The organism is Pantoea sp. DY-17 (genome assembly GCF_019795975.1).
Lineage (GTDB): Bacteria > Pseudomonadota > Gammaproteobacteria > Enterobacterales > Enterobacteriaceae > Pantoea > Pantoea leporis.
Genome location: NZ_JAIMIG010000002.1, coordinates 516,150 through 573,820, shown reverse-complemented (window position 1 = coordinate 573,820; position 57,671 = coordinate 516,150). Strand labels below are relative to the sequence as shown.

At 55.3% G+C, this 57,671-nt stretch carries 47 protein-coding genes (1 of these 47 only partly in view); 30 read left to right on the top strand and 17 right to left on the bottom strand.

Annotated elements, in window-relative coordinates; genetic code table 11:
• Window positions 1–93: 93 nt before the first annotated feature.
• Window positions 94–1,470 (bottom strand): aldehyde dehydrogenase family protein, encoded by a 1,377-nt coding sequence (locus K5Y33_RS12955; protein ID WP_222234176.1) that lies wholly within the window; start codon window positions 1,468–1,470, stop codon window positions 94–96.
• Between the two features lie 481 nt (window positions 1,471–1,951).
• Between K5Y33_RS12955 and K5Y33_RS12950 the strand changes: the two genes are divergently transcribed.
• The 3 genes from K5Y33_RS12950 (at window position 1,952) to K5Y33_RS12940 (ending at window position 6,615) form a co-directional block, all read left to right on the top strand.
• Complete coding sequence (locus tag K5Y33_RS12950) at window positions 1,952–2,881, top strand: RepB family plasmid replication initiator protein (protein ID WP_007886110.1); 930 nt, start codon at window positions 1,952–1,954, stop codon at window positions 2,879–2,881.
• A gap of 1,555 nt (window positions 2,882–4,436) precedes the next feature.
• Window positions 4,437–5,636 carry an AAA family ATPase gene (locus K5Y33_RS12945; RefSeq protein ID WP_101761164.1) on the top strand — a complete coding sequence of 400 codons (1,200 nt, stop codon included), beginning with the start codon at window positions 4,437–4,439 and terminating at the stop codon, window positions 5,634–5,636.
• 7 nt (window positions 5,637–5,643) lie between these two features.
• Window positions 5,644–6,615, top strand: a complete 972-nt coding sequence (locus tag K5Y33_RS12940) for a ParB family protein (protein WP_110867047.1) — start codon at window positions 5,644–5,646, stop codon at window positions 6,613–6,615.
• Between the two features lie 448 nt (window positions 6,616–7,063).
• On the opposite strand, the gene K5Y33_RS12935 is transcribed toward K5Y33_RS12940, so the two are convergent.
• Window positions 7,064–8,992 carry a sigma-54-dependent Fis family transcriptional regulator gene (locus tag K5Y33_RS12935; protein WP_222234175.1) on the bottom strand — a complete coding sequence of 643 codons (1,929 nt, stop codon included), beginning with the start codon at window positions 8,990–8,992 and terminating at the stop codon, window positions 7,064–7,066.
• A 274-nt stretch (window positions 8,993–9,266) separates the two neighbouring features.
• Here K5Y33_RS12935 and ssuD point away from each other — a divergent pair, with 274 nt between their 5' ends.
• The 10 genes from ssuD (at window position 9,267) to K5Y33_RS12885 (ending at window position 19,869) form a co-directional block, all read left to right on the top strand.
• The gene (ssuD, locus tag K5Y33_RS12930; RefSeq protein WP_101761167.1) at window positions 9,267–10,439 is read left to right on the top strand and encodes an FMNH2-dependent alkanesulfonate monooxygenase; all 1,173 of its coding nucleotides are present in this window, start codon (window positions 9,267–9,269) and stop codon (window positions 10,437–10,439) included.
• Between the two features lie 14 nt (window positions 10,440–10,453).
• Window positions 10,454–11,854, top strand: coding sequence for an FAD/NAD(P)-binding protein (locus K5Y33_RS12925; protein ID WP_370634127.1), 1,401 nt, complete (start codon window positions 10,454–10,456; stop codon window positions 11,852–11,854).
• A 74-nt stretch (window positions 11,855–11,928) separates the two neighbouring features.
• Entirely contained in the window at window positions 11,929–13,323 is a 1,395-nt protein-coding gene (locus K5Y33_RS12920; protein ID WP_222234173.1) for an LLM class flavin-dependent oxidoreductase, read from the top strand.
• Window positions 13,320–14,339 carry a methionine ABC transporter ATP-binding protein gene (locus tag K5Y33_RS12915; protein ID WP_222234172.1) on the top strand — a complete coding sequence of 340 codons (1,020 nt, stop codon included), beginning with the start codon at window positions 13,320–13,322 and terminating at the stop codon, window positions 14,337–14,339. Before K5Y33_RS12920 ends, K5Y33_RS12915 begins: the two co-directional genes overlap by 4 nt.
• The gene (locus tag K5Y33_RS12910) at window positions 14,336–15,034 is read left to right on the top strand and encodes a methionine ABC transporter permease (RefSeq protein ID WP_192235399.1); all 699 of its coding nucleotides are present in this window, start codon (window positions 14,336–14,338) and stop codon (window positions 15,032–15,034) included. Before K5Y33_RS12915 ends, K5Y33_RS12910 begins: the two co-directional genes overlap by 4 nt.
• Window positions 15,031–15,906: a MetQ/NlpA family ABC transporter substrate-binding protein gene (locus K5Y33_RS12905; RefSeq protein ID WP_222234171.1), complete on the top strand. Its 876-nt coding sequence runs from the start codon at window positions 15,031–15,033 to the stop codon at window positions 15,904–15,906. The genes K5Y33_RS12910 and K5Y33_RS12905 overlap by 4 nt, the downstream gene beginning before the upstream one ends.
• 177 nt (window positions 15,907–16,083) lie before the next feature.
• Entirely contained in the window at window positions 16,084–17,523 is a 1,440-nt protein-coding gene (locus K5Y33_RS12900; protein WP_192235397.1) for an MFS transporter, read from the top strand.
• Complete coding sequence (locus K5Y33_RS12895; protein WP_222234170.1) at window positions 17,520–18,725, top strand: acyl-CoA dehydrogenase family protein; 1,206 nt, start codon at window positions 17,520–17,522, stop codon at window positions 18,723–18,725. The genes K5Y33_RS12900 and K5Y33_RS12895 overlap by 4 nt, the downstream gene beginning before the upstream one ends.
• A 492-nt stretch (window positions 18,726–19,217) precedes the next feature.
• A complete protein-coding gene (locus K5Y33_RS12890; RefSeq protein WP_137387145.1) occupies window positions 19,218–19,562 on the top strand; it encodes a toxin in 345 nt (114 codons plus the stop codon).
• On the top strand, window positions 19,555–19,869 hold the full coding sequence (locus K5Y33_RS12885; protein ID WP_210080109.1) for a DNA-binding transcriptional regulator: 315 nt from the start codon (window positions 19,555–19,557) through the stop codon (window positions 19,867–19,869). Before K5Y33_RS12890 ends, K5Y33_RS12885 begins: the two co-directional genes overlap by 8 nt.
• 134 nt (window positions 19,870–20,003) lie before the next feature.
• On the opposite strand, the gene K5Y33_RS12880 is transcribed toward K5Y33_RS12885, so the two are convergent.
• On the bottom strand, window positions 20,004–20,951 hold the full coding sequence (locus K5Y33_RS12880) for a sulfonate ABC transporter substrate-binding protein (protein WP_192414676.1): 948 nt from the start codon (window positions 20,949–20,951) through the stop codon (window positions 20,004–20,006).
• Between the two features lie 254 nt (window positions 20,952–21,205).
• On the opposite strand from K5Y33_RS12880, the gene K5Y33_RS12875 reads away from it, so the two are divergent.
• Window positions 21,206–23,263: an FUSC family protein gene (locus K5Y33_RS12875; RefSeq protein WP_222234169.1), complete on the top strand. Its 2,058-nt coding sequence runs from the start codon at window positions 21,206–21,208 to the stop codon at window positions 23,261–23,263.
• A gap of 15 nt (window positions 23,264–23,278) precedes the next feature.
• Window positions 23,279–23,968: an aspartate/glutamate racemase family protein gene (locus K5Y33_RS12870; protein WP_137387141.1), complete on the top strand. Its 690-nt coding sequence runs from the start codon at window positions 23,279–23,281 to the stop codon at window positions 23,966–23,968.
• A 38-nt stretch (window positions 23,969–24,006) separates the two neighbouring features.
• On the opposite strand, the gene K5Y33_RS12865 is transcribed toward K5Y33_RS12870, so the two are convergent.
• Window positions 24,007–25,074, bottom strand: a complete 1,068-nt coding sequence (locus K5Y33_RS12865; protein ID WP_222234168.1) for a LacI family DNA-binding transcriptional regulator — start codon at window positions 25,072–25,074, stop codon at window positions 24,007–24,009.
• 99 nt (window positions 25,075–25,173) lie between these two features.
• Between K5Y33_RS12865 and K5Y33_RS12860 the strand changes: the two genes are divergently transcribed.
• Window positions 25,174–25,941 (top strand): YdcF family protein, encoded by a 768-nt coding sequence (locus K5Y33_RS12860; protein ID WP_222234167.1) that lies wholly within the window; start codon window positions 25,174–25,176, stop codon window positions 25,939–25,941.
• A gap of 30 nt (window positions 25,942–25,971) precedes the next feature.
• On the opposite strand, the gene K5Y33_RS12855 is transcribed toward K5Y33_RS12860, so the two are convergent.
• A complete protein-coding gene (locus K5Y33_RS12855) occupies window positions 25,972–26,883 on the bottom strand; it encodes a ketopantoate reductase family protein (RefSeq protein WP_222234166.1) in 912 nt (303 codons plus the stop codon).
• Window positions 26,884–27,094: 211 nt separating this feature from the next.
• Here K5Y33_RS12855 and fusA point away from each other — a divergent pair, with 211 nt between their 5' ends.
• Window positions 27,095–29,191 carry an elongation factor G gene (gene fusA, locus K5Y33_RS12850; RefSeq protein WP_222234165.1) on the top strand — a complete coding sequence of 699 codons (2,097 nt, stop codon included), beginning with the start codon at window positions 27,095–27,097 and terminating at the stop codon, window positions 29,189–29,191.
• Window positions 29,192–29,359: 168 nt separating this feature from the next.
• Window positions 29,360–29,953, top strand: coding sequence for a LuxR C-terminal-related transcriptional regulator (locus K5Y33_RS12845; protein ID WP_222184015.1), 594 nt, complete (start codon window positions 29,360–29,362; stop codon window positions 29,951–29,953).
• Between the two features lie 151 nt (window positions 29,954–30,104).
• Here K5Y33_RS12845 and K5Y33_RS12840 read toward each other — a convergent pair whose 3' ends face one another.
• The 4 genes from K5Y33_RS12840 to K5Y33_RS12825 all read right to left on the bottom strand — a co-directional run bounded on the left by K5Y33_RS12840 (window position 30,105) and on the right by K5Y33_RS12825 (window position 35,500).
• Window positions 30,105–31,271, bottom strand: coding sequence for a CfaE/CblD family pilus tip adhesin (locus tag K5Y33_RS12840; protein ID WP_192414661.1), 1,167 nt, complete (start codon window positions 31,269–31,271; stop codon window positions 30,105–30,107).
• A 9-nt stretch (window positions 31,272–31,280) separates the two neighbouring features.
• The gene (locus K5Y33_RS12835; RefSeq protein WP_222234164.1) at window positions 31,281–34,019 is read right to left on the bottom strand and encodes a TcfC E-set like domain-containing protein; all 2,739 of its coding nucleotides are present in this window, start codon (window positions 34,017–34,019) and stop codon (window positions 31,281–31,283) included.
• 77 nt (window positions 34,020–34,096) lie between these two features.
• Window positions 34,097–34,600, bottom strand: a complete 504-nt coding sequence (locus tag K5Y33_RS12830) for a CS1 type fimbrial major subunit (RefSeq protein ID WP_101761189.1) — start codon at window positions 34,598–34,600, stop codon at window positions 34,097–34,099.
• A 102-nt stretch (window positions 34,601–34,702) separates the two neighbouring features.
• A complete protein-coding gene (locus K5Y33_RS12825; protein ID WP_222234163.1) occupies window positions 34,703–35,500 on the bottom strand; it encodes a fimbrial protein in 798 nt (265 codons plus the stop codon).
• Between the two features lie 489 nt (window positions 35,501–35,989).
• Between K5Y33_RS12825 and K5Y33_RS12820 the strand changes: the two genes are divergently transcribed.
• The 8 genes from K5Y33_RS12820 to K5Y33_RS12785 all read left to right on the top strand — a co-directional run bounded on the left by K5Y33_RS12820 (window position 35,990) and on the right by K5Y33_RS12785 (window position 46,171).
• Window positions 35,990–36,862, top strand: a complete 873-nt coding sequence (locus K5Y33_RS12820; protein ID WP_222234162.1) for a hypothetical protein — start codon at window positions 35,990–35,992, stop codon at window positions 36,860–36,862.
• A 159-nt stretch (window positions 36,863–37,021) separates the two neighbouring features.
• Complete coding sequence (locus K5Y33_RS12815) at window positions 37,022–38,635, top strand: ABC transporter substrate-binding protein (protein ID WP_222234161.1); 1,614 nt, start codon at window positions 37,022–37,024, stop codon at window positions 38,633–38,635.
• Window positions 38,636–39,205: 570 nt separating this feature from the next.
• Window positions 39,206–39,730, top strand: coding sequence for a GNAT family N-acetyltransferase (locus tag K5Y33_RS12810; RefSeq protein ID WP_222234160.1), 525 nt, complete (start codon window positions 39,206–39,208; stop codon window positions 39,728–39,730).
• Between the two features lie 36 nt (window positions 39,731–39,766).
• Complete coding sequence (locus tag K5Y33_RS12805; RefSeq protein WP_222234159.1) at window positions 39,767–41,380, top strand: ABC transporter substrate-binding protein; 1,614 nt, start codon at window positions 39,767–39,769, stop codon at window positions 41,378–41,380.
• A gap of 13 nt (window positions 41,381–41,393) precedes the next feature.
• Window positions 41,394–42,386 (top strand): ABC transporter permease, encoded by a 993-nt coding sequence (locus K5Y33_RS12800; protein ID WP_061717675.1) that lies wholly within the window; start codon window positions 41,394–41,396, stop codon window positions 42,384–42,386.
• The gene (locus K5Y33_RS12795; RefSeq protein ID WP_222234158.1) at window positions 42,383–43,216 is read left to right on the top strand and encodes an ABC transporter permease; all 834 of its coding nucleotides are present in this window, start codon (window positions 42,383–42,385) and stop codon (window positions 43,214–43,216) included. Before K5Y33_RS12800 ends, K5Y33_RS12795 begins: the two co-directional genes overlap by 4 nt.
• Window positions 43,213–44,820, top strand: a complete 1,608-nt coding sequence (locus tag K5Y33_RS12790; RefSeq protein ID WP_222234157.1) for an ABC transporter ATP-binding protein — start codon at window positions 43,213–43,215, stop codon at window positions 44,818–44,820. Before K5Y33_RS12795 ends, K5Y33_RS12790 begins: the two co-directional genes overlap by 4 nt.
• Window positions 44,821–44,830: 10 nt before the next feature.
• Window positions 44,831–46,171 carry an LLM class flavin-dependent oxidoreductase gene (locus tag K5Y33_RS12785; RefSeq protein WP_222234156.1) on the top strand — a complete coding sequence of 447 codons (1,341 nt, stop codon included), beginning with the start codon at window positions 44,831–44,833 and terminating at the stop codon, window positions 46,169–46,171.
• A 112-nt stretch (window positions 46,172–46,283) separates the two neighbouring features.
• Here the strand turns inward: K5Y33_RS12785 and K5Y33_RS12780 are convergent, their stop codons facing one another.
• Together K5Y33_RS12780 and K5Y33_RS12775 are read right to left on the bottom strand one after the other, a co-directional pair.
• Window positions 46,284–47,069 (bottom strand): phosphate/phosphite/phosphonate ABC transporter substrate-binding protein, encoded by a 786-nt coding sequence (locus tag K5Y33_RS12780; protein WP_370634126.1) that lies wholly within the window; start codon window positions 47,067–47,069, stop codon window positions 46,284–46,286.
• Window positions 46,966–48,033 (bottom strand): fatty acid desaturase, encoded by a 1,068-nt coding sequence (locus tag K5Y33_RS12775; protein WP_222234154.1) that lies wholly within the window; start codon window positions 48,031–48,033, stop codon window positions 46,966–46,968. Before K5Y33_RS12775 ends, K5Y33_RS12780 begins: the two co-directional genes overlap by 104 nt.
• Window positions 48,034–48,237: 204 nt before the next feature.
• Between K5Y33_RS12775 and K5Y33_RS12770 the strand changes: the two genes are divergently transcribed.
• Entirely contained in the window at window positions 48,238–49,260 is a 1,023-nt protein-coding gene (locus K5Y33_RS12770) for an LLM class flavin-dependent oxidoreductase (RefSeq protein ID WP_222234153.1), read from the top strand.
• Window positions 49,261–49,358: 98 nt separating this feature from the next.
• Here K5Y33_RS12770 and K5Y33_RS12765 read toward each other — a convergent pair whose 3' ends face one another.
• From K5Y33_RS12765 to K5Y33_RS12740, 6 genes are all read right to left on the bottom strand, one after another.
• Window positions 49,359–50,630: an alanine racemase gene (locus K5Y33_RS12765; RefSeq protein WP_222234152.1), complete on the bottom strand. Its 1,272-nt coding sequence runs from the start codon at window positions 50,628–50,630 to the stop codon at window positions 49,359–49,361.
• 11 nt (window positions 50,631–50,641) lie between these two features.
• Entirely contained in the window at window positions 50,642–51,379 is a 738-nt protein-coding gene (locus K5Y33_RS12760; RefSeq protein WP_222234151.1) for an amino acid ABC transporter ATP-binding protein, read from the bottom strand.
• Window positions 51,376–52,020 carry an amino acid ABC transporter permease gene (locus K5Y33_RS12755; RefSeq protein WP_154156654.1) on the bottom strand — a complete coding sequence of 215 codons (645 nt, stop codon included), beginning with the start codon at window positions 52,018–52,020 and terminating at the stop codon, window positions 51,376–51,378. Before K5Y33_RS12755 ends, K5Y33_RS12760 begins: the two co-directional genes overlap by 4 nt.
• Window positions 52,017–52,754: an amino acid ABC transporter permease gene (locus K5Y33_RS12750; RefSeq protein ID WP_101761202.1), complete on the bottom strand. Its 738-nt coding sequence runs from the start codon at window positions 52,752–52,754 to the stop codon at window positions 52,017–52,019. The genes K5Y33_RS12755 and K5Y33_RS12750 overlap by 4 nt, the downstream gene beginning before the upstream one ends.
• 50 nt (window positions 52,755–52,804) lie before the next feature.
• Window positions 52,805–53,641: a transporter substrate-binding domain-containing protein gene (locus tag K5Y33_RS12745; RefSeq protein ID WP_222234150.1), complete on the bottom strand. Its 837-nt coding sequence runs from the start codon at window positions 53,639–53,641 to the stop codon at window positions 52,805–52,807.
• A 142-nt stretch (window positions 53,642–53,783) separates the two neighbouring features.
• Entirely contained in the window at window positions 53,784–54,176 is a 393-nt protein-coding gene (locus K5Y33_RS12740) for a RidA family protein (RefSeq protein WP_008109150.1), read from the bottom strand.
• A 391-nt stretch (window positions 54,177–54,567) separates the two neighbouring features.
• Between K5Y33_RS12740 and K5Y33_RS12735 the strand changes: the two genes are divergently transcribed.
• From K5Y33_RS12735 to zigA, 3 genes are all read left to right on the top strand, one after another.
• Complete coding sequence (locus K5Y33_RS12735; RefSeq protein WP_176973282.1) at window positions 54,568–55,320, top strand: IclR family transcriptional regulator; 753 nt, start codon at window positions 54,568–54,570, stop codon at window positions 55,318–55,320.
• A 116-nt stretch (window positions 55,321–55,436) separates the two neighbouring features.
• Window positions 55,437–56,543: an ABC transporter substrate-binding protein gene (locus tag K5Y33_RS12730; RefSeq protein WP_222234149.1), complete on the top strand. Its 1,107-nt coding sequence runs from the start codon at window positions 55,437–55,439 to the stop codon at window positions 56,541–56,543.
• A gap of 165 nt (window positions 56,544–56,708) precedes the next feature.
• On the top strand, window positions 56,709–57,671 hold the 5' portion of the coding sequence (gene zigA / locus K5Y33_RS12725) for a zinc metallochaperone GTPase ZigA (protein ID WP_222234148.1). The gene runs 258 nt beyond the window's last position; only the first 963 of its 1,221 coding nucleotides appear in the window; it begins with the start codon at window positions 56,709–56,711; its stop codon lies off the right edge, out of view.

The following is a 57,671-nucleotide window of genomic DNA, read 5'->3' as shown; positions in this document are numbered from 1 at the left end:
ACAACATTTTAAATGATGTGCAACGGTATGAGATGCGAGATATCTGGGGGCGGAGGATGGGAATAAGGGCGCGCCTGACGCGCCCTGTGATGCTTAGCGGCGGTTTTTCCATACCGTCTGAATATTGCAGAATTCGTGGACGCCAAAGCTCGACAGTTCACGACCATAGCCGCTCTTCTTCACGCCTCCAATCGCAACTCGTGGATCTGACGCACCATTGCCATTGATAAATACCGCGCCGGTCTCCAGTTTTTCCGCCAGTTCGTTGGCCAGCGCTTCGTTGCCGCTCCACACTGTTGCACTCAGCCCGAATTCGCTGTCGTTCGCCAGCTCAAGGGCATGTTGTGCATCACGAGCGACACTAATTGCTGCGACCGGGCCAAAGATTTCCTGCTGGAAAGCGGTCATGGCTGGTGTGACATCGGCGAGGATCGTCGGGGCGTAATAGTTGCCTGGGCCGTCAATTTTATGGCCGCCTAATACCAGACGTGCGCCTTCCTTGATGGTCTGCTGCACTTGATTATCCAGCTCGTCACGAAGATCGTAACGCGCCATTGGTCCGATGTAGGTATCTTCTGCCAAAGGATCGCCGATCTTCAATGCCTGTACCGCTGCGCTGAAACGCGCCTCAAACGCTTCTGCGACGCTTTCTTCAATGATGAAGCGCTTGGCTGCCATGCAGACCTGTCCGGTGTTCTGATAGCGTCCTGTGACCGCTGAGGCTACTGCAGCATCCAGGTCTGCATCCGCCAGCACAATAAAAGGATCCGCGCCGCCCAGTTCCAGCACGGTTTTCTTCAGTACCGCACCGGCTTGTGCTGCAATTGCGCCGCCTGCACGCACGCTGCCGGTTACCGCTGCAGCGGCAATTCGTGGATCTTTGATCGCGGCCGAAACGCCATCGTTATCGACGTTGATCACGGTAAAGCCGCCTTTAGGCAGTTCAGTGGCGTCAAATAGCGACTTCATGAGGTTGGCGGATCCCATTACGCTTGGCGCGTGCTTCAGCACGTAGGTATTGCCCGCCAGTAACATGCTGACTGCGCCGCGCAGAACCTGCCAGTAAGGGAAGTTCCATGGCATTACAGCAAGGATCACACCAAGCGGGCGAAATGACTGCCACGCTTGCTGGTTTTCCACCAGCGTTGGTTTGTCGGCAAGGATCGCCGGACCGTTCTCTGCATACCAGTCACACAGATTGGCGCATTTCAGTACTTCAGCACGTGCCTGAGCGATAGGTTTGCCCATTTCCAGTGTGGCCATGGTTGCCAGCTCATCCTGACGCTGGCGGATCTGTTCAGCCAGTTGACGCAGCACTTTCACTCGCTGTGGCATTGCGGTATAGCGCCACTCTGCATAGGCATCAGCACTTTGCTGCAATGCGGCTTCCAACTCGGCTGCGCTCTGTAGCGGATAGCTTGCGAGGATGTCGCCGGTAGTAGGGTTGCGGGAGATAACGTTTTCAGTCATGAAATATAACCTCGTCATAAGTGATGTATTGTTCGATGAAGTTCACTTTACGCCGGGATAAAGTTTCTTAAAAATGAATAATAATGAGGAAGTTGTTCACTTATGAAGAAGTAGAAGGATCCTGATCGCACATAACTGATGATTTGGTGGGATCAAAGGGGATGTTATTGCAATGGAGCTGTTTTAAACGTTTTGCCGGTCTAAAGCCGCGTCAGTCCGGGCGTTATTAAGTTATACAGTGAATAGATCTTAAAGAAAGATCATATAGAGATCTTAAAGAGATCCTAAGAGATCCCCGATCGTCGCAGGCCGCACCCCACAAGGGCTCAGAAGGTGATCGCGTTCACTATAATGAGTAAAGTGTTCACTGGAGTCAGTAGTTTATTCACTATAGAGAGTAGAATGTTCACTATAAACAGTGTTAATGTTCACTGTAATCAGAAAACGACCCTTTTCATCCACAGAATGAAGATCTCAGGCTATGGCAGATAAAGAGAGTGAAAACAAGGCGTTACTCGAGCCTTTTCTGTCGGTGACAAAAAATAGCGGTGAAGTTATTCAACTCCATCCCAATAAAAATAACACCGTACAACCGGTCGCTTTAATGCGCCTGGGTCTGTTTGTTCCAACATTGAAGTCCACCGCGCGCGGTAAATCAGGCGCAATGGCATCGACCGATGCAACGAAAGAGCTAAAGAACCTTTCTTTAGTGAAATCGGAAGGTTATGAAAAGATTACCATTACCGGCGCAAGGCTGGACATGGATAATGATTTCAAAACCTGGGCCGGTATTATTCAGTCTTTCTCGCGTTATCCTTCTAAGGGCGACACCGTGACGCTGCCATTTATCGATTTCGTCAAGATGTGCGGGATCCCATCGGCAAACTCTTCGGCTGCGCTACGTAAGCGCTTAGATGCCTCTCTGCGACGCATTGCTACCAATACGTTGTCCTTTGAAGGTAATGGCAAAGCCTATCACACTCACCTTGTGCAATCGGCGTATTACGATCGTGAAAAGGATCTGGTGCGTATCCAGGCCGATCCAAAGTTGTTCGAGCTCTACAACTTCGACCATAAAGTGTTACTGCAGCTGCGAGCCATTTCGCGTTTAAAACGTAAAGAATCGGCTCAGGCGTTGTATACCTATCTCGAAAGTTTGCCAACGAATCCGGCGCCCATCTCTCTGGCGCGTTTGCGTATGCGTTTAAATCTGGGCTCGAAAACCACCACGCAAAACCACGTGGTGCGACGTGCGATGGAGCAGCTCAAAGAGATCGGTTATCTCGACTATTCGGAAGTGAAACGTGGCCGTTCGGTGTTCTTCATCATCCACAGCAGGACGCCAAAACTCGACGGCATCAGCAATCTCGAAAGCATCGATTCGCTGGAAGATATTGAGTTCGAAGAATGATGTTGCCCGCTTACTGTAATCAGCAATTCTCCTCAAGCTGTGTCACTTTTTGAGCAAAAGTGACACATGCTCCTCCGCCAACATTCACTGCAATCAGCGGTTCTCGCGTGATTCACTGTAATCAGCAACGTTCACTGTAATCAGAAACCTTCTGCTTTTGTTGTGTCTTATGCGATGTTTTGCACCGCACTGTAGTCTTTCTAAGCGACTTATAAAGATAGTGAGTACTTACAAGGGCGGTGGCGTAGTACTCAACTTCCTTTTTTCACTGCCTTTCTACTGATCACAGTGAACGTTTGTTGGAGCGCTCGCTATCACTGATTACAGTGAATGCGAATTAGAGGCTGCATACTGAATACAGTGAACGATCAACTGCAACTTAATGATTTATAAATATTAAAAACGCCTGTTTCGAACTGATTCACTGTAATCAGCAATATAACTGTGAATACAGCCAGTAAAAGTGACAGGGTTGGTTACTAAGCTGATTACAGTGAACGTTTGGTTTGCCTTCTCACTACAGTGAACTGAAACGTGAGACGTTCGTGCTGACGCTCATATACTGCTTGAACAACATGTCACGCTGTCACTGATTACAGTGAACATTACCAACTCGTCCCCCTGCCCTGCCAGGTTTGCAGCATGAAACAAACTCGCTCAGCGCATCGTTTTTTACTGAATACAGTGAACGTTGGGCGTTTTAATTAGCAGCGTGTATTTACTGATTACAGTGAATGTTGTTGACGACATTGTGGATATTTCGCTGTATCGCACATGGCGATTCCGGGCATATCAGCTTGTAGGCAAATAACACTCTACTGATTACAGTGAACGTTCGTCTTATCATGCTGTACTGATTACAGTGAACGTTCTGTACAGCGTCATAACTTTTACTGATTACAGTGAATGTTATCTCGGTCTGGCAAAATTGACTTACTGATTACAGTGAACGGTTTATCGCAGTGCGACGACGTCTACCGATTACAGTGAATCTTTGCCGATGAAGAGTACAAGGCTTTTACTGATTACAGTGAACGTTTGGCGTTATGTGAAAACGTCGTCAGGGTTTGCTGATTACAGTGAACATCTCACCAGCATGGCACTCATCTTTGCTCTCTCGCCTGTTTTTACTTCCAGGCATCATCTACTGATTACAGTGAATCTTCAGCCACCGCTCGCTAATTACAGTGAACCTTTTACTGATTGCAGTGAATGTTAGTCATCGACGCATTTTTGCTAGCTGATTACAGTGAACGTTCCAGCAATTTCAGCCGCCACAACCCTTCTCCTTTCTCTACTTAAAGCATACAGAATACAAATCAGCTACTGACTACAGTGAATCTTTGCCCCAAAAAACAATAAATCAGCGGTTCAAAATCGTACAAAAAACCAATATGGCTAAATTACGATCACTGATTACAGTGAACATTTGCGTTAACGTGCTCTTAATCAAGGTGTTTTCACATAACTTATTCTTCCTGAGTAGAAGAGATATATTTGCCTCGTGTGCTGGATTTATGTATAAAGTCATAAATCCTACATGTGTGGAGCAAGTATGGCTAACGATGAGAAGCAAGTTCTGAAGGTCGCACAACGTTCAGAAAGAATGCTGATGAGCCTGACTGAACAGATTCAGGCGCAGAAAGAAGAATTGCGGGAAAACACGTTCTATCAGGTTTACGCTAAAGCGGCGTTAGCCAAACTGCCTAAACTTACGCGTGCGAGCGTGGATTACGCTGTCAACGAAATGGAAGAAAATGGTTATCCGTTCGATAAGCGTGCAGCGGGCAGCTCAACCAAGTATGCGATGTCGATCCAGAATATTATCGATATCTATCACCATCGCGGTGTGCCCAAGTACCGCGATCGCCACCATGAAGCCTTTAGCATCTTTGTTGGCAACCTCAAAGGCGGCGTTTCGAAAACGGTCTCTACCGTTTCGCTGGCACACGCATTACGTGCGCATCCGCATCTGCTGTTTGAAGATTTGCGTATTCTGGTCATCGATCTGGACCCGCAATCTTCCGCCACCATGTTCCTGAACCATCAACGTTCAGTGGGATTAGTAGAAGCGACCGCCGCACAGGCGATGCTGCAGAACGTCAGCCGCGAAGAGTTACTCAACGAGTTTATCGTTTCCTCGATTATTCCGGGCGTCGATGTGCTGCCGGCGTCAATTGATGACGCCTTTATTGCCTCGCGTTGGGAAGAGTTGTGTGCCGCTCACCTGCCCGAACAAAACATCCACGCGGTGCTGTATGACAATGTAGTGGCCAAGCTGAAGAAAGATTACGACTTTATCTTTATCGACAGCGGCCCGCATCTTGATGCCTTCCTGAAGAACGCCATTGCTGCTTCAGACCTGCTGATGACGCCAGTCCCGCCCGCGCAGGTGGATTTCCACTCCACGCTAAAGTACTTAACGCGTTTGCCGGAGTTGATTGGCATCATTGAAGAATCGGGCGCAGCCTGCCGTTTGCAGGGCAACATTGGCTTTATGTCTAAACTGTCGAATAAAGCGGATCACAAGCTGTGTCACAGCCTGGCGAAAGAGATTTTTGGCGGCGATATGCTTGATGCTGCGTTGCCGCGTCTGGATGGCTTTGAGCGCTGCGGAGAGTCGTTTGATACGGTTATCTCAGCCAATCCATCAACCTACGTGGGCAGCACCGAAGCCTTAAAGAATGCGCGTTCAGCGGCGGAAGATTTCGCGAAAGCCGTATTTGACCGTATTGAATTCATTCGCCTGAACTGAGGTTACTATGAGCGCAAAAAGAATCACTATTGGCCGAACCTTCAGCCAGACACCATTGCAGACTGAGGAAAGCGCCGATGGCCATTCTCAGACATTTATTCTGGCGACGGGTAAACGCGCCCTGTTCACGCTGGAGCACATCCCGGCGAAGGAAATTGAAGAGAAAACCTTCGTTAAGATGGAAACCAATGGCCGCGATCAGTCTGGCCTGACGCCAGAATCGCTGCGCGACATCATTCGCACCATCAAATTGCAGCAGTTTTTCCCGGCGATTGGCGTAAAGCGTGACGATCGCATTGAGATTCTCGATGGTTCACGCCGTCGTGCAGCGGCTCTGCACTGCAAAACTGGGCTTGATGTGTTGGTTACAGACGTGGCTATCTCGGCGGAAGAAGCGCGTCGTTTAGCCCAGGATATTCAGACCGCGCGCGAGCACAATCTGCGTGAAGTGGGCATGCGTCTGCTATCGCTTAAAGAGAGTGGATTGTCGCAGAAAGAGATTGCGCAAAGCGAAGGCTTATCGCAGGCCAAGGTAACGCGTGCATTGCAAGCGGCAAGCGTGCCGCTTGAGCTGGTAACGCTGTTCCCGAATCATTCAGAGCTGACCTATCCTGATTATAAATCGCTGCTGCAGGCGTATGAGAAGCTGCAGGAAACCGGACAAACGGTTGATGCCCTGATCGATACTATCGGCATGGATGTTGATACCGTATGCGCGCGCGATGGATTGGCCGAAGACGAAGTGAAGAATGGCATTCTGCGTTTAGTGCGTAACGGTAGCCAGACGCTGATTCAGTCACCGGCAAAAGATAAAACCGTGGCGACGCCATTGTGGAGTTTCGCCGATAAAGACCGCTTTGCGCGTAAGAAAACGCGCGGACGCATGTTCAGCTACGAGTTTAATCGCCAGTCAAAAGAGTTGCAGGAAGAGTTGGATAAGGTGATTAACGAGACGCTCAACAAGTATCTTAATCAGTAAGTGAAAAGCCGCCTCCGGGCGGTTTTTTTATGCCCTTCTCAATGCCTCGCCAGCTCAATTTCATCGCTAACTGTATGAAATATAGATTATCGCCGCGGAAATTTCAGCCTGAAATCGCCACTGTTTCAGCCAGCAGCTCAAAGGTATCCGTTAATAAATCACCAATTACGATTAACTAACTGCAGCCAATTTAACCAGCTGTGCGCGAAAGCGACAACAGCCAGCAACAGCAGAATTGCCGTCCAGCCAGCGAGTGAAATGTCATCTGCTCGCCTAATCGATTTCATCTCTATTGTTATGAAATTTAAAGATTTTTAGCTAAAATTTCAGGCTGAAATCGCCAATTAACTTTTAGTTTCAGCCACCCTCAAAAATCCATAGGCGAGATTAGCCAGATGATATTCAATGATTTATCCACAGAAAACGTGGATAACTTTCAAGACTCACCTTACTCAATTAACGTTAAAGCTGATGAAAATTGCCAGACCGCATCGCGCACGCGCACCGGTTTATTAATCAGCCCCAACGCATAAAAGCGATCGGCGATGGTCTGCTGCTCTTTGATCACTTCGAAGGCCATCGCACGCGTTTTGTGGCTGCGATGAGTCAAAGCACGTTCTACCGATGCGATTTCCAATCCCAGCTCCTGAGCCAATAACATTGACGCTTCTTGGCGATGGCTATCAATGAACAAACCCGTTTGCTGCAAACTCTCCACCAGCTGTCTGAGGATGTCATCGTGCTGTTCAACGTAATCACGCCGCGCCAGATAGAACTGATGATTATGTACGCGCCCTTCACCATTAACCAAAACCCGCAGTTCGGGATTGCTTTCCGCAGCGCTGAGCAACGGATCCCACATCATCCAGGCATCAACCGAAAGATAATCACTGGCGGTGAGCGGATATTTCGGCGGCGTATACACCACTTTGAGTTCATCCAGACCAATGCCCGCTTCCTCCAGTAGCTGCAGCAGTAGCCAGTGAACGTTCGAGCCTTTATTAACCGATATGCGCTTACCGCGTAGATCGTTGATGGTGCGAATATCGCTGTCATGCGGTACCACGATGCCAACGCTGCTCGGCGCTGGCGGCTCCCAGGCAATATAAGTCACCGCATTGCCACTCGCCTGAGCGAAGATTGGCGGTACTTCGCCGGTGGTACCAAAATCGATTTCGTTGTTTTGCAGCGCATACAGCAGCTGTGGCCCGGCGGGAAACTCACTCCACAACACGCTAATGCCTTGCTGAGCGAAACAGTGTTCGAGGCTTTGACGGGCTTTTAACACCCCGAGATTGCCAAACTTCTGATAGCCAATGCGCAGCTCACGCTCCTGCGTCCCGTGTGTATGAGATGTCGACGTAGTTACCGGCGCTTTTCGCCGTCCTTTAATCATTCCCTGATTCGCCAGATGCGTGCGTAAAGTGTGGCGGCTAATACCTAATAGCGCCGCGGCCTGGGTTTGATTGTGATCTGTCATCGACAGCGCGTTGCTAATCAGGCTGCTGATAACGCGATCAAACAGTTGTTGCGGCTGACTGGTTAGCTGCTGCTGAAGAAAACTGTCGAGCGTTGAATCGTTTGACTCGCTAAAACCATGTTCACTGTAACCAGCAAGTCGCAACTGTGCGGGCGTCAGCGTCTCTTCGCGGCTCAGCAATACGGCGTTATGTAGCGTGTTCTCCAGTTCACGGATATTGCCCGGCCAGCTGTATTCGCGCAGCGCTTCAAGCGCATCAGCAGAAAGACGCCGTGCCGGGCGCCCTAAACGTCGTGCGTAGAGGGCGAGGAAGTGCTGTGCCAGCAGCGGAATGTCTTCACGGCGCTGACGCAGCGGCGGTAATGGCACCACCGCAATATTCAGGCGATAGAACAGATCTTCGCGGAAGCGTCGCTCGCGAATCGCCTGCGCCAAATCCACATGCGTAGCCGCGATAACCCGCACATCCACCTTGATTGCTTTACGCGAGCCTACTCGCGTAATCTCACGCTCCTGCAGCACACGCAGCAATTTAACCTGCAGTGAAGGGCTCAGCTCGCCAATCTCATCCAGCAGCAAGGTGCCGCCTTGCGCTGATTCAAACCAGCCGGGATGTGACTGCGTCGCGCCGGTAAAAGCGCCTTTCTCATGGCCAAACAACTCGGCTTCAGCCAGGCTTTCCGTCAGCGCGCCGCAGTTAACCGCGAGGAAAGGGCCGTGACGTCGCTGGCTGTGATGGTGCAGATAGCGCGCCACCACTTCTTTACCTGTGCCGGTTTCGCCGACAATCAGCACGGTGGCATCTGTGGGCGCGAACTTATCCAGCAGCGATTGAAACGCCAGAGAAGCGGGATCGACTAAGCGCGGTGAATCGGTGGGATTATAGGTGGTTAACATTGCATTGAGTCCTGTAACGAGCATATCGTTAACCTAAATGCTCACGCTGACTATTAACACCATGTAAAAAGCATAAGCAGTTGCATATGCAGCAATTGCTGTTGCGCCAGAGTCGCAAATGCAACTGTTTTGGTTGACGGCGACAAGGCTAACCGCCTGAAATACGGGGATTCGCGCCCGTTAACAACCTGGCACGCTTTCTGCTAACAGCTATATAACCAAATAAGCAGTTCAAAATGATCATTTTTTAATAAAGTTATATAGGAAAAGCATAATGGCCGATTCCGCGAACGATAAAATTAATGTCTTCTGGTTTTTACCGACGCACGGTGATGGACGCTATCTCGGCACCACGCAAGGCGGACGCCCGGTCGATTTACCCTACTTACAGCAAGTGGCGCTCGCCGCCGACAATCTTGGCTTCTACGGCGTATTAATTCCTACCGGCAAAAGCTGTGAAGATTCCTGGCTGGTGGCCTCTGCGTTAGCGCCGATCACCAAACGTCTGCGCTATTTAGTTGCGGTGCGTCCTGGCCTGCAGCCGCCAACGCTGGCAGCTCGCATGGCGACCACGCTTGATCGTCTGTCTGAAGGGCGTTTATTGATTAACGTGGTGACCGGCGGCGATCCGATTGAGAACAAAGGCGACGGCATTTTTCTCAACCACAGTGAACGTTATGAAGTCACCAAAGAGTTCCTCGACGTCTACAGCCGCCTGATGCGCGGCGAGAAAGTGGATTACGAAGGCAAGCACATTCACGTTGAAGGCGCAGAAGTGCTGTTTCCGCCGGTGCAGGAAAAGGGTCCGCCGCTCTACTTTGGTGGTTCATCGGAGGCGGCGATTGATGTAGCAGCGGAACAGATCGATACCTATCTCACCTGGGGCGAGCCACCAGCGCAGGTTGCTGAGAAGCTGGAAGTGGTGCGCGCACGTGCAGAGCAGCGCGGACGTAAGCTGGAATATGGCATTCGTTTGCATGTGATTGTGCGCGAGACCGAAGAAGAAGCCAAAGCGGCGGCAGATAAGTTGATTGGTCATCTTGATGAAGAGACCATCGCGCAGGCGCAGAAAATCTTTGCGCGTATGGATTCCGCCGGTCAGGCACGAATGAGCGCGTTGCACAACGGCTCGCGCGACAACCTCTATATCTCGCCAAATCTGTGGGCGGGTGTGGGTCTGGTGCGCGGTGGCGCGGGCACTGCGCTGGTCGGCAGCCCGGAGCAGGTGGCTGAGCGTATCCGCGAATATCAGGCGCTGGGTGTCACCAACTTCATTCTGTCCGGTTATCCGCATCTGGAAGAAGCGCATCGCGTGGCCGAATTACTGTTGCCGCTGCTACCGCTGGCTAACGCACAGCAGCAGCGTGAACGCACCATTAACACCGGCCCGTTTGGTGAAACCATTGGCGGCGATAAGCGTCCGTCAAAACAGACGAGCGCCAGCTAATGCAGGAGAAGGCAATGGCACGGGTAATCATTGTTGGCGGTGGCTTTAGCGGCACAGCGCTGGCGATTCATCTCGCACGAACCTCATCGAGCAGATTACTGATTACAGTGGTCGAACCGCGCGCCAATCTCGGCGGCGGCGTTGCCTATTCCACGCAGGAGCCTGCGCACCGCATCAACGTACCCGCTTCGCGCATGCAGTTGAGCGGTGAAGAGCAGGGCGCGTTTGACCGCTGGTATCGCCAACAGCCGGAATGTTCACTGGACTCAGTAGCGCACTGTGAAGACGGCGCGGTCTATCCGCAGCGCAGCCTGTTCGGTCGCTATCTGGCAGAACAGTTTGCGCAAGCTGCGCAGGCGTATCCGCACGTCACGCTGCGCCATGTTCAGGCCAGCGCCGTGGCCTGGGAAGGCGAGCAGCTGTTGCTCAGCAACGGCGAAACGTTGCGGGGTGATGTACTGGCGTTAGCGATCAGTCATCCGCCACCATCGTTGCCGCGTGCGCTGCAACCGTTCTCGGCGCATCCGGCGCTGATTGCCAATCCGTGGCAGCACGGCGTATTAGACGCCATCGATCCTCAATCCTCGGTGGCGATTATCGGTACCGGCCTGAGCATGGCGGACGTGGTGGCTTCATTGGGCACCCGACAGCATCGTGGCCCGTTAATCGCCTTCTCACGCCGTGGACAGCTCTCGCGCGACAATCTGAGCGGTGAATGGCCCGAATGGATGTTAGCCCCGCAGCAAGCGTCCAGCGCACGTCTGTGGCTGCGACATATTCGTGCCGAAGTCGCGCGTGCCGCGGAACAGGATTTGCCGTGGCAGCGCGTGCTCGATCAGGTGCGCGTGCAAGGCCAGGATATCTGGCAATCGCTGCCGCTGCGCGAGCAGCAACGTTTTGTCCGTCATTTGCGTTCGTGGTGGGATGTGCATCGCTATCGCATCGCGCCGCAGGTGTCAGCGGTAATCAGCGCACGACGTCAGCAGGGCAGTTTGAAGGTGCTGGCCGCGCGCCTTAGCGAAATCTCCGATGTCGGCAACCAACTGCAAATCACGCTACGCACGCGCGAGGGCGCCAGCGAAATCCACCGCCTCGATCATCTGATTGTCACAACCGGTCCCGGCCATGAAGCCTTAACTGCCAGCCAGCCGCTGCTGCAGTCGCTCAGCCAGCAAGGGCTAATCCGTGCTGACCTGCTCGGTTTTGGTATTGATGTCGACAGCCAGTCGCACACGCTCAATGTTACCGGCCAGCCCAATGCGCGCCTGTTTGTCGTCGGTCCCGCTGCGCGTGCGCGCTTCGGTGAACTGATGGGTTTGCCGCAGGTTGCCGATCACGCCGCCGCTGTGGCGAAACATATTTTACAAGAACTGCAAATCGCTCCCGCCGAGCGATGTCCCCTTTCAGCGCTTTAATCTCTCAACATCCTAAAAATTAACTGACGAACGCCGAGTCGTAACACGATCACGGCCTCGCTATGGAGATTGCTATGCCATCGCAACGTGAAATTCGCTTGAATGCATTTGATATGAACTGTGTCGGACACCAGTCGCCGGGCCTGTGGGCGCATCCGCGTGACCGTTCCTGGCAATATAAAGATCTGGAGTATTGGGTCGATTTGGCGCGCCTGCTGGAGCGCGGCAAATTTGACGGCCTGTTTATCGCCGACGTGCTCGGCGTTTACGATGTACTCAACGGCAACGGCGATGCGGCGATCCGCCAGGCGACGCAGGTGCCGGTCAACGATCCGTTAGCGCTGATTACGCCAATGGCGCTGGTGACCGAACACCTCGGCTTTGGTCTTACGGCGTCGCTGTCGTTTGAGCATCCCTATCCGTTTGCGCGCCGCTTATCCACGCTCGATCACCTGGCCAAAGGCCGCATCGGCTGGAACATCGTCACCTCGTATCTGGAGAGCGGGGCGCGCAACATTGGGCACAAAACCCAGACCGATCACGACAGCCGCTACGATTACGCCGACGAGTATCTGCAAGTGGTGTACAAGCTGCTGGAAGGCAGCTGGGAGCAGGATGCAGTATTGCGTGACCGCGAACGCCGTATCTTCAGCGACCCGCGTAAAATCCATCCCATCAATCATCAGGGCACCTTCTTCAACGTGCCGGGCATTCACCTGTGCGAACCGTCACCGCAGCGCACGCCAGTGCTGTATCAGGCGGGCGCATCGAGTCGTGGCAAACAGTTTGCCGCAGAACATGCCGAATGCGTATTTGTTGCCGCGCCGTCGAAAGTGCTGCTGAAGAAAACCGTCGCCGATATTCGCCGCCGCGCGGCGGAAGCGGGGCGCGATCCTTACAGCATCAAAATCTTCAATCTGCAAACCGTGATTGTTGGCGAAACCAATCTGGCGGCGCAGGCGAAATGGAAAGAGTACACCAGTTGGGTCAGCTACGAAGGCGCGCTGGCGCTGGTATCAGGCTGGACCGGTATCGACTTCGGCCAGTATCAGCCGGATCAGGTGCTGAAATATATCCACACCAATGCCATTCAATCGGCGGTCGAAACTTTCTCCACCGCCGATCCCGATCGTCAGTGGACGGTAAAAGCACTGGCGGATTGGGTCGGCATCGGCGGTTTTGGTCCGCTGATTGTCGGCAGCGCGGAAACCGTCGCGGATGAGTTGCAAAGCTGGGTTGAAGAGACCGACGTAGATGGCTTCAATTTCGCCTACGCACTGACTCATGAAACCTTTGAAGATGTGGTGGAGCTGCTGATCCCGGAGCTGCAAAAGCGCGGCGTCTACAAAAAAGAGTACGCGCAGGGCACGCTGCGCGAAAAGTTATTCGCCGCCGGTCCGCAGCTGCAGGCACCGCATCCGGGCGCGGGCTATCGCGTTAAATCCTCCACGCCGCAGGAGGTCTCATGATCGAAATAGAACAGCTCAGCAAACACTATCGCGCGCCCGACGGCCGCATCACCGAGGTGCTGAAATCCATCAGCCTGCAAGTACCGCAAGCCAACATCACCGCGGTAGTTGGGCCGAGCGGCGCGGGTAAATCGACGCTGGCGAAGTGTATCAGCCTGCTGGAGCAACCGAGCGCCGGCAGCATCCGCGTTAACGGCAGCGATCTTTCTCGTCTGGATGGCGAAGCGCTGCGTCAGGCGCGTCGCTCAATTGGTACCGTGTTCCAGTCTTCCGCGCTGCTGCAACGCAAAACCGCGTGGGAGAATATCGCATTGCCGCTGCACTATCTTGGCGTGGTGGATCGCGATATCGCCGCGCGCGTGGGCGAACTGCTCGATAGCGTCGGCCTCAGCCACAAAGCCAAAGCCTATCCTGGCCAGCTTTCCGGTGGTCAGCGGCAGCGTATTGGCATCGCGCGTGCGCTGGCATTGCGCCCGTCGGTGTTGCTGGCAGATGAAGCCACTTCAGGGCTCGATCCCGAAGCCACCGTCACCGTGCTCGACCTGCTGAAAAAACTGCGTGATGACTACAAGCTGGCGATTGTGCTGATCACCCATGAAATGGACGCGGTGCGTCAGGCGGCAGATGCGGTAGCGGAAATTCGCGACGGCCAAATCGTGCAGTACGGCGTGGTGAAAGAGCTGCTGGCGCAACCCGATTCGCTATTGGGACAGCGCCTGTTCCCGCTGGCGGCGCAGGCGGGCGATGCCGAACTGGTGTTGCAGCTGAGTTATCGCACCGATGTGCCAGTCGCCAGCGACTGGATTTCGCGCCTCAGCCAGCAGTTTGGTCTGCGTATTGATCTGCTCGGCGCGCACGTTGAGCAGGTGAATGGTCTGCAAGCTGGCCGCCTCAAGGTGGGCATTCACTATCAACAGGAACGCGTGCCGCTGGCGCGTTTGCTATCGCAGCTGGAACAGCTGGGCTTAGTTGCCAGCGTTTCCGGCAGCGTGCTGTCATTGCGGGAGGCGGTATGAGCGTATCAGTGATGAGTCAGGATACGCCGTGGCCAGACATCCCGGCGCTGATGTTGCCCGCTCTGGGCGAAACCGCATTGATGGTGGCGATCGTGATGCTGTTCGTGATCACGTTTGGCGGCATCGTCGGCGTGGTGCTGTTCAACACCTCGGTGCGCGGTCTGTTTCCGCATCGCGGAATTAATAGAGTGTTGAGCTGGATCGTCAACATGGGCCGTTCGCTGCCGTTTCTGGTGCTGATGGCGGCCATCATTCCGTTCACCTTCTGGCTTACCGGCACCACCATCGGCATTCCTGCCGCCGTTGTGCCGATGATCGCCGCGGGTATTCCGTTCTTTGGCCGTTTGGTGGACAACGCGCTGCGTGAGCTGCCCGGTGAAGTCACGGCGGTGGGCTTGGTGTGCGGCGGTTCGCGCTGGCAGATTATTCGCTCGGCACAACTTAGCGAAGCGCTGCCGGCGATTGTGGCGGCAGTGACGCTCAACCTGATCTCAATGATTGAGTACTCCGCCATTGCCGGCACCATCGGCGCGGGCGGTATCGGCTATCTGGCGGTGGTGTACGGTTATCAGCGCTTCGATAATCACATCATGATCGCCACCATCGTGGTGCTGATCGCCTTAATTCAAACCATTCAATTTCTCGGCGACCGTTTGGTCACCGCATTACGCCATCCTCAGGGGACATCGTTATGACAACACAAGATTTCGAGCTGCGTAAAACCCGCCGCTGGCCGTGGCTGCTACTGATTATAGTGGTCGTTTTACTTGCAGCAGGCGGCTGGTTCTGGCGCAGCCAACAGGCGCAGGCGGTGGTCTTTGGCACCACGCTGAAGGTGCATTTTGAACCGGCGATGGCGGGCGAGCAGAAGCTGATTGAATACGTTGGCGAGCACATCGCGCCCGATTACGGCCTGAAGCTGGAGGCGGTTGGCATGCAGGATCCGGTGCAAGCCGACCGCGCGGTAGCGGAAGGGCAGTATGCCGCCACCGTATATCAGCATCAGTGGTGGCTAAAGCAAGTGGTGGATGCCAACGGTTTTGCGCTCACCTCAACGCTGCCGCTGTTCCAGTGGGCGTTTGGCATCTACTCCGATCGCTACACATCGGTAGCGGATCTGCCGCAGGGCGCGACCATCGTGGTGCCGGATGACGGCGCCAATCAGGGCCAGGCATTATGGTTGCTGGCGCGTCAGGGTTTAATCACGCTCGATCCCAACGTCGAGCCGCGCACGGCCAAACTGAAGAACATTGTCGGCAATCCGCACGGTTTCGTGTTTAAAGAGCTCGATTTGCTGACCATGCCGCGTGCGCTCAACTCGGTGGATGCGGCGATTGGTTACGTCTCGCAATTTGATGCCGGTAAAGTGCCGCGCGAAAAAGGCATTCTCTTCCCGCCTGCGCCGCGCACTTTCGCCTCACAGCTGGTGATTGGCACGCCTTATCTGGACCAGGAAAACATCGAGAAGCTGAAAAAAGCCTTCTCCGATCCGCGCGTCCAGCAGTGGTTGAAGACCACCGACGATCCGCTGGTAAAAGGCGTGTTGGTGCCGGTCTCAGCCGAATAAAGTGTTGCTGTTTGAACACCCGGACGCGTCAGGCGTGTCCGGGTTTTTGTGTTGGCTAAAAACCATTTATCTAATTGATTTTAATGTAAATTTATATAAAGAATTGTTGTTTTGGCGCAGCCAGAAAAACGCTTATAACAACCTCACCTGCACTACAAAACAACAACGTGAGGCGTTATGAGTTCTCTTCCTTTAGAAAACACCATTCCGGTTTCCGAACCGGTACGTTCGGTCAGTGATGTGGCAAGGCTGATAAACACTCGCACCAAAAATGACAACTACGCGCGCATGATTGTGTTCCTCGCGCTCGGCGGCGTGTTCCTCGACGCCTACGATCTCACCACGCTGTCGTACGGCATCGATGATGTGGTGCGCGAGTTTCAGCTCTCACCGCTGCTCACCGGCTTAGTCACTTCCTCAATTATGGTTGGCACCATCGTCGGCAATCTGGTGGGCGGGTGGCTGACGGATAAATATGGCCGCTATTCGGTGTTCATGGCCGACATGCTGTTCTTTGTGGTTTCAGCGATTGCGGCGGGGTTAGCACCGAACGTGTGGGTGCTGATTGGCGCGCGCTTCCTGATGGGCGTGGGCGTCGGCATCGATTTGCCGGTGGCGATGTCATATCTGGCGGAGTTCTCCAAATTCGCTGGTAAAGGCAACAAGGCATCCCGACTCGCAGCCTGGTGCCCGATGTGGTACGCCGCCTCAACGCTGTGCTTCCTGCTGATCTTCGCGCTCTACTTCCTGCTGCCGAAAGAGCATCTTGACTGGCTGTGGCGCGCGTCGCTGCTGTTCGGTGCGGTACCGGCGCTGCTGATCATCGCGGTGCGCAGCAAATTCATGAACGAATCGCCACTGTGGGCGGCGAATCAGGGCGATCTGAAATCCGCGGTGCGCATTCTGCGTGATTCCTACGGCATTCACGCCCACGAAGCGGAACACGAAGCGCCACCGGCTGCTGCGGCACCGAAAGTGAGTTTCCGCGTGCTGTTTGAGAAGCCGTGGCGCGAACGCACCATCGTCGCGGGCGTGATGAACATCTGTATCTCGTTTGAATACACCGCCATTGCCTTCTTCCTGCCGTCGATTCTGGCGCAGTTCCTCGGCGCGGGCGTGTTTGAAACCATCTCGGCATCGCTGGGACTCAACGCGCTGTTCGCCTTTACCGGCGGCCTGCTTGGCATGCGTCTGGCGTGGAAATATCCGTCGCGCCACGTCGCCATCGCTGGCTTTGCCCTGCAATTCTTTGCGCTGATCGCGCTGGCGTTAATTGGTCATCCGCAAGCCATCGCCGGAATCGTCTTTGCAGTTTTGATGCTCGGCTTGTGGCTGTTTGCCGAGGGCTTCGGGCCGGGCGCGCAGCTGATGGTCTATCCAGCGCTTTCCTATCCAACCTCGATTCGCGCTACCGGCGTGGGCTTTAGCCGCGCGCTTTCCGGCATCGGTAGCGCGTTAGCGCTGTTCATCCTGCCGCTTCTGCAGGCCGCGCTCGGCACCAACATGTTTTGGGTGGTTTCGCTGGCAGCGATCATCCCAATCTTCTTCCTGCTGGCGGTGCGCCACGAGCCCACGCTGCATGACATCGACGATCTTTCACATCAGGAGTCACCATGAGTTTACTGGCAACAGGCACCGATTATGAGGCGCTGGCGGCGCACTTCCGGCCGATCTTCACGCGCATCGCTGAAGGAACGGTGGCGCGCGAGCGGGAACGTACCTTGCCGCATCAACCGATTAGCTGGCTTAAAGAGGCGGGATTCGGCACGGTGCGCATTCCGCAAGAGAAGGGCGGTTGGGGCGCATCGCTGCCGCAGCTGTTCCAGCTGTTAACCGAGCTGGCAGAAGCCGACTCGAATCTGCCGCAGGCGCTGCGCGCGCATTTCGCTTTTGTCGAAGATCGATTGAATCAGCCGGATAGCGCGGAACGCGATCGCTGGTTTGGCCGTTTTATTGATGGCGAGCTGGTGGGCAGCGGCTGGACGGAAATTGGCACGGTAAAACTCGGCGATGTCATCACGCGCGTCACGCCAGGCGAAAGCGGCTGGACGCTGAGCGGCGAGAAGTTTTACAGCACCGGCACGCTGTTCGCCGACTGGATTGATGTCTATGCGCGCCGCAATGACAATCAGGGCGACGTTATCGCTCTGGTGAACACTCACCAACCCGGGGTGACGCGTGAGGACGACTGGGACGGCTTTGGCCAGCGCTTAACCGGCAGCGGCACCACGCGTTTCGCTAACGCCCATGTCGAGCAGGGACACGTCTACGATTTCGCCACCCGCTTCCGTTATCAAACCGCCTTCTATCAGCATGTCTTGCTGTCAACGCTGGCGGGAATTGGCCGTGCGGTGGCGCGCGATGGTGCGCAGGCGGTGGCGGCGCGAAATCGGGTTTACAGCCATGGCAACGGCGGCGCTGTGCGTCAGGATGCGCAGATTCTGCAGGTGATCGGTGAAATTACCAGCCTGGCGTTTGCGGTGGAAGCCACGGTGATCCGCGCGACACATTCACTGCAATCAGCATATGTTGCCCACTTCAGCAGCGATGAAGCGCAAATTGCCGCAGCAAATGTGCTGGCCGAAGCTGAAGCGGGGCAGGCGCAGGTGATTGCCAGCGAGCTGGTGACACGCGCCGCCACCGAGCTGTTTAACGCACTGGGCGCATCAGATACGCGCGTCAGCAAAGCGCTGGATCGTCACTGGCGCAACGCGCGCACCCTGTCGTCACATAATCCGGTGGTGTACAAAGCGCGTGATATCGGCGACTGGAAAGTGAATGGCACCGCACCCACCAGTGTGTGGCAGATTGGCAGCTGAGAGGGCTGATAAAACCCGGTGCGCGTAAATGCGCACCCTACAAATGCTCGAATCGTAGGGTCACTCCAATCAGTGTTAGATTATGGTCCAACATTTGGGGTGCAGTTCATGAATGGCGACCATAACTTACGAACCCATTAAATAATCACGTTACATCACTATGTGAACCACAATCCAAAATTCAAAACTGTTCAATATTAAGCCAAAATTTATATTCGTGATCGCTGATTTATTAATTACGATTGGCCCTGTTTTTTTTGAATGGATATCAGTAACAGGGAGCAACAGAATGCAATCAGCTAGCTTTCAAACGGGTATTTTTGGTTCACATAGCACCTGTCCCCACGGCATACAAACCTTCATTAGTGAGATGATTCTCTACACATTCTGAAAAAACTAACTGTTTAAATGATCCGAGATTCAACGCGGATATTCGTTGATCTATCCCCAACTTGGGGATATTGTATCTCTTGGTTGGGGACAGGTACAAACATGCACGCGACATTTATTGAGCTGTCCAGCTTTCAGAAGTACCGGGTGGAATACCTGAGCGATGATCAGTTTAGGCTTTTCCAGAATATGTTGATGGCCGACCCTGAAAAGGGCGACGTGATCCCAGATACGGGCGGCCTGCGTAAAGTCCGGTTCAGGGATGAGCGTCGAAACAAGGGCACAAGAGGCGGCATTAGGGTTATCTATTACTGGACGAACGAAAAAGGCCAGTTCATCCTGTTTACCATTTACGATAAGGATCAACGCGACGATCTGACCAAACAGCAGCGCGACGCCTTGGGTTCGGCGCTGAACGTGATTAAAAAGGGGCTGAGACATGACTGAACGCGATATTTTCAGTGAGCTGATGACGGGAATGCAGGAGCTGAAAGATCATAAGGACGGAAAAATCACGCTCAAGACCTACAAGGTCAGCAAGCGCGCGCCCGTCACCATCGCGCCACAGGAGCTGCGTGATGTACGCGAAAAACTTAACCTTTCTCAGGCCGTTTTTGCGCACTACCTTCACACAGGTGAAACCACCTATCAAAACTGGGAGCAAGGCAGGTCCAGGCCTAACGCCCAAGCTGTTTTGCTTATACGCATGGTTCAGCAGAATCCTGAAACCCTGAAAACGCTCGCACAGCTTTAACACACGCGGTTGGTACTCATCGTACCGTCAAAGTTTGAACCTATTGCACGAGGCAAAAAAGCGTTTGAATAATGACTACCATTACGAATAAAAGATAAATCCGGGCCAATAGTCAGGCCCGGATTTATTTATTTTTACTTCTTATCCAGCGACCAGGTCGCGCTGCGCACATCCACTTTCACCGGCAACAGTCCCACGCGCGTAAAGGTATCCGCTAACGCCTGCTGCTCATCAAACACCTGCGGCGACATGCGTGACGCGCCGTAAGGCAGGCGTTTAATGGTGGTTTGCCAGATGGCTTTATCCAGGCCGGTTGATTTCGACAGAATCGCTGCCGCGTCATCCGGGTTCTTGTTGGCCCAATCGCTGAGTTTGCTCAACTCATCGACAACCTGTTTCGCAGTATCAGGATGACCTTCCGCGAACGGACGGCTGGCGAGATAGAAGGTGTAATGTGGCACTAATCCTTCCGCATTGCGGATTTCACGCGCACCGGCATTGGCTTCCACTTCGGCAAGGTACGGATCCCAAATCACCCATGCATCAATCGCGCCTTTCTGGAAAGCCGCGCGTGCATCGGCGGGCGGCAGATACACCGGTGTCACGTCTTTGTAGTTAAGCCCCGCATCTTCCAGCGCTTTCACCAGCAGATAGTTAACGTCAGAGCCTTTGTTCAGACCGACACGTTTACCTTTCAAATCCGCCACGCTCTTAATGGCAGAATCTTTTGGCACCACGATGGCTTCGGTTTTTGGGTTAGCCGGTGAATGACCGAGATAGATCAAATCGGCTTTCGCTGCCTGGGCGAAGGCCGGTGGCGCATCGCCGGTTGCCGCCAAATCAATGCTGCCAACGTTTAAGCCTTCCAGCATCTGCGGCCCTGCCGGGAACTCCACCCAGCGGATAGCGATACCTTCCTTCTTAAAGGTTTCATCCAGCGTGCCGCGATATTTCAGCAGGGCAAAGATGTTGGCTTTTTGATAGCCGATGGTGACGGTTTCTGGGTTAGCGGCAAAAGCGTGCGTGGAGAGCAGGCCAACGCTGAGAGCTAAAGCGCTCAGGACAGGAAGTTTTGCTTTCATGATGATTCTCACGTGGTTTTTTTGCCACCTTAGCAAAGCCCTTATATAACCAATAAATAACTAATTTCGATCGCTTATAACTATTATCTATGTGATCTGGATCATTCACTGTAATCAGCAAACGCGTCCGCCATTTCCATAGATGCCCATATAATTAGCACGGTAATAATTTGTATAACAAATCAAAATGCCATTGCCAAAAGCTTCTGTCAGGATAAGCCATTCCGCTGCCTGCATAAGGTTTTATCCGTTCTATGAAGTGGTTTTCACGAAGCGCAATGCTGTTTTCTGCCAAAACCTGTCTTGCTGCCTTTCTGGCTTTTTACATTGCTCTGGAACTCAATCTCGATAAACCGGCCTGGTCACTGACTACAGTGTACGTTGCCTCGCAGCTCTATTCGGGATCGACGGTATCAAAATCGGTTTTCCGTTTCTTCGGCACCCTGCTGGGCGGCTTGTTTACGCTACTGATCTACCCCGCCACGGTGCAGGATCCGCTGCTGTTCAGCCTGTGCATCTCGCTTTGGGTGGCGGTTTGCCTCTATTTTTCGCTGCACGACCGCACGCCAAAGAGCTATGTGTTTATGCTGGCGGGCTACAGCGCGGCGATCATGGGTTTTCCCGATGTGGTGTCGCCATCGGCCATCACCTACACGGTGATCTCGCGTGTTGAAGAGATCACCGTCGCCATCGTCTGCAGCAGCCTGGTGCATCGCCTGCTGTGGCCGGTCTCGATGCGCAATCTGTTAGAGCAGAGCGTGAACCTGTGGTATCAGAACGCGCGCAAGCTGTGCAGCGAACTGGTCACGGCGATGCCCGCTGAGAAGTCGGTGGAGCGCGAAGATATCCTGATTCAGATGGCCAACTATCCGCTTAACGTCGAAACGCTCATCACGCACTGCGTGTATGAAGGCGATGCCGCGCGGCGTCTGGTGCGCTTAGTCAGCGTGCAGTATCAGCATCTCTCCTATTTCATCCCCACGCTGACGGCAATCGAATCGCGCCTCAATTTGCTGGCGCAGCAGCAAATCCGTTTTCCCGACTTTATCGCCGAGGTGTTTCAGCAATTTTTGCTATGGCTAAATGGTGAAGATCAGCTGCCGGTGCGCGACCAGCTCAGCCACGCGCAAGATCAGCTGAAACGGGCGTGGCAACAGGGCAGGCTCAACAGCGAAGAGAGCATTTTGCTGAGCGGATTGCTGGAGCGCCTACTCAACTTTGTGCGCATCGTTGATGCCTATCAAAGCGTGAGCGAACGCGTCAGTGAATGGACGCCCGCGGTTAAAGCCGGAAAAATGGCGCGCGCGCACAAACACGTCGATAAGGGTTTGTTGCTGTTGTCGTCGTTTACCGCGTTTATTGCCACCTTCGTTACCTGCGTATTTTGGATCGGCAGCGGCTGGGTGGATGGTGCCACCGCACCAATGATGGCGGCGGTGCTGTGCTCCTTCTTTGCCGGCATGGACAGCCCGATTGCGCCGATGAAGCTGTTCCTGAAAGGGGTGCTGATTTCTGTGGTGATCAGCCTGCTGTATATCACCTTGCTGATTCCGCAGGCGGTGACCTTCGAAGCGCTGGTGATTTGCCTTGCGCCGGGCTTGTTGGCGCTGGGATTGGTTATCGCCAATCCGTCAACCAACCTGATTGGTCTGATTGTCGCCACGCAGATTCCCGGGCTGATTGGCATGAGCCACAACTTCAAGCCCGATCTACAGCTTATAGTGAACGCTATTCTTTCGACGCTGGTGGGCATTACCTTCGCGGTGGTGATCACGGCGCTGATCCGCAACAAGCGCCCGTCGTGGACCGCCAAACGCGCGGTGCGCAAAGGTATCCGCGAGCTGCTGCAGTTTATCGCCACGGTGCGGCTCAACAGCGTCACGCTGACCGCGCGTCAGCAGTTTGTTTCGCGCACGCTGGATAAGGTCAACATTATTCTGCCGCGTAAGCGTGTCGATCCGGTGCCAGAGTTGGTCTCCGGCGGCAATCTGATTGCCGAAGCCTGGCTGGGCGCAAACTGCTACGACTATTACACGCGTCATCGTGAACTGCTGCTGGCGCATCACATCGAAAGCGCGGCGATGTTCCATGAGCTGAGCCAGTTTCTTAAGCGTCGGTTAAAATCGCTGCAAACCACGCCGCAGCCGGAATTGTTAGCGGAATTGAATACGTTGTTGCTGCGGCTGGAAGCGGCAGCGTTGCAGGAGAACACGCTGTTTGCGCCAATGTTCCACCTGTTCAATATTCGCTTATCGTTGTTTCCTGCAGCGCGCTGGCCGGAAAACCATTACAGTGCTGAGCAGCATGTTTAAAACGGAGTTAAGCAGATGAAAATGATCGGTTTGATTGGCGGAATGAGCTGGGAATCCACCGCGCTCTATTACCGTATTATCAATGAGCAGGTGAAGCAGCAGCTGGGCGGTTTGCACTCCGCGCGCAGCCTGATGTACAGCGTCGATTTCCACGAAATTGAAAAGCTACAGGCCGCTGGCGAGTGGCAAAAAGCGGGCGAGATCCTGGCAGAAGCGGCGCTCAGTCTGGAAAAGGGCGGCGCGGATTTTATTGTGCTCTGTACCAATACCATGCACAAAGTCGCGCAGCAGATCACTGATGCGGTCCGCATTCCGCTGCTGCATATCGCCGATGCCACCGCACAACGCATTCGTCAGGCGGGCGTAAAAAAAGTCGGCTTGCTAGCAACGGCGTTCACCATGGAACAGGAATTCTACAAAGGCCGACTTAATCAGTCGGAGATCGACGTTTTGGTTCCCGATGCAGCCGGTCGTAAAGTGGTGCACGACATCATTTATCAGGAACTCTGTCTTGGCGTGATCCGCGATGAATCTCGTGCGCAATACCGCAAGATTATTGCTGAGCTGGTGGAGCAGGGCGCAGAAGCGATTATTCTCGGCTGCACCGAAATCACCTTACTGGTAAAAGCGGAAGATGCCAGCGTGCCGCTGTTCGATACCACCTTGATCCACGCAGAAGATGCCGTAAAACTCGCACTCGGGTAATTACGACCAGGTGCGCAAATTTGCGCACCTAAACCTATTTATGAGGTGCGCTTTAACTTGCGCGCCAACACCTGCAACTGCTGCGCAATCTCCGCCACATCCACCTCATCTTGCTGCGGCGTCGCGGTGGTTTCCCGCAACACTAACTCGGTTTCCAGCGTCTTCTCTGCCACATCGTCGCCTTCCAGCTGCGCCAGCAAGCGATCAACGCTTACCGCGCCCAACTGCTGCAAATCCTGACGCACGGTGGTTAATGGCGGCTGATACCACGCGCTTTCCGCGGTATCGTCGTAGCCAATCAGCGAAATCTCCGCCGGGATCTTCACGCCGTGCTGATGCAGCGCGCGCATCGCGCCGAGCGCCATTTGATCGTTAGCCACCAGCAGCGCTTGCGGCAGAGTGTTGGGCAACCGCGCCAGCAGCGCCTGATAACCCGATGCCGCGCTCCAGTCACCGCTCAGCACGCAGAATGGCTTGAGCTGATGCGCCGCCAGCGCCTGTTGCCACGCGGCGAAACGCGCGCGCGCCGAGGCAGAACTTTCCGGTCCATTTAACACGCCAATCTGGCGATGGCCGAGCGCCACCAGATGATCGACCGCCTGCTGCGCACCGGATTCGCTCTGATACTGGCACTGCGCCACTTCAGCGCTGCGCTCCACATCAAGAAACAGCACCGGCTTGTTGTCGCACTGTTGCTGAATCTGCGCAGCCTGCGCCGCATCGAGCGGCAGGTTAATGAGCAGCGCATCCACGCGCTGCGCCAGCAGTTCATTCACTGTATCCTGCGGCGCATTATCGGGATTCGCCATGGCGATCACCAGATGATAACCCTGCGCCGCCGCCCGTTGCTGAATCGCCGAAGCGATCTGCGCGGGCGCCATCAAGGCTAAATCGCTGGTGGCGAGACCCAGCGTGCGGGTGTTTTTGCCCGCCAGCTGCTGCGCCACGCGATTCGGCACATAGTTGAGCTGCTGCATCGCGGCTTCTACTTTGGCGCGGGTGCGTGGCGAAACCTGTTCGGAATGGTTGAGAACGCGGGAAACGGTTTGATAAGAAACCCCAGCCAGATGAGCAACATCATCGAGGGTTACGGAGCGCGCAGTCATGAATCTCTCCTGAAGATTAAGCTGCGAGTGTAGCAAATTTTTCCCTGCCGATACGCACTTAAGCCGCTACACTGCCAAAGGTAAAAAGAGGAGAACCGGATGCAGCTCAATAATCATCAGATTCAGGATATCAACACCCTGGCGGCCTGGCTGGCGCTGGATCAGATGCCACAAGATGGCACGCTCGACATCGATTTAGCCATTCTCGCTGGTCACGCGGTACTGCCGAACGTGGAAGCGGTGATTGCCGTGGCGAAAAAGTATCAGCTGCCGTTATTGATCAGTGGCGGCACCGGTCACTCAACCTCGCTGCTGGTGGAGATGCTCGCCGCACATCCGCTGTATCGCCAAATCGACAGCAAAGGCAAAAGCGAAGCCGAGTTGCTGGGCGATGTCGCCCGCGTATTTGCCGCGCTGCCGGACGATTTGCTGCTGCTGGAAACCGCCTCACGCAACTGCGGGGAAAACGCGGCCTTCAGCCAAAAGCTGCTGGATGAGCACAGCTGGCAGCCGCAGCGCGTGCTGCTGGTGCAGGATCCGCTGATGCAGCGTCGCACCTGGGAAACCTTCCGCTATCAATGGCGCGATCGTCCGGATGCACCGGAATTTATCAGCTGGCCGGTATTTGTGCCGCAGGTGATGATGGACGCGGGCATGCTGCGCATCATCGGTGCGCCGCCGCAAGGATTGTGGTCGATGGAGCGTTTTCTGTCGCTGCTGATGGGTGAAATCCAGCGCCTGCGCGACGATGAAAACGGTTACGGGCCGCGCGGAAAAGGTTTCCTCGGCCACGTCGAGGTGCCAGAAGCGGTGGAAGCCGGTTGGCAACGCCTGAAGCAGTTGCCCGGCGTGCAGTCACGGTTGTGATGTTTCGGTCGCCATGAATGGCGACCAACGTTATAGGTTCTGCACATACACCTGCAAATTGACATACACCGCGTTCAGCAACGGCGTCACTACGCCGCTGCGTGCGCCGCGCACCAGCAGATCGCCAATCACCTGATCGGCCTCAATCTCAAAGCCCTGGGTTAAATCGCGGTACATCGACGAGGTCATCGCCGCTTGAGGATTGTTCAGCGTCTCATAAATCTTCGCCGTCACCGCCGGACGCTGCTGATAACCTTCCGCACTCAGCACCGCCAACACTTCGCCAAAAACGCCTTGCAGCAGCGCTTCGCCACCTTGTGACGTCAGCACCTGTTGCGTATTGCCACGCGCGATACAACACACCGCACCCAGCGTGCTGAGCAGCAACCATTTTTCCCACAGCTCGCTGATGATGTTGTCGGCAAACACCGTATCAAACTGCGCCACGCGCAGCGCTTCATCCACGCGCTGCAAACGCGCATCGTTGTGGCCGTCCAGCGCGCCGTAATAGAGAATATGCAGCGGTGTCATCTGCATCACTTCGCCATTTTCTCCCAGCGTGGCGTTGATTTTGCACAAGCCGCCAATCACCTTGTCGCCAAAACGCGCGCGCAGCGTATCGATATGCCGCATGCCGTTGAGGATCGGCATGATCAGCGTGTCCGGACCGACGGCGGGCGCGATGTCATTCATCGCCTGATCCAGCGCGAAGCTTTTCACCGTCAAGATAATCAGATCGTAATGGCCATCAAGCGAATCGGCATGCGCCAGCTGCGGCTGAATCACTTCGCTGCCGCCGGGCGTTTTCAGCACCAGACCGGTTTGCTGCAACTGTTGAAAACGGCGCTCGCGCACCAGAAAAGTCACATCACGTCCTGCTTGCGCCAGACGTGCACCAAAATAGCCGCCAGTGGCGCCAGCGCCCACTACCAGAATACGCATGGTCAATTTTCCCGTTGTGAGTGAAAGTCTTACCTTAAAGTGACCGGCGACGGCTTTCCAGCCCGTAAATGCTGAATCACCTACAAGATTTTAACGATGTTTAAAAAAGGCTCAAACTGTTCGTATTTACTCGTACAATAGGTTTAGGCTGTTGCGCAGCGGCGGGCAATGGTGCGCGCCGCAGAACGAGTCGAATGACTAAGGACGCATCATGCCCCGAACCCTCCCCATCGAACGTTATCGCAACATCGGCATCTCCGCGCACATCGATGCCGGTAAAACCACCACCACCGAGCGCATCCTGTTTTACACTGGAATGAGCCACAAGTTAGGTGAAGTGCACGATGGCGCGGCAACCACTGACTGGATGGCGCAGGAGCAGGAGCGTGGGATCACCATTACTTCGGCGGCGGTGAGCTGCTTCTGGCCGGGCATGGACGGCAGCTTTACGCCGCACCGTATCAACATCATCGATACGCCCGGACACGTCGATTTCACCATTGAAGTTGAGCGCTCAATGCGCGTACTCGATGGCGCGGTGATGGTGTATGACGCGGTTGGCGGCGTGCAGCCGCAGTCTGAAACCGTGTGGCGCCAGGCCAACAAATATCATGTGCCGCGCATCGCCTTCGTCAATAAAATGGACCGTCAGGGCGCGGACTTCTTCCGCGTAGTGCAGATGATGAAAGATCGCCTGCACGCCAATCCGGTGCCGATTGTCATTCCCATCGGCGCGGAAGAGCACTTCAGCGGCGTGGTCGATCTCAACAAAATGCGCGCTATTTACTGGGACGACGCCAGCCAGGGCATGAGTTTCAGCTATGCGCCGATTCCTGCTGAGTTGCAGGCACTCGCTGCTGAGTGGCGCGAGAACATGGTGGCAGCGGCGGCAGAAGCCAGCGAAGCACTGATGGATCGCTATCTGGAGCAGGGCGATCTCAGTGAAGAGGAGGTGGTTGCCGGATTGCGTCAGCGCACCTTGCTCGGTGAAATCCAGCCGATGCTGTGCGGCAGCGCGTTCAAAAACAAAGGCGTGCAGCGCATGCTCGACGCGGTGATTGAACTGATGCCTTCGCCGCTCGACGTACCGGCGGTGAGCGGCGTCAACGAGCAGGACGAACACGATGAACGTCATGCGGATGACAGCGAGCCGTTCTCGGCGCTGGCGTTCAAGCTGATGAGCGATCCCTACGTGGGTCAGCTGACTTTCGTGCGCGTCTACTCCGGCGTGCTGCGCAAAGGCGATAGCGTGTGGAACGCGGTGAAAGGGCGCAAAGAGCGTATCGGTCGCATCGTACAGATGCAGGCCAATGACCGTATTGAGATCGAAGAGATTCGTGCCGGCGATATCGCCGCCTGCGTGGGTTTGAAAGAGGTCACCACCGGCGAAACGCTGTGCGATCTTCATGCGGTGATCACGCTGGAGCGCATGGCGTTTCCCGATCCGGTGATTTCGCTGTCGATTGAGCCGAAAACCAAGAGCGATCAGGAGAAAATGGGCCTGGCGCTGCAGCGGCTGGCGGCCGAAGATCCGTCGTTCCGTCTGCACACCGATGAGGAATCGGGCCAGACGATTATTTCCGGCATGGGCGAGCTGCATCTGGAGATTATCGTGGATCGCATGAAGCGCGAGTTTGGCGTGGAAGCCAACATCGGTCGGCCGCAGGTTACCTATCGCGAAACCATTCGTAAAACGGTGCGTGAAGTGGAAGGTAAGTTTGTGCGCCAGTCGGGCGGTAAAGGTCAGTACGGCCATGTGGTGCTGACGCTGGAACCGCAGCAGGCGGGGGCCGGATTTGCCTTTGAAGATGCCACCAAAGGCGGCGTGGTACCGCGCGAGTTCATTCCTTCGGTGGAGAAGGGGATTCGTGAAGCGCTGAACAGCGGCGTGCTGGCTGGTTATCCGGTGGTGGACATCAAAGCCACGCTGACGTTTGGTTCGTACCACGATGTCGATTCATCGGAAATGGCATTCCGTATGGCGGCGATCTTTGGCTTTAAAGCCGCCGCGAAACTGGCCGATCCGGTGATCCTCGAACCGCTGATGCAGGTGGAAGTGGAAACGCCGGAAGAGTATGCCGGTGGCGTGATGGGCGATTTGTCGGCGCGGCGCGGTACGCTGCAAGGCATGGATGAACGCTTTGGTGCACGCATTATTCGCGCCGAAGTGCCGCTGTCCGAGATGTTTGGCTACGCCACCACGCTACGATCGATGTCGCAAGGCCGCGCCACTTACAGCATGGAGTTTGCGCACTATGCGGAAGCACCCCGCAACGTGGCTGAGAGCATCATCGCCGCGCGCGCCTAAGCTTTAGTGTGAAATCAGACCGGGCACAGAGGTAACACTTTGTACCCGGCCTACTTTTAAATCGACCTGTCGATCGCGTGAGTCATTTAGCACCAAAAATGGACAGTTAATTTCCGCCAGGAAGCCGATAGTATTCGCAGAATCAGGGATATTTATCGGAAATTAATCATGGATGTCATTTATCTGGATCAGTCTTGCTATCACCAGCAGGGCTTAATTGCGCTGCTGGAACATTCAAATATCACGTGCTGTAATACGCTTCGAGAAATGAAGGCGCTGATGCGTGACAGGGAAAAAACCGCCACTCTTTCGCCAATCATTATTTTTGATCTGCCAGAAAACTTCCGCGCGGCGCTGGCTCAGATAGATTATCTGACCAGACTAAAAATCACCTTGAACGCGACGCTGATTTTCTTTTCAGATTCAGTGAAAAACAAGATTAACTATAGCAGCCATGCCATCGCAGCCGATTGTTTTATCGATAAAAAATCTTCAACCGGTACCATTAGTACTAAGTTGGCAATGATGCTGTGCCAGCATAAGAGCGACCAGCTAATGACGGCTCCCGGATTAAATAATCATTTAACCAGGAAGGAGTTTAACTTTCTGCGATGCTTATTCACTTACGAATCGATTGAAGATGTGGCGAAAATAACCGGGATAAATAAAAAAACGCTCTATAGCCATCAGAATAAAATCGTTAAAAAACTCAATCTGAAAAACAGCCTGCATCTCTATCAGCGTTTCACCAATAATTTTTAAATCACAAATCTAATGCATAATACCGATAATTTGATAGCTGCGTCTAATCACCGCACATTCCGTAGCGGCGCGATTTATCGCGCAATAAATTGCGCCGCTACAGTATGTGCGCTCGGTAATTACAGTTTTTATGACATTACCGCCCGCGCCATTATTGCGTCGTCGGGGTATAAATAATTCTCAACGTCCCCTGATAACGGCCCGCTGTTTTTGACGATAACGTGAAGGCGGGTGTAACAAGCTGCATCGGCGCAGGAACGCACAGCACTGAATTGCTCTGTCCCGGTAACACAACCCGTCGCAACACACCTCTGTTGGTGCCACTCCAGATAATCTCACTGCCGTTCTCAACCACCTGACGCGCTTTGGTCAGCGGGTTGATTACTTCAATCGCATAATCGAGGCGATTTTGCGCCAGAGTTTTATCCGCGCCTGTGCGATATAGCGAAAACAACCCCGTTCCCCGGCCGGGCGCGGCTGCACCTTCGTCCTGAAACAATAGGCTAACCCGGTTGCTGTCAGAATTATTGCCGTCGTACAGGCACATATCCAGCGAACGGCTGCCGCTAACGGTGGTAGTGGCGCGCGCGCCGGGGAAGGTTTTTAAACCGAGATCCACAGTGGCGGCTGCATTGCCGAACTCCGGCAGATAGATCTGCTGGTTGCCGTAATCTGTCACCTTAAAGGTCATGTTGGCGATCCAGTCACCCATTTTCGTCACGTTGGTACAACCCACGTTTACGTTTTGCGAATTTCCGGTGCAGGACGTCACTGGCCACTGCATCAGCGACATTTTCAGCGTCGCGCTCCAGGTGCCCGCCGATGGGAATTTACTCAGCTCGGAAGAGGGAAGATAGGCCGAATAATCGGTGCCATCGCCACGTGGCGTGACGGCCCCGCCAAAGGCATTCATCGGCACCAGATTGGTCGCCACCACCACATTATTCAGCGAGCGTCTTTTGGTGAGATAGACATTCAGTACCAGCGTCTGTTTGGTGCTGCTTTCGGTAAACAACAGCGGCACGGGATAGGGTGACGGCGACGCTTCCAGCCAGACAGGTAATGTCAGGCAGGCACCATATTGATTGCTGGTGCGCGACTGGCAAACCAGCGTATTGCGGCCCCATTTTGGTGCGTCATTGGTATCGTAACCGCCATTTTCATTGGTCCAGATCGGCAATTGCGCCGGTACTGACATGCGGTCAAAGGTTACGGCAACGCTGGTATTGCGCCCTGAAGGCGTGAGCATGGCGGCCTGCACCTGCATGCCCGCGATGAGGGCCAACAGCGTCAGCGCGCTAAGAAATCTACTTTTCATCCAAAATCCCTATTGTTGTTGCTGCGAAGAAGGCGCGGTGCGTGCCAGCGGAACCTCATCCGCCTGGCGGGTGACAATCAGCATTTTTGCCCGTTGCTGCACATCCTGCGGCACTGAAGCCAGCTCGATGGGTTTGCAGTCGCTGTCGCCGACATAACGCACTACGTCATGGGTGCTTTTCACCTTCATTTCACAGCGGTACATCTGCATGCCGCGCACCATGTACAGATTTTTTATGCGGTGATCGGTCTCAGCGCTGAATCCGCCCTGGCCTAAACCGGACCAGCTGGCGACATTCAGCGGCGTGGCACCTTCCAGGGGACGCTGTTGATTGATCATCAGCCTGCCAAGCCAGGTGTAGCGCGAAACAATATTCACTTTGTTCACCAGCATGCGGCCCGGCGCGATAAACAGCGTGCGTCGTCCGGCACCTTGGGTGATTTCACTGCGCATGCCGTCGGTGGATTCGATGGAATCGTTGATGCTGATCGCGCTCTGGGTGTAAGCCGGTACGCTAAATAACGTGCGGCCGGTGCCGTGCAGGCTGGCGCTGCCCGCGCCATCAACGGAGACATCCACCCGCGTGTCGCGGCTTTCATCGCTGCTTGCCACATGTACGCCCACCGCCGCCCCGGGCAGGCCGTTGCCCCATTTGCCCCAATAGAGGCCGGAACGCGCTACCGCCAATGAGGAGTTGTAGCTGCCGCTGCTGCTGAAGCGCTGAGCGGATGAACCGGACGACGCAGAGCTGAATGCCAGGCTGCCGCTGCCGTATTCGCCCGCAGTTTTGCCGTAAACGGAAGCATTCAGAGTATTTTCCTGATTACCGTTGAGGTTCACGCCGATCTCCTGCTGATTCTGCGCATCGAAATACCAGTTTTGCGCCACGTTATAGCCAACCTGATCCTTGTTGTTGCGATCGGTTTGGTAGGTCATGCCGAGCGAACTGTAGCTCGAACGTGAATCGATGGTTGGCGTGCTGACGCGCGAGAGTGAGACGGAGAGGAAGCCACCGTTGTCGCGCTGAGTTCCGCTGCTGCTGGTGCGGGTAAAGAGATTGGCGCTGGTATTAATATTGAGTCCGTTGACGCTGAAGCCACGCCCCAGGCCAGCCTGCCAGGTGGTAGTCTGCGTTTTACTGTAGATGTTGCGGCGCGCCCACTGCGGCACGACGCCGTTATCATCCCACTGCACCGGAAGCACATTGCGGCCCTCGTTCTTGCTGGCGCTATAACCGGCATTCAGATACCAGCTTTTTACCGGCACGCTGAACATCAGGCTGCTGCTCTGGTAACACCCGCTGAAACCGTACTGCCCACCGTTGTTGCTATAGCAATCCTGCGCATACAGGGCGCTGCGGTAGAAACTGAGGGAAAATCCGTCGTTATAAGCGACCTGCTGGATATTGCCGCGCGAACCTTCGCTGCCTTTCAGGTAGCTAAAGCGGGTGGTGAGGATGCCGTCGAGCAGCGGATTATCAAATCCGTGGCTCCAGTCGAGTGCGCTTTCGATAAAGCGGTTGCGGTTGGTCACGGCGACACCGCCGGTCAGCGCAGCGTCTTGCATCACAGGCACTTTGATGCCCGCCTGCATCACGCGGCGATCGGCACCAGGTTGCGACGCTGCGCCGTTGCCCTGCATTTCGCGATCGGGAATGGAGCCGCCTTGCACAAACCATTCAATGTTCTGGCTGGTGGCATTACCGGTGCGGCTAAAAGGAACCTGTTGGGTACGCGACAACTGATTATCTTCATAGATACGTAGCGTCACGCTGTAGCTACCATTGGGAAAGGCGCTGGTATCAAGATTCTGCGTGCCGGCATTCAGGTAAAAGGTGCCAAGCAGTTGCTGCCCGCGATAAGCATCAATACGCGACGGGCGGGTAATAAAGACAGTGACCGGCGTGCCTTGCGCCGCCTGTGCGCGGTTCATCCAGGCGAGCGTCGAACCCACGCGCGCCCCTTCGATAGTGCTGAGCGGCAGCTGGCTTAAGGTAATGTTGCCGCCGGCGTTGCTGAAGATATCGCGCGAATCCATGCGTCCGGCCTGCACGTAATAGCGTTTGCCGAGATCGCGGCGCAGAAACACGTTGTTAAAACGCACTTCCTGATGACTTTGCTGACGGTATTTTTGCGCCAGATAGTCCCAGTCAATTCCGGCATAGCTGTTTTCAGTGAATCCTAGCGCGCCCGCCCCCTGCAGCGATAACGTCTGGTCATCGCGGTTGGTGACGAAGTTAATATTCTGCTGATGAATAAACGCCGCTTCCGTTTCGGCAGTTTGCTGGTAATAGGGCGATGAGTTGTCAGCCGCAAGCGGCACAAATTCCGGGCCGAGAAACAGCGCCACTTTGGCATTATTTTCGTCGTAGATCAGCGCGAGGGAGTCGGTTTCCAGATAGTCACAGCCCGCTGCGCCGCCGTTGCTGCTGCATGCCTTATTACCGTTGCGTGCCAAAGGTTCACTGATCAGATGGTCTAAGCGCTTTTCCTGCTGCGGATCCTTTTGATAATGCTGCATCACCGCCCGCGCAACCTGATGCGGTTTCAAGAACCTGACGCTATCCAGCGAAACAGAAGCTTCAAACAAGCCGAGCGATTGCCCGTAAACAGAAAGGTTGACCCACAGCGTCTGGCCGGTGACCAGCGATTCGAAACCAGGCGGAACCTGCGTGGCAGCACGAGGAGCGAGAGAAGGGATCAGGGTAATGAAAGAGGCTATTAAAGCGACGTGAATATTGACCTTCATTACAGCATCCTGCTGAAAAAGAATAATAAGGGGGCCGAGCGGCCCCCCGAAATAATTGATCAGTCAATGCCGACAAATTAGCTCTGCGTGGTAGCCTGCGTAATTAACAGGCTCACAACGCCGGAATAGGTGCCGGTTGCCAGCACGCCCGGCGTGGTCTGCGAAATTTTCAGTGGCAATACTGACGAACCGTTTGCGGTGCCCGCCGGGAACAGCGAGGCGTAAGTCAGGGCCGTGTTCGTGGTGGTGATCGGTTTTAAATCCGCACCCAGCGTGACGGTCAAAGGTACCGCTGTACCGGTAACGGTATTGTTAAGCTGAGCGGCACTCACCAGCGCAACGTTGATATTGGCAGTTTGCGAGTTCGACCAGATTTTGGTGTCCAGAGAATAGGTAGATAAACCACGGCCCGGAATATATTGCATATTAATGGTGCCGGGTAATGCGGTTCCGTCCGCCTGCGTCATATCCACCGTCGAATCAACATTCGCATTCACCGTAATATCTTTCTGCACCGCCTGTGCATTAAATACAGCCGTTAACGCAGCAGCGATGACTAGTGGTTTGATTAATTTTTGCATTTGTAGCTCCGTGAAAATCCTTGTACTGGCCGTAAATGACCGTCTCATGGGTAATGAACTGCTTTATAACAAACAGGTTGTTATTCCTTTAATACGTGTTGATCAGTGTCCGATAACGTACTCGGCGATATTCCGCGTATTGAGATCAACATGTTTTATTCTGACTTCCTGGGCAGCGGCTAATTCTGCCGAACTCCAGGCTTTAAAACGCAATGTCTCATCCGGATAAACCGTGGCGTGTTCTTTTTTCCACTGACAGCTGCTGCTGCTATGTTGTTTTGAGCAAACCGCGACCTCACGAATCACTACGCGAACCGTGCCAGCGTTTTTGACTTCGCCTGATGCTGATTGCGTGAGCGATAATCTGGCATTACGCGGCGGAATATGTACCAGCACGCCCCAGACTAAATTGATGCCGACCTGGTTGCTGATGTTATTATTCTGCGGCGATTTATCTTTCAATTCATCCGGGGCAGCCACGGCCTCGAAGTAAACGCGCCAGGCAGTCTCTTTTTCTGGCGGTTGTAATGAAATCAGCCGAATAATGCGTTGTGAACCGGAAGCCAGCGCGAATTTATCCGGAGTGGCGATAAGCGATGGCGAAACGGCATCTTCAACCAATATTTCTTTTTCAAACGGTGTTGCAGGGCGCTCAATTCGCTTGATGCTGACGCGAATAAACTGCGCTTCACCGCTTTGCGATAATGTCTGCACCTGTGCCGCACCCTGATTATTTAGGGTGACTTCCATCGGATAGACACTCATATTCGCCCATGCCGCTGGCATGGAAATAAAACCCATGAGAATCAGTGGGTAAGAGATTTTTTTCACCAGAGTATTATGGCTTAAAATAGCCATTGAAAGGCCGTGACGCAGTGTCTTATGCGGTGAGTCGTCCATGATAAATCCTTATAAATTCCATCAAAAATCTGTCGGATATTCCCTGTATGAATCGGCTTAGCTATAAACCGGTCTCACTTAACCAAGTGGAATAACCGTGCGTTAAGAAAGTTCTCATATGGGCTTTGTTAAGTCACTGTCCATTTTTGTGGTTAATTTTTTTAAGCCGTGCTACAAAGGGAATACTTGAGGAAATATCGCGACCTAACTTAATGAAATAATTGTAAAAATAAAGATCAATTTTCAGGCATTAGAAACGGGCATGTCAGCTCAGAATAAATCAAGCTTTACATAAAATAGTCCATTGATGGTAAGATCGTGCCCAGAAGGGCAAAAAGACCCATGTTAATCTTAAAATATTAACCTCAGAAATAATACCTCCATAAAGCATCATCAACCGCCTCTCAACAGGATTTAAATAAATCCAGGAGCATGAGAGTGATTTTCTAAAAATTTTATAATTGATAACCAGGCACACCACACAGCAATATGAAAAGCAAACAGCAACTCACAGCATTAATTCACCAACGCGCAGCCGAGATTAAGTCAAATGACAACATCTCGTTAGTTATGCAGAAGCATTACAAACTGTTGTTCAGACTGTATCTGACTAAGCCGCTCTATTTTAAAGTCATTTTTAAAGCTAATCGCTTTATTATTGGCTCGGCCATCATGGCGTACGCCTTCACTTCAGCAAACCCAACGCTGCGTGATGTTAAAGACTTTTGTAAAAAAACCGGTCTGATTAGCGACAACACTATTGATTCCTTTCTGCTCTTTATTCGGGTAGGTGGGCGTATGGAAGTTAAAAAGGACGCGCAGGATAAACGAAAATTAACCTACACGGTGACCCGCAAAGCGCTGGATGAAACGCGGGCTTTAATTAATACCATGATGATTCCTTACGGTATGTTGTACGACGATTTCGATGTTTCGGCTTGCCTGAAAATGGAAAACTTTCATGCGGAATACTTCAAAAAATACGCTGAAATCACGCTCAAGCATGTTTACTTGTTCGATATGGTGCCAGAGAGTAAAGCCTTCATTTTCAGGGATGCCGGGCACATGCTGTTGATGGATCTGTACATCGAGAGTCTGCAACAAAAAACCACTGTTATTGAGTACAACTACCTGAAAGCGTCAGTGAAATGTGGTGTTTCGCGCTCGCACATTAAACGCTGCCTGCAGGACGCTGAAGCAGCCGGGTTGCTGACGCTGAATAAAACCAGTAATACGCTCATTTTGCATCTCTCCTTTATGCAGATGGCGCTGGATTATTTTGCGGTCTATATGGCGATGGTCGAGTACGGGTTGCGCGGTTTAACTGGCGTGCCTCAGCTACCGGCGAGCCTGTCACGATAATCTGCTTTTTCGCTGACTGGTGAATTGCCAAATCCAACAAATCGATTGCCACTATTGTCGTTTTACATTTATTTGTCCGGGTTTTAATAATTCAGCGGGAATTAATACAGGCCAGATTAAGGCCTTACATAATATTTACCTGCAATTACCAAGGACACTATGAAATTAACTTCAATAGCTTTGGCATTAGGTTTTAGCCTCCTGGGAAGCACGATTAACGCGGTAGCCGCCGACCAACCGGTAAGCGGCGGCAGCCTGACGGTCGGTGTTGAAACCGAGCCGACCACTTTTAACCCGCAGCTTAACGGTCAGGACAAAGCGGAAATCACGCTGCGTAACTTCTGGGAATCACTGCTGGCGCGCCGCCCGGATGGCAGCTTTGTGCCGTGGCTGGCGCAGAGTTATGAAGCCAGCCAGGATGGTAAAGTGATCCGCTTTAATCTGCGTCAGGACGTCACCTTCTCTAACGGCGAGAAGTTTGATGCCAACGCGGTGGCAGATAACTTCCGTCAAACTCAGGTCGCGCAATACTGCGCCGGCACCAGTTTGTGCCTGATGGGTTCGCATATTGAGAAGATTGAAACGCCGGACGATCACACGGTGGTGATCACCCTGAAAGAGGTCTACTCACCGTTTCTGTCCTTCGCTGCGGGCTTGCAGATTCTGGCGCCGGCCAGCTGGAAATCTCCACAGCTGAAATCGGGCGGCAAAGATCTGGCGGGCACCGGGCCGTTTATTCTCGAAAGCTATGAGAAAGGCCAGCAGGTGACCTACGTTAAAAACCCGAAATACAACTGGGCGCCAGCCACCGCGCAGCATCAGGGACCAGCGTATCTCGATCGCGTAACCTATCGCTTCCTGCCGGAATCTTCGGTGCGCACTGGCGCGCTGCTGTCTGGTCAGGTTGATGCTATTGAAGGCATTTCCGGTAACGATGCCGGTGAGTTCAAAGACAATCCCGACTTTACCTATCAGCATGCGCTGAACACTGGTACGCCATATTCTCTGTTCCTCAACGTGGAATATGGCCCGACGCAGGATGTGAAAGTGCGTCAGGCATTACTACAAGGGCTGGATATCGATCCGCTGCTGAAGTCGGTGTATCGCGGCGAACGCACCCGCGCGTGGGGCATCACGTCGCCCATCGATCCGCTTTACAACAAAGAGCTAGAGGGCAAATACGGCAACAATCCGGATGCGGCCAATACCCTGCTGGATGAAGCAGGATGGAAAAACCGCGATGGCGAAGGCTTCCGCACCAAAGATGGTCAGCGTCTGCGCATTGAGCTGATTCAGGCACAGGCAACGGTGCGCGACCAGCGCGATGTGCTGCTGCAGGCGATTCAGGCGCAGGCGCGTCAGCGTCTTGGCGTGGATCTCAAGCTGAACTACGTTGATTCTGGTACTTATGCCGATGTGCGTAAAAGCGGCAAGTTTGGCACCATCGCCAACTCCAACACGCCAACCGATGGCGTGGATATCGAAAACCACTATCGTCCGATCGCTCAGGGCGGCGCAATTAACTATAGCCGCGTCAACGATGAGAAGATCAATGGCTTGCTGGATAAAGCCGCCAGCACGCTGGATCTTAAGAAACGCCGCGATTTCTACAGCCAACTGCAGCAGGTCGCATTACCGCAACTGGCATTGGCAGTGCCGCTCTACGAACCGGAAGATCAGTTAGCCACCGCCAGCTACGTGCATGGCTACGGTTTCCGCAGCTATAAGCAGATGCCAGAAAGCGTTTACGATGTGTGGGTAACTAAACCGTAATATCGCCCGTTCCGGCTCCGCCTTTCGCCCGCGTCCTGCGGGCTCTCCTGGCTTCCTCGCTGCGTTCAGCGCTGCGGATTGCCTGCCCAAAAGTGGCCCCGGCCTGCTTAAACTTCTGTGCGTGTTTTTGAAAAGGGCACATTTGCTAAAGGCGCTGGCGCGTCTGCTGCGGCAAAAGGGCTATCCGCAGCGCTGAGGCTTTTACGTTGGGCCAGGAGCCTCACGCAGGGATGCGTGAGGCAGTTCGGGGCCGGCCAGGACGGCCGATCCGCGAACGGTCCGTTTGGCACAACGTTGAAGCCGAAGGTACCGCGTAAGCGGCGCGAGGACGGCCCGTGACGCAGCAGATGTGTCAGAGCCCGCTACCTGTTCAAAGCAAAATGCTTGCTTAACTGACAAGCATTACGCCATTAATGGCGACCCTACGAGGGTTTTATTTCCGTGGGCATTATTGCATCGCAATAAAATACCATTTCCCATATTCAACAAATCGATTGCCGTTATTCTCGGTTTACTTTAATCCGCCGGATTTTAATACTTTCGGCAGGATTGAATAAGGAAATGGTCACCATGAGTCAGCTAATTGAAGTTGCCAAGCCCGACGATGCGGAAGAAATATTTGCGCTATTGCAACGCGCCTATGCTGCGCTGGTGGCGCTGGATGTGCATTTCACCATTTCACAGGGCAACGTCGAGCAGGTGCGCCGCGTCATCGAGCAGGAAACCGTGCTGGTGCTACGCAAATGGAAACGCGCGGTGGCGACCGTCACGGTGCGTTTTCCGTGGAAGCAGGATGAACATGCGCCTTCGTCGCTGCCGTTTATCCACTGGTTCGCCGTCGACCCTGATTACAAAGGGCAGGGCTACGGCCGCGACATCATCACCTACGCCGAAGAAACCCTGCTGAAAGAGACGCTGAAAGCGCCGGGCGTCTATCTCGCCACCGCCATCAAGCATCCATGGCTGAGCGAGCTCTATCTGCGTCGCGGTTATCAACCGTTCCATCACCGCACCAATCCATTAGGCGAAGCGCTGGTGTTTCTGAAAAAGGAATTCAACCCGCCAGCCGATCAACCCATCGCCAAAATCGCCTGAATAACTAAAAAAGCACCTGCAACCACCAAGGATCTTATGAAAGCGAATTCAATCACTCTCGCGCTGGGTGTGACCTGCCTGCTGGGAAGCGCATCTCTTTTAGCCGCTGAGCAACCGCGCAGCGGCGGCAGCTTAACCTTCGGCGTCGAAACTGAACCCGTGCCGTTTAACCCGCAGCTAAATGGGCAATCCAAAGCGGAAGTGACGCTGCGCAACGTGTGGGAATCGCTGCTGGCGCGTCGAACCGACGGCAGCTTTGTACCGTGGCTGGCAGAAAGTTATGAGGTCAGTCCGGACGGCAAAGTGTATCGCTTTAGCCTGCGCCGCGACGTCACCTTTTCCAACGGCGAGAAGCTGGATGCTAACGCGGTGGCCGAGAATTTCCGCCATGTGCAGGATGCAAAGTATTGCGCCGGCAGCAGCATCTGCGCATTGGGCGCGAGAATTGCCAGCGTGGCGACGCCAGACGATCACACCGTCACCATCACGCTGAAGCAGGGCTATTCGCCGTTCCTGTCGTTCGCCGCCAAATTGCAGATTCTGGCACCGGCCAGCTGGAACTCGCCGCAGCTGAAAGCCGGTGGCAAAGAGATTGCGGGCACCGGGCCGTTTATTATCGAGAGCTACGAAAAAGGCCAGCAGGTGACATTCGTACGCAACCCGCACTACAACTGGGCGCCCGCCACCGCTAAGCATCAAGGCCCGGCCTATCTGGAACGCGTGACCTATCGCTTCCTGCCGGAATCCTCGGTGCGTACCGGCGCGCTGCTGTCCGGGCAGCTGGACGCGATTGAAGGGATTTCCGGTAATGACGCCAGTGAATTCAAAGACAATCCCGACTTCACTTATCAGCACGCGCTGAATACCGGCACGCCATATTCACTGTTCCTTAATGTGGAATACGGCCCGACGCAGGATGTGAAAGTGCGTCAGGCATTACTACAAGGGCTGGATATCGATCCGCTGCTGAAGTCGGTGTATCGCGGCGAACGCACCCGCGCGTGGGGGATTACTTCGCCGGTCGATCCGCTCTACAACAACGATCTCGAAGGTCAGTATGGTAACAATCCCGCTGTCGCCAACCAGCTGCTGGATGAAGCGGGCTGGCAAACGCGCGACAGCGACGGTTTCCGCACCAAAGACGGCCAGCGCCTGAGCATTGAAGTGATTCAGGCGCAGGCAACGGTGCGCGATCAACGCGATGTGCTGCTGCAGGCGATTCAGGCGCAGGCGCGCCAGCGTCTCGGCGTGGAGATCAAACTGCGCTATGTCGATTCTGGCACCTACACCGACGTGCGCAACACCGGCCACTTCGGCTCGATTGCTAACTCGAATACCGAAACCGACGGCATCGATATCGAAAACCACTATCGCCCAGTAAAAGCTGGCGGGCCGATTAACTACAGCCGCGTCAACAGCCCGCAAATCAACGGCTGGCTCGATCAGGCGGCAGCGACGCTGGATATTAATCAGCGCCGTAAATTCTACAGCCAGCTGCAGCAATACGCGCTGCGACAGCAGGCGCTGGCGATCCCGCTGTATGAACCAGAAGACCAGATCGCCACCGCCAGCTACGTGCACGGTGCCGGTTTCCGCAGTTTTAAACAGATGCCGGAGAACGCGTACGACATCTGGCTCAGCGACCACTAATCAGGAGGCGAAGATGAGTCTGGAAAGCATTGTCACCCGCACGCCACGCGCGCGTCGGCCATCGGTGTGGCGCAGCGACCTGACGCGCCGCATCGTCAGCCGCCTGCTGGGCGGCGTATTGGTGCTATGGGCGGCGGTTTCGCTGGCCTTTCTCGGCGTGCATCTGGCGCCGGGCGATATCGTCAGCCTGCTGATCGGTGAGCAGCTGCGCACGCCGGCCATTGAGGCGGCGATCCGCGCCGAATGGGGCCTGAACGAACCGCTGTGGTGGCAATATCTGCACTATATGTGGCGCGTGCTGCACGGCGATTTTGGTCGTTCTTACATGCTGAATACCGAAGTCAGCCATCTGTTGGCCACGCAGCTGTGGCCCACCATCAAACTGACGCTGGCGGCGCTGCTGGTCAGCATTATTTTTGCGGTGGTGATTGCCGTCGGCACCGCGCATCGTCGCATTGGTCGCCGCGTGGCTAACGGTGTCGAGCTGCTGCTGGCCTCCACGCCCTCTTTCTGGATGGGCATCGTGCTGCTGTTTATTTTCAGCTTCACGCTGCGCTGGTTCCCGGTGGCGGGCGATCGCTCGCTGTCGTCGCTGGTGCTACCGGCGCTGGCGCTCGGTCTGGCGCAGGGCGCGGTGATCGCTCAGCTGCTGCGCCGCGAGCTGGAGCGCGCGCTGGATGCGCCATTCACCCTCACGCTGCGCGCGTGGGGCGTAGGGGAAACCACCATTCGTCTGCGCCACGCGCTGCGTCATGCGGCGCTGCCTGCCGTCACGTTAACCGGCTGGCTGGTGGGCGGATTGCTGAGCGGCGCGGTGATTACTGAACAGGTATTTGGTCGTCCCGGTCTTGGCAAACTGACCGTCGATGCCGTGCTGGCGCAGGATCTGCCGGTGGTGCTGGCTGTAGCCATTCTCTCGGCGCTGATCTACGTGGTGATGAGCACCCTGGTTGACATCCTGTCGCTGTGGATTGATCCGCGTCTGCGCGGGGAGAGCAAATCATGATTGCCGCACTGCAACGTCTTCCGGTTGCGCTGCCCGCCGCGGTGTGGGCAGCGATTCTGTTTATCATTGTATTGTCTATCGCGGTGATCGCGCCGCAGTGGCTGGCGCACAGCGATCCGCTGCTGGCCGATCCAGTTAACGCGCAGCTGCCGCCGTCGGCGCAACATTGGTTAGGCACCGACCAGCTGGGACGCGATCTGCTGACGCGCGTGATCTACGGCAGCCGCTATTCGCTGCTGATCAGCGTGGCGGCGATGGCACTGGCGGTGGTGTTTGGCACCTTGCTGGGATTGGTGGCGGCGCTGGCGCGTGGCGTGGTTGATGAGCTGTTGAGCCGCGCGGTGGATGTGATTTCCGCCTTTCCCGATCTGCTGCTAGCGCTGATGCTGATCGCCTTTACCGGGCCCGGCACTAACAACCTGATTATCGCGCTCGGCGTCGCATCGGTGCCGCGTTTTGCCCGCGTGGTGCGGGCACAAACCTACAGCGTGATGACCTCCGGGTATGTTGAACAGGCGCGCACCTTTGGCCTGTCACGCTTCACGCTGATCACGCGCCACATTTTGCCGCACGCCATTGCGCAGGTGCCGGCGCTGGCCACGCTGGGGCTCGGCACCGCGATTATCGGTACCGCCGGACTGAGTTTCCTCGGCATGGGGCCGCAGCCACCGACCGCCGAATGGGGCCTGATGCTGGCGGAAGGACGCAATTATCTGCGTAACGCATGGTGGATCGCCGTGTGGCCGGGCGTGTTTATCACGCTGACGGTGATTGCGGTGAATACGCTGGGTCGTTACTGGCAGGCACGTTTTGAAGGACGATCCGCATGAGCCAGCCGTTTATTGATATCCAGAATCTCTCGATTCGTTTCGGGCCGCAGCAGGTGGTGAAAAACCTCAACCTGCAGGTCGCGGCGGGCGAATCCGTGGCGCTGGTCGGGGAATCCGGTTCCGGCAAAACCCTGACCGCGCGCAGCCTGCTTGGCCTGCTGCCGGAGGGCGCAGTATTAACCGCCGACCGTTTCACCATTGACGGCCGCGATATGCGCCACGCCAGCCGCAGCGACTGGCGCGCGCTGCGCGGTCGCCGCATTGGCTATGTGTTGCAGGACGCGTTGGTGTCGCTCGATCCGCTGCGCCGCATTGGTCAGCAGCTGAGTGATGCCCTAAGCGCCGCCGGTCATCGCAACAATTTGCAGGACAAAAGCCTCGCACTGCTGAAGGCGGCGGGCATTCACGATGCCGAAAGCCGCCTCGAACGCTATCCGCATCAGCTCTCGGGCGGCCAGCGCCAGCGTGCGTTAATTGCTACCGCGCTGGCCGGTACGCCAACCTTGTTGATCGCCGATGAACCGACCACCGCGCTGGATATGACGGTGCAGCGCCAGATTCTACAACTGCTGGCGCAGCGCCGCCGCGACGGCCACGGCCTGCTGCTGATCAGCCACGATTTGGCGGTGGTGGCGGAACTGGCGGATCGCGTGCTGGTGATGCGCGATGGCGAAGTGGTGGAGCAGGGCAACAGCGGCCCGCTGCTCCATCGTCCGCAACACGCCTGGACGCAGCGCCTGCTGCGCGCGGTGCCAACGCCCGCCACGCGCGGTCTGCGCCTGAGCGCGGCTGAACCGACGCCGCTGCCGCCGCGCCCGACATGCAGCAGCGCACCGTTGCTGGAAGGCATCGGCCTGCATAAAGCCTATGGCGATCGCCTGGTGCTCAACGACATCAACTTCACGCTGCACGCCGGAGAGACGCTTGGCGTGGTCGGCGAATCCGGCTCCGGCAAAACCTCGCTGGTGAAAGTGGTGATGGGCTTAACCGAACCGGACAGCGGCACCCTCCTGCTGGAAGGTGAGCGCTGGGATCGTCTGCCGGAGAAAGCGCGCCGCGCCCGGCGTGCGCGCTTGCAGCTGATCGCGCAGGATCCGTTCAGCTCATTCGACCCGCGCTACACGGTGGAGAAAATTATCGGCGAAAGCCTCGATAGTGCCGGAATTTACGGCGATGCGCGGCGTCAGCGCGTGCGTCAACTGCTGGATGAAGTGCAGCTCGGCGATCGCTTCCTGCAGCGTTATCCGCAGCAGCTGTCCGGCGGCCAGCGCCAGCGCGTGGCGATTGCGCGCGCTTTTGCACCGAATCCGGCGCTGCTGGTGGCCGATGAGCCGGTCAGCGCGCTCGATGTTTCGGTGCAGGCGCAGGTGCTGGATCTGCTGGCCGATATGCAGGCCGAACACGGCACCGCGCTGCTGTTTATCTCTCACGATCTCGGCGTGATCCAGCATCTGGCGGATCGCGTGCTGGTGATGCAGAACGGGCAAGTGGTGGAGAGCGGGGCGCTGCAGCAGGTGTTCGCCGCGCCGCAGCATCCGTGGACGCAAAAACTGTTACAGGCGCTGCCGGTCATTCCTGACTGGCAGCCCGCGAACGCATACTAAGGAGAGCAGAATGAGTCAGACACAACGCCAGCTGCGGCTGGGCGCGATTATTCAGGGTGTATCCGGCAACATGTCGGCATGGCGTCATCCCGATGCGGTGGCGGATGCCAGCATTAACATCGATTACGTGCTGGATCTGGCGCGCAAAGCTGAGCAGGCGAAGATCGATTTCCTGTTTGTCGCCGATGGCTTGTACATCACGCCGCAGTCGATTCCGCACTTCCTCAACCGTTTTGAGCCGATCACCTTGCTGTCGGCGCTGTCGCTGGTGACCCAGAAAATCGGTCTGGTCGCTACGCTTTCCACCTCCTACAGCGAGCCGTTTACCGTGGCACGCCAGTTCGCCAGCCTCGATCATCTGAGCGGCGGTCGCGTCGGCTGGAACGTGGTGACGTCGCCGCTGGAAGGTTCGGCGAAAAACTTCTCGCGCAGCATCCATCCAGAACACGACGAGCGTTACCGCGTTGCCAGCGAGTATTTGCAGGTGGTGAAAGGACTGTGGGATTCGTGGGAAGGCGATGCCTTTGTGCGCGACAAACAGAGCGGAGAATTCTTCGCCGCCGAGAAGCTGCATACGCTGAATCATAAAGGACACTACTTCTCGGTGCAGGGACCGCTCAACGTGGGTCGCTCGCCGCAGGGCCGTCCGATTGTGTTCCAGGCAGGCGCTTCGGAAGCGGGCAAAGCTTTTGCCGCCGAAGCCGCCGATGCCATTTATACCCGCCAGGAAACGCTGGAGCAGGCGCGCGAGTTCCGTGAAGACGTCCGTCGCCGGCTGGTGGCACGCGGGCGCGATGCCGATGATATCCGTGTGTTCCAGGGCATCAGCGTGATTATTGGCGAAACGGAACAGGATGCCGAGCGCCGCTATCAGCAAACCGCCGAGCTGGTGACCATCGATAAAGCGCTGGAGTATCTTGGCCGCTACTTCGAGCATCACGATTTCAGCCAGTATGCGCTGGATGAAGCTTTCCCGGACATTGGCGAGTTGGGCAGCAACAGCTTCCGCAGCACCACCGACAAGATCAAACAGAACGCGCGCGAACGTGGCTTAACGCTGCGCCAGGCGGCGCTGGAAGAAGCGACGCCGCGTCCGAGTTTCCTGGGTACGGCGGAGCAGGTTGCCGAAGGGCTGGCAAACTGGTTCCTGCAGGGCGCAACCGACGGTTTTATCGTGCGTGGCGGTACGCCAACGGCGTTTGATGATTTTGTGGCGCAGGTCATTCCGCTGTTGCAGGCGCGGGGTATTTATCGCAAAGAGTATGAAGGCGAGACGCTGCGTGAAAATCTCGGCTTGCCCGAACCCGAGAATCAGTTTGCGGCGCAGCGGCACAGGGTCGAAGTGGCTTAAAGGTCAAATGAACGCGATGAATCGCGCCGCTACGAATATGTGCGCTTTATGTGTACGGTAATCAATCACCGCACATTCCGTAGCGGCGCAATTTATTGCGCAATGTTGAACATCACAACGCCGTCACGCCCAGCGCGGCGGCGCGATCTTTCCACTCCCGCACTTCGTCATAAAACGCCCGATCGCTCACGCTGAATCCACTAATCAAACTCTCCGCTAACAGATCCTGATAACGCTTATCGCTGGTCAGTTCGCTCAACGCACTGCGCAATTTCTCAAGGGTTGCTGCATCGGTTTTGGCTGACGTAATAAGCGGCAGCGCGGCGCACAGCGGTGTTTCGCCGATGATCTCCAGCCCCGCCAGCTCCTGCGGGAAATTGCGGCGCAGCAGCGCCCAGGTGATGCAATCAATCGCCGCGATATCCGCCTCGCCCGCGCGCAACGCCGCCAGCGACTGACGATGGCTGCCGCTGAAGCGGGTTGCGCTGAAGAATTTCCCGTCCTGCGCTAGCGGCGCAATCACGTAGCGCAGCGAGTTGAAACCGGAGTGGGAATCGTTGCTGTTGCACACCGCGCGCCGTCCGCGAAAGTCGCTTAGCGTCAGGTTCTCATCTGCGCTGCGCGCTACCAGCCAGCTGCGATAACGCTGGCCGTCGCAGCCCTGGGCGCTGGAGAGGAAGGTGCCAACCAGCTGCACATCGGGCAGCAGCTCCACCAACGGATAACCACAGGTTTGGCTCAGCAGCAGCCGGTCATCGCGCCAGTGCGGCAGTAAATCCTGCGGCCAGCTAACTTCAGCTGGCACGCCGCGTTGTTGCAGCAGCGTCGTTAGCGCTGAGGTCAGGCCGAGAGTCGCCTGATGATTGATGTCGTACATCGGTAACGAAAGAGTGGGCATCCTGTGCATCCTTTTGCGTACCCGGATGGGCATTAACCTCGACCGATTTGCGCCAGAAGCGGGTTATCCATTCGCCATAACCGGCGACGCGAAAACCGTGGTTACGCTGGTGATAACCATCGCGATACAGCAAATAGACTTTGCGTAATCCGTACCACGGCAAACCGGGTAGATCGTGATGTACAGAATGATAGTTGAGATTGAGGAACAGCAAACGCCATGGCAACGCGGCTTCGTTATTGACCGAGCGCGCCAGCGGCTCCTCGTCGGCACGATGCTCGTAGAAGGATCGTACTTTGGTCAGCATCAGCGCCGGATAACTCACCGTCAGCACCAACCACAGCGGCGAGAAGCCGTGCAGCGTCATCCAGTAAAACAGCCCGCTCAGTAAGGTGAGATGAATAATCCACATCGCCATCGCCGGTTTATCGCGATCAATAAATGCATGCACCAGTTTTTTGAGGGTGGCGGCCATATCCAGCAGCGGGCCTATCAGCAAACGTCCGGGAAAGGTGTTGCGTAGATGAATCACCTGCTGCTGCCACGGCTTGAGTTGCGCCCAGCGCGCCGGCGAAAGGTAGTAGGTTTCCGGATCTTCATCGGGATCGGTCAGCGTGTGGTTGCGGTGATGCGCCAGATGCGAGTCGCGGTATAAGCCATACGGATACCACACCGCCAGCGGCAGCGTGCCGAACAGCTGGTTGAGACGGGGAAAACGCGTCGGGTGGCCGTGAATCAACTCGTGCTGCAGCGACATATACCAGGTGGTAAACAGGACCAGCAGCAGCGTGCTCAGCGTTAACCCCAACGTTCGCCAATAGACAACGCTGGCGAACCAACCGCCGTACACCGCCACCATCAATAGCCACGTTGGCAATTCGCTACGCCACAGCCAGCTGCGCGCCAGTTGATGCACCACGTCACGCTGTTGCGCACTGAGATAGGCGGATGTCCCTTTACTCATGGTGAAGCCGAACCTGTAAACAGTGATTAGGCTTTTGACGATGATTGATCACCGTGATGAACACAAAGAATCTCTTTTTCTTAGTTATGCAAAAAAGTTGATGAAGCGCGCGAAATCTATTGGCTATCAGTCACCTCGTCTGTGGCGTAACCTTGCTGCATTGAAAACGTTCGAGCCGGCGCGGCTCACGAGGAGAATTTCAGCATGAAAAAGATTGGCTTCTTATCTTTTGGTCACTGGACCCCATCATCACAATCCGCCACCCGTTCGGCGCAGGACGTACTGCTGCAATCGATTGATTTAGCCGTCGCCGCCGAAGAGTTGGGTGCCGATGGCGCTTACTTCCGCGTGCACCACTTTGCGCGTCAGTTAAGCTCGCCGTTTCCGCTGCTGGCGGCGGTCGGTGCGCGCACCAAAAAGATTGAAATTGGTACCGGCGTGATCGACATGCGCTACGAAAACCCGCTGTATATGGCGGAAGATGCCGGTGCGGCGGATCTGATTTCTAGCGGTCGTCTGCAGCTCGGTCTGAGCCGTGGCTCGCCGGAGCAGGTTATCGAAGGCTATCGCTACTTTGGCTTTGATCCGCAAAACGGTGAAAGCGATGCCGATATGGGCCGTCGCCATACCGAGGAACTGTTGGAAGTGCTGCGCGGTGAAGGTTTTGCTAAACCCAATCCGCAGCCGATGTTCCCCAATCCACCGGGCTTGTTACGTCTTGAGCCGTTCTCGGCCGGTTTGCGTGAGCGTATCTGGTGGGGATCGGGTTCCAACGCGACATCTATCTGGGCGGCGCAGCAGGGCATGAACCTGCAAAGCTCCACCCTGAAAGATGATGAAACTGGCGAGCCGTTCCACGTGCAGCAGGCGAAGCAGATTCGTGCTTATCGTCAGGCATGGGAAGCGGCGGGCCATCAGCGTACGCCGCGTGTTTCGGTGAGCCGCAGCATTTTTGCGCTGACCAACGACACCGACCGCGCCTACTTTGGTCGCAGTGGACAGGATCGGGATTCGGTGGGTTTCCTCGACGAGAAAACCCGCGCCATCTTTGGTCGCAGTTATGCCGCCGAGCCGGATCAGTTGATCAAACAGCTGGCGCAGGACGAAGGGATTGCCGAAGCGGATACGCTGTTGCTGACCATCCCGAATCAGTTAGGCGTGGATTACTGTGCGCACGTGATTGAGAGCATTTTGACCCACGTTGCACCGGAGTTGGGTTGGCGTTGATATAATAAATTGCGTCGCTACAACAGATGCACCATTCCGTAGCGGCGCGATTTATCGCGCAATAAATTGCCCCGCTACGATCACCGATTAATTACCCATCAAAACGCTGTTTCCAGTGAATCTGTGACGCAATAATCATCATCCACCAGCGGCAGATAGCGCCATTTATCAAAGGCGGTACAAGGATGCGAAATACCGCAGCCGACCCAATCGCCCACCTGCAGCGGCTCATCCTCCGGCAATAACAGATAAGCATGCTGATCGTTCACATCACTGATACGCAAATGCGTCGCCGCGCGTGGTGCGCTGCCATCGGCGTTGCGGATCCACAGCGGATTTGGCAGATCCTGATCGAACGGGACATCGCGGCGGCCAAAATCGATGAATGCCAGGCCTGGCTCCGGACGCGACAATACGCGGCCCCAAATCTCCAGCGCGGCAGCAAAATGATGCGTTGCGCCCGGCTGAGCAAAGGGCGCGATGCGTGCATAGAGTCCGCTGTCGTGCGCCATATAGGCGCCGGACCGGATCAGCGGCGTCATCGGCAGCGGCAGTTTCGCCGCGGTGAAGCACGCTGTCACCACATCAAACCAGGCGCCGCCACCGGCGCTGAGGATGATGTGGTCGCTGGTAAACAGCTGCTTTTCCGCCAGCAATTCAGCGGTAGCGATCATCATCTGGCAGTAATCCTTCACACGCTGAATGCCGCTTTCATCGCGGCCTGCACCGAGCGCGCCTTCATAACCGGCGACCCCCACCAGCTTGAGCGCCGGGCAGGCGGCGATCGCTTCGGCAATCACCACCGCATCTTGCTGAGAACGACAACCGGTGCGGCCGCCGCTGACAGACATCTCCAGCAGCACCGAAATCCGGCTATCGCCGAGGTTCTGCGCCAACAGCTTCACGCCTTGCAGCGAATCGACGTAGCACAGGAAGCCATGATCGGGATGCTGCTGCTGCCACTGCGCAATCCAGCGAATACCCGCCGGATCGACCAACTCGTTGGCGAGAAACACATTGCGGATACCGAACTGACGCAGCGCGCGCACCTGCGCGGGCGTGGCGGCACCCAAACCCCAGGCGCCGCCTGCGCTAATCGCGCGGCGCAGAACGGCAGGCGACATCGTGGTTTTCCCGTGCGCGGCCAGCATCACGCCGTTTTCGCGGCAGAAGTCTGCCAGCTGGCGCAGATTGTTCTCCAGCGCCGACTGTTTCATGATCATCAGCGGCGAAAACACCTGATCGCTGCTCAGCACCGCCGTGCCGAGAGCTAGCGGCGACTCGCCGGCTCCGGCAACCGATTTAAAACGTGGCGCGGTTTGCTGCGCATCCAGTAATCCATCCGCCTGCAGCGGAAAGCGAATCGACATAGATCCTCCTGTTAGTGCTCAAGTACGCGCGATAAAAACTGCTGCGTGCGCGGGTTCTGTGGATTGACGAAAATCTGCTCGGGCGAACCTTGTTCGGCAATCACGCCCTGATCCATAAACACCACGCGGTCAGCGGTTTTGCGCGCGAAGCCCATTTCGTGTGTCACCACCACCATCGTCATGCCTTCACGCGCCAGGCTGCGCATCACTTCCATGACTTCGCCTACCAGTTCTGGGTCCAGCGCCGAGGTAGCTTCATCGAAGAACATGATTTTCGGTTCTACCGCCAGCGCACGGGCAATCGCCACGCGCTGCTGCTGACCACCGGAAAGCTGCGCCGGATAGTGATGCGCGCGCTCGGCCAGTCCGACGCGCGTCAGCACCGCCATGCCGCGTTTATTGGCTTCGGCTTCCGACAGCTTTTGCGCTTTGATCAGCGCCAGCGTGACGTTGCCGAGCGCGGTTTTGTGCGGGAACAGGTTGAACTGCTGGAACACCATGCCAACGTGACCGCAGATTTCGCTGGCGCGCTTGCGTTGGTGCAGCGGCACGTCGTTGACCCACACTTCACCGCCGTCGGCCACTTCCAGCCCGCTCATGATGCGCAGCACGGTACTTTTGCCAGAGCCGGATGCGCCAATCAGCACCAGCACTTCGCCCGGTGAAACATCCAGGCTGATCTCTTTCAGCACCTGGGTTGCGCCAAACGATTTGGTTATCCGGCTTAAGGTAATCGCGGATTTGCTCATGAGATTTGGCTCCTGGTTTGATGATGTTGAACCCAACGGGAAAGCGGGAAGCAGACGGCGAAGTAGAGCAGGGCGACCAGACCGTAAACCACCACCGGCTGACCGATGCGATCGACAATCGCCTGGCCCTGATGCATCAGTTCGGACATGCCGATCATGCTGACGATCGAGGTGTCTTTGATCAGGGAAAGATACTGGCCCGCCAGCGGCGGCAGCACGATGCCGCGCGTTTGCGGCAGGATCACGCTCATAAAGGTCTGACGCTTCGACAGGCCCAAAATCCATGACACTTCCCACTGGCCTTTCGGCACCGCTTCGATGCCGGCGCGGAACACTTCCGCGATATACGCACCCTGATAGATGCTCAGGCCAAGAATACCGGCGGCAAACAGGTTGATGTCATAGCCGAAATAGGCGACGCCGAAGTAGATGAACATCAGCGTGATCAGTACCGGCGTGCCGCGAAACAGCTCGGTGTAGATCACCGCAATCTGCTTCAGAACGGGCAAGCGGCTGGTGCGCAACACCGCCGCCAGCAAGCCCAGCAGCGTGCTGCCAATGATCGCGGCCACCGACAGCAGCAGCGTGATACCGAGCCCTTTTAGCAGAATCGGTAACGAACTAATGATTAACTCGTTCATAGCGCGTTCTCCCGTTTCACTGGATTAGTCAGCCATTTTCTTGCCCACCACCAGGCGGACTTTTTTACCGGGGTCACCAGCGGCGGGTGGAACATGCGCCGTCCTGCCATCGTTCCCAGCCAGGAGAACAGGTTGCTCAGCACCAGATAGACCAGGGCAACGACGCTAAATGTCTGGATATACAGCAGCGTGCGCGCATTAATCACTGTGGCGGTGCCGGTCAGTTCAGGCAGCGCAATCGCTGACAGCAAAGAGGTGCCGAGCAGCAGCTGAATCAGGTTGTTGATAATGGCGGGCCACACCGCGCGCGCAGCCTGCGGCAGCACCACGGTGAGAAACACCTGACGACGGGGAATGCCCAGCACCCATGCGGCTTCAAGCTGGCCTTTCGGCACCGATTGAATGCCTGCGCGGAAGGTTTCGGACAGGTAGGCACCGACGTTAATCCCCAGCGCCAGCACGCCAGCGGTAAAGGCGCTCATGGTGATGCCGAGCGACGGCAGACCAAAAAAGATGATGAAGATCTGCAGCAGCACCGGCGTGTTGCGGATGAACTCAACGTAGCAGTGACTGATCCAGCGCAGCGGGGCCAGCGGCGACGCTTTCGCCAGCGCCGAGAGCAAACCGAGCGCCACCGCCAGCGCAAACGCCAGCAATGTCACTTGCAAGGTAAGCCACGCGGCGGCAAGAAAAGTGTCGGCGTAGCGCCACAGGGTTAGCCATTGATAACTCATGGTTCTGCTCCTTCGGGCGGCGCAGCAGCAGTTGCCGCGCCGCGTGGGGATCAATATTGCGGATTCAGCGGATAACGCGGTTTGTTGCCGAACCATTTCTGATACAGCTGGGCGTTTTCACCGGAGGCGTTAATTTCAAACAGGAATTCGTTGAGGTAGTTGGTCCAGACCTGATCCCCCTGTTTCACGCCAAAGGCGTTGTATTCCAGCGGCACCAGCGCTTCATTGGTCACGGTTAACGTCGGGTCGAGCTTGGCCTGATAGGCGAGGAAGTTGTTATCCTCGATCATCGCATCAGCCTGGCCCTGTTTCACCGCGAGGATGGCAGCCTGCGATGAGTCGTACTCCTGAATCTTCACGTCAATGCCCAGGTTGCGCACTTCGTCACCGTTGGTCGAGCCTTTCACCGTGGCGATGGTTTTGCCGCCCATATCGTGTGCGGACTGGATGCCGCTGTTCTTGCGCACCAGCATTGCTTCACTCGCCACCACATACGGGTTGGTGAAGCCGATCTCTTTGGCGCGTTCCAGATTGCGGGTGAAGTTGCAGAACACCACATCCACTTTATTGGTTTGCAGATTAGGAATGCGGTTGGCGCTGGTGGTGTTGACCATTTCCAGTTTCACGCCCATCTCTTTGGCCAGCGCTTTGGCGAGATCAACATCGTAGCCGTCCGGGTTACCGTCTTTATCGTAAAAACCGAACGGGGCGAAACTCAGGCAGTCACCGACGCGCAGCGTGCCACGTTGCAATACGGTTTGCAGCGCTGACTGCGGCGCAGCGCCCGCTTCTTTTTTCTCTTCGGTTGGCGTACAGCCCGCCAGCGTCAGTAATACCAGCGCGCCGGCTAGCGCGTGGAGGCTCACTTTTAGCGATGTTGTCTTCATTGTTATGCTCTCTTTAGAAATTTTGACGAGACGGTGTAATACCGTTATTTCACAGCAAAATAGAAAGGCATCAATTAATAACAGGCTGTCCTGGTGTGGGCGGAGAAAGTAAAAGTTCGCCAGCCTGTTTTAACCGTAATGTTTATTTACGATCGGCGCGGAAGCATTTCATATCGACTTCGACTTTGCAGTCGACGACTAAATCCTGCACGCTACAAATACGCGCCGGGGGATTTCCGCTAAATATCTCACTAAATACTTTATTAAATGAACTGAAATAACGCGCATCAGTTAATACCGCCGTGACATGCACCACATCCTCGACGCGATAACCGGCTTCGCGCATGATGGTGAGACAGTTTTCGAACGCCAGCTGCGTCTGTTCGATGATGCCACCTTCCACCACTTCGCCGTCGCGCATCGGTGTTTGGCCAGAGATGTAGAGCCAGCCATCGGCTTCAACCGCGCGGGCAAACGGCAGTTTCTGCCCGCCGGTACCGGTTCCGCCTTCTACGCCATAACGTTTAATCGTCATCCCTTTCTGCTCCTGTTGCAGCGAAAATCTGCTTACTGTCTTGTCTGATATACCAGACTGCTATCTGCAATACTGGATAGGGCAAGATTTGCACAGGAATTTTTCTTTTGCAATATGTGCACAGCGATTTAATTTTTTGTGATGTCGTCGGGATCGCAAAATAAAATTAACTTTTGTCTGTGTTTATATTGGAGTGTGATCTTTATCGTAGTTTTATAAATGTTGAGTGAGCGTATTGCGCCATAATGAGGCACCAAAATTGATCGTGCTAATTAATGGCAGGTAATTAATATTTATTTAATCCGGGATGGGTAAAAGCCGATGCGCGGTGTATCATGCCCTTCTTTCATTGCCTTTACCTTTTGTACCCAAGCCACCAAGGAGTGAGTTTATGCCGGACGAAAAACCCTCGCGGGCGCGCGGCGTTGACCGGGTTATTGATATCTTTCGGCAGTTGCACAGCGCACGTCAGCCGATGTCGATGCGCGCGTTGATCGACGCCACCGGCGCACCCCGTTCCAGCATCTATGAATTAGTCAGCCTGCTAAGTGAAGCTGGTTTGGTGGAGCTGGATGCCGAAGGCGCAGTGTTCTTTGGCCGTGAGATGCACTATTACGGTGCGGATTATATGGCGCATAACGATCTGATCCGTCGGGCGCATCAACTCATGGTGGAGATTGTGGCGCGCCACGGTGAAACCGTGCAGCTCTGCATGCTGGAGGGCAACAAATACACCGTGGTGCTCTCTGAGAGCAATGCGCATCCGTTCAAAATCACTTCGGATATCGGCGTGCGTGTGCCGATTACCTGGACCGCGACCGGGCGTTTGCTGCTGAGTAACTGGTCGGACAGCGCGATTCTGGATTTGATCCCGGAGGAGGATTATCGCCTCGCCAGCGGCCAGATCCTCGATAAGCAGGCGTTTCTTGATGAAATTCATCACGCTGGAAAACTCGGTTACTGCATGACCGAAGGCTTGTCGGAAAGCTTTACCTGCTGCATGGCGGCGCCGATCCGTTCGCGCAGCGGTCAGGCGGTGGCGGCAATCTGTTTTATGGTCAGCCGCGATACGCCGCAGGAGCGTCGCCAGATGCTGCTGCAGGAACTGATCACTTCCGGACAAAAACTCTCTGATTTCACCTAACAGCATCCGCATAAAACTCTGTTACAACTGATTGAAGTGGCGTTTATTCTCGCCACTTAAGGTTGTGTTAAGGTAATTGATAATAATAACTATTCTTTTTACCACGGAGTTTTGGCATGAAAACGCGCCTGCTTTTGGCAATGGGATTACTGGCTTCAACGGCGGCGGCTGCCTCCACGTATCCGCTGACCGTCACCGATATGGACGGCAACACGCAAACCATCAACAAAGAGCCGCAGCACATCATATTGCAGGATGGGCGCGACATTCTGACGCTGGCGCTGCTGGATCGCGAGGATCCGTTTAAGCGCGTGGTGGCGTGGAACAATCTGCCGAAAAAGCAGGACACGCAAACCTGGGATGTACTTAAAGGGCGCTGGCCGCAAGCGACGAAAATCGTCGATATGGGCTTTGACGATCAGGGCCAGGTTAATCTCGAAAGCGTGCTGGCGCAGAAACCCGATTTGATGATTGCGCAACTGCGCGCCAAACCGGCGTTACAGCAATCGGGCGTGCTCGGCACCTTGCAGAATCTGCATATTCCGGTGGTGTTCCTGGATTATGAACTGCATCCCGCGCAGAACACCGCGCCGAGCGTGACGCTGCTTGGTAAGGTGCTGAACCGCGAAAGCCAGGCCAGGGCTTATACCGATTTCTATCAGCAGAAATTCGCGCGCATCACCCAAGGCGTGGCGCAAGTAAAAGAGAAGCCAACGGTATTTATCGAGCCGATAGCCGGGAATAGCGACAACTGCTGCTTTACGCACAGCCACAATGGCTGGGGCGGATTGGTGGAAGCGGTGGGCGGCAAAAATATCGGCTCTGAACTGCTGCCGGGCAATGCCGGATTTGTGGCGCTGGAAAAAATCATCGCCATGAAACCGGATGTCTACATCATGACCGGATCGAAACGTCCAAACGCCAATGTGTTGCCGTTTGGTTATGGCGTGCAGCCGGAAGAAGTGAAAGCCACCTTCCAGACGCTGCTAAAGCGCACCGGCCTGGCGCAGATCGAGCCGGTGAAACAGGGCCGCGTGTATGGCGTGTACCACCACTTCTATAATCATCCGTACAACATCATCGGCATGGAAATTCTGGCGAAAGATCTCTATCCGCAACAGTTTGCCGATCTAAAACCGAACGCGGATTTCCGCACCATCGTTAAAAACTTCACCACGTTGCCGGATAACGCCATCGATTTGAGTTATCCCGACAACCAGTAATCGCAGGTTTTCCCCGTTCGTCGTAAGGTCGCCATTCATGGCGACCAATCCCATCGCTCAACATTCCTCAATGACAACGTTAATTGTTATGTTATAACATATCAAAAAACACCATTGCGCGTATGCCTATACGTCTTGTGAACCTTGTCACTCAGAGGAGTTGCTATGTCAGCATTAACCCAAAATCAGGATGGTTTCAAAAAACTTCCCGTCACCGTGCTTTCCGGCTTTCTTGGCGCAGGTAAAACCACGCTGCTAAATCATATTCTCAATAACCGCGAAGGGCGTCGTGTGGCGGTGATCGTCAATGATATGTCGGAAGTGAATATTGATGCCGCGCTGGTGCGCGAGGGCGGGGCAGAGCTGTCGCGCACCGACGAAAAGCTGGTGGAAATGAGTAACGGCTGCATCTGCTGCACATTGCGTGAAGATTTGCTGCTGGAGGTCAATCGTCTGGCGAAAGATGGCCGCTTCGATAATTTGGTGATCGAATCGACCGGCATTTCTGAACCGTTGCCGGTGGCGGAGACTTTCACCTTCGCCGATGAAGAGGGGCAAAGTCTGTCTGAAGTTGCCTCGCTCGACACCATGGTGACGGTGGTCGATGGCTTTAACTTTCTGCGTGACTATGAATCGAATGAGAGCATTCAGTCGCGCGGAGAATCATTGGGCGCTGAGGATGAGCGCACGGTGGTGGATTTATTGGTCGATCAAATCGAGTTCTGCGATGTACTGATCCTTAATAAAACCGACCTGATTAACGAGACGGAAAAAGCGCGGCTGATGGCAATCCTGACGTCACTCAACCCGCGCGCCAACATTATCACCTCTGAATTCGGCAAAGTGGGATTGGATCAGGTGCTCAACACCGGTTTGTTTGATTTTGATGCCGCCGCGCAGGCGCCGGGCTGGCTGCAGGAGTTGCGTGGAGAACACACGCCCGAGACCGAAGAGTACGGCATTCGTAACTTCGTGTTCCGCGCGCGTCGTCCATTCCATCCGATGCGTTTTGCTCACTTGATTGAAAATGAGATGCACGGCGTGGTGCGTTCCAAAGGCTACTTCTGGCTTGCCAGCCGTCCGCGTCATGCCGGTTCATGGGCGCAGGCAGGCGGCGTATCGCGTCAG

Excerpts from the sequence above, each read along its gene's own strand:
- K5Y33_RS12955 (WP_222234176.1), bottom strand. The coding sequence starts at position 1,470 with ATGACTGAAAACGTTATCTCCCGCAACCCTACTACCGGCGACATCCTC.
- K5Y33_RS12950 (WP_007886110.1), top strand. The coding sequence starts at position 1,952 with ATGGCAGATAAAGAGAGTGAAAACAAGGCGTTACTCGAGCCTTTTCTG.
- K5Y33_RS12945 (WP_101761164.1), top strand. The coding sequence starts at position 4,437 with ATGGCTAACGATGAGAAGCAAGTTCTGAAGGTCGCACAACGTTCAGAA.
- K5Y33_RS12940 (WP_110867047.1), top strand. The coding sequence starts at position 5,644 with ATGAGCGCAAAAAGAATCACTATTGGCCGAACCTTCAGCCAGACACCA.
- K5Y33_RS12935 (WP_222234175.1), bottom strand. The coding sequence starts at position 8,992 with ATGTTAACCACCTATAATCCCACCGATTCACCGCGCTTAGTCGATCCC.
- ssuD (WP_101761167.1), top strand. The coding sequence starts at position 9,267 with ATGGCCGATTCCGCGAACGATAAAATTAATGTCTTCTGGTTTTTACCG.
- K5Y33_RS12925 (WP_370634127.1), top strand. The coding sequence starts at position 10,454 with ATGGCACGGGTAATCATTGTTGGCGGTGGCTTTAGCGGCACAGCGCTG.
- K5Y33_RS12920 (WP_222234173.1), top strand. The coding sequence starts at position 11,929 with ATGCCATCGCAACGTGAAATTCGCTTGAATGCATTTGATATGAACTGT.
- K5Y33_RS12915 (WP_222234172.1), top strand. The coding sequence starts at position 13,320 with ATGATCGAAATAGAACAGCTCAGCAAACACTATCGCGCGCCCGACGGC.
- K5Y33_RS12910 (WP_192235399.1), top strand. The coding sequence starts at position 14,336 with ATGAGCGTATCAGTGATGAGTCAGGATACGCCGTGGCCAGACATCCCG.
- K5Y33_RS12905 (WP_222234171.1), top strand. The coding sequence starts at position 15,031 with ATGACAACACAAGATTTCGAGCTGCGTAAAACCCGCCGCTGGCCGTGG.
- K5Y33_RS12900 (WP_192235397.1), top strand. The coding sequence starts at position 16,084 with ATGAGTTCTCTTCCTTTAGAAAACACCATTCCGGTTTCCGAACCGGTA.
- K5Y33_RS12895 (WP_222234170.1), top strand. The coding sequence starts at position 17,520 with ATGAGTTTACTGGCAACAGGCACCGATTATGAGGCGCTGGCGGCGCAC.
- K5Y33_RS12890 (WP_137387145.1), top strand. The coding sequence starts at position 19,218 with ATGCACGCGACATTTATTGAGCTGTCCAGCTTTCAGAAGTACCGGGTG.
- K5Y33_RS12885 (WP_210080109.1), top strand. The coding sequence starts at position 19,555 with ATGACTGAACGCGATATTTTCAGTGAGCTGATGACGGGAATGCAGGAG.
- K5Y33_RS12880 (WP_192414676.1), bottom strand. The coding sequence starts at position 20,951 with ATGAAAGCAAAACTTCCTGTCCTGAGCGCTTTAGCTCTCAGCGTTGGC.
- K5Y33_RS12875 (WP_222234169.1), top strand. The coding sequence starts at position 21,206 with ATGAAGTGGTTTTCACGAAGCGCAATGCTGTTTTCTGCCAAAACCTGT.
- K5Y33_RS12870 (WP_137387141.1), top strand. The coding sequence starts at position 23,279 with ATGAAAATGATCGGTTTGATTGGCGGAATGAGCTGGGAATCCACCGCG.
- K5Y33_RS12865 (WP_222234168.1), bottom strand. The coding sequence starts at position 25,074 with ATGACTGCGCGCTCCGTAACCCTCGATGATGTTGCTCATCTGGCTGGG.
- K5Y33_RS12860 (WP_222234167.1), top strand. The coding sequence starts at position 25,174 with ATGCAGCTCAATAATCATCAGATTCAGGATATCAACACCCTGGCGGCC.
- K5Y33_RS12855 (WP_222234166.1), bottom strand. The coding sequence starts at position 26,883 with ATGCGTATTCTGGTAGTGGGCGCTGGCGCCACTGGCGGCTATTTTGGT.
- fusA (WP_222234165.1), top strand. The coding sequence starts at position 27,095 with ATGCCCCGAACCCTCCCCATCGAACGTTATCGCAACATCGGCATCTCC.
- K5Y33_RS12845 (WP_222184015.1), top strand. The coding sequence starts at position 29,360 with ATGGATGTCATTTATCTGGATCAGTCTTGCTATCACCAGCAGGGCTTA.
- K5Y33_RS12840 (WP_192414661.1), bottom strand. The coding sequence starts at position 31,271 with ATGAAAAGTAGATTTCTTAGCGCGCTGACGCTGTTGGCCCTCATCGCG.
- K5Y33_RS12835 (WP_222234164.1), bottom strand. The coding sequence starts at position 34,019 with ATGAAGGTCAATATTCACGTCGCTTTAATAGCCTCTTTCATTACCCTG.
- K5Y33_RS12830 (WP_101761189.1), bottom strand. The coding sequence starts at position 34,600 with ATGCAAAAATTAATCAAACCACTAGTCATCGCTGCTGCGTTAACGGCT.
- K5Y33_RS12825 (WP_222234163.1), bottom strand. The coding sequence starts at position 35,500 with ATGGACGACTCACCGCATAAGACACTGCGTCACGGCCTTTCAATGGCT.
- K5Y33_RS12820 (WP_222234162.1), top strand. The coding sequence starts at position 35,990 with ATGAAAAGCAAACAGCAACTCACAGCATTAATTCACCAACGCGCAGCC.
- K5Y33_RS12815 (WP_222234161.1), top strand. The coding sequence starts at position 37,022 with ATGAAATTAACTTCAATAGCTTTGGCATTAGGTTTTAGCCTCCTGGGA.
- K5Y33_RS12810 (WP_222234160.1), top strand. The coding sequence starts at position 39,206 with ATGAGTCAGCTAATTGAAGTTGCCAAGCCCGACGATGCGGAAGAAATA.
- K5Y33_RS12805 (WP_222234159.1), top strand. The coding sequence starts at position 39,767 with ATGAAAGCGAATTCAATCACTCTCGCGCTGGGTGTGACCTGCCTGCTG.
- K5Y33_RS12800 (WP_061717675.1), top strand. The coding sequence starts at position 41,394 with ATGAGTCTGGAAAGCATTGTCACCCGCACGCCACGCGCGCGTCGGCCA.
- K5Y33_RS12795 (WP_222234158.1), top strand. The coding sequence starts at position 42,383 with ATGATTGCCGCACTGCAACGTCTTCCGGTTGCGCTGCCCGCCGCGGTG.
- K5Y33_RS12790 (WP_222234157.1), top strand. The coding sequence starts at position 43,213 with ATGAGCCAGCCGTTTATTGATATCCAGAATCTCTCGATTCGTTTCGGG.
- K5Y33_RS12785 (WP_222234156.1), top strand. The coding sequence starts at position 44,831 with ATGAGTCAGACACAACGCCAGCTGCGGCTGGGCGCGATTATTCAGGGT.
- K5Y33_RS12780 (WP_370634126.1), bottom strand. The coding sequence starts at position 47,069 with ATGCCCACTCTTTCGTTACCGATGTACGACATCAATCATCAGGCGACT.
- K5Y33_RS12775 (WP_222234154.1), bottom strand. The coding sequence starts at position 48,033 with ATGAGTAAAGGGACATCCGCCTATCTCAGTGCGCAACAGCGTGACGTG.
- K5Y33_RS12770 (WP_222234153.1), top strand. The coding sequence starts at position 48,238 with ATGAAAAAGATTGGCTTCTTATCTTTTGGTCACTGGACCCCATCATCA.
- K5Y33_RS12765 (WP_222234152.1), bottom strand. The coding sequence starts at position 50,630 with ATGTCGATTCGCTTTCCGCTGCAGGCGGATGGATTACTGGATGCGCAG.
- K5Y33_RS12760 (WP_222234151.1), bottom strand. The coding sequence starts at position 51,379 with ATGAGCAAATCCGCGATTACCTTAAGCCGGATAACCAAATCGTTTGGC.
- K5Y33_RS12755 (WP_154156654.1), bottom strand. The coding sequence starts at position 52,020 with ATGAACGAGTTAATCATTAGTTCGTTACCGATTCTGCTAAAAGGGCTC.
- K5Y33_RS12750 (WP_101761202.1), bottom strand. The coding sequence starts at position 52,754 with ATGAGTTATCAATGGCTAACCCTGTGGCGCTACGCCGACACTTTTCTT.
- K5Y33_RS12745 (WP_222234150.1), bottom strand. The coding sequence starts at position 53,641 with ATGAAGACAACATCGCTAAAAGTGAGCCTCCACGCGCTAGCCGGCGCG.
- K5Y33_RS12740 (WP_008109150.1), bottom strand. The coding sequence starts at position 54,176 with ATGACGATTAAACGTTATGGCGTAGAAGGCGGAACCGGTACCGGCGGG.
- K5Y33_RS12735 (WP_176973282.1), top strand. The coding sequence starts at position 54,568 with ATGCCGGACGAAAAACCCTCGCGGGCGCGCGGCGTTGACCGGGTTATT.
- K5Y33_RS12730 (WP_222234149.1), top strand. The coding sequence starts at position 55,437 with ATGAAAACGCGCCTGCTTTTGGCAATGGGATTACTGGCTTCAACGGCG.